Raw genomic sequence first — 57,671 nt, 5'->3', positions numbered from 1 at the left:
GAAGCAGACGCTGACGCAATGGAACAAGCAGTTGATAACTTAACCAAAAAATATGAAGGCGAATTTTTGCGAAACGTAAAAGTTTATGTGAAAAGTAACGGAAAAAAAGTCAAAGTTGTTGGTGATGTTTGGGGAACACAAAATACTTTAATAAATGTTTCAACAGAAGCAAACGCAAAAGTTATTTTAAATGTTGGCGACAGCGTAGTTTTTAAAAGAAAAGGAAAACTTACTGACGGAAAAATTATTGGTGTAAATTCTAACTTGGTGATTGTTGAATATGATGGCGACAAAAAAGTGGAATTGAAATACGATGAAGTAACGAAAACTAACAAATAACAATTACAACATCTGCTAACAGCAGTTTGCAAAAATGGCGGGTTGTGGGCTTTTTTTGAAACGAAAGTGCTATATCAAAGTAAAGGAATTTTCAGTAACTTTGGTGCTGAAAGTCCGCCACTTCTGCAAGCTGCAAAACGTTGTGAGCAATTAAAACAAACATATGCTGAAACTAACAGACATCAAAGAAATATACAAAAGCAAGGACAAAGAAATAAATGGATATTTCATTGAATTTAATGATGGTAGAAAAATACATATTACAAAAAGAAGAACTATTATCGCACTTCTTGTTTTACTAAAAAACGGAGAAGGTTCTGAATCTGATATTGCACAAGGAAATACAACAATTAATGAAATCAGAGCAATTTTAGAAGATAAGTTGCCACCAAGCTATGTTCAAGACTATTACGGAGATGCTAATAAACCTTATAGCGAATTATGGAATGAAGAAGGCTTTACATTTATTGACAACCTAAAAGGTGGTAGAATTGGTTCTAGTCAAAAATACACACTCAAAAAAGAAGACCATCCAAAACTATTTTCAATATCTAAAAAGGCATTTCGTAAAGCTCCAAATGCTCAACAAAAAATAAAGATTCGAGAGAATCAAAAAAACAAATGCAATTTTTGTGGTTCAAACATTGTCACAAAAGACAAATTACAAAAAACCACGTATGCTAAAGATAGACGCAGAGAAGTATTCGACCACAGAATTCCAGTTGAAAAAGGTGGAAATAGTGAGCTTGAAAACTATCAAGGGTTATGTTTTTATTGCAATAAATCTAAATGGCAAATTTGTAATATTTGTACATTACCAAATTGCGATACAAATTGTGCTTTATGTTATCCAGAAAATAGTAGGACAATTAGTCCAACAAAAGAAAATATTGAAGATTTATTAGCCAAACGCTCAGACTTCAAGTAATGGACTAAACTCGATTTGTTTCAAAATATCTTTGCCAATAGACTCAATAACAGGCGGACAAACGGCATTTGCTAATTGTTTTATTGCATTTGTTCTTGATACAGGAAATTCAAACTCATCGGGGAAGCCCATCAAACGTTTCATTTCAACTAAACTTAAATGTCGTCTTTCACCAGTATAAACAGGTATCATTGCTCCTCCACCACTAATACTAACTGCAAAAGTCGGTAACGGCTTATCTATCGACAAGGCTCTTATCCCACTTGAACGTATTTGTAAAACGCAATCAAATAAATCTGCTTGTAAATCCGCTCTTTCTAATTTCTTTCTAGTTTTTGGCACTTCAAAATCAATATCATTCTCATTAATTACGCCAGTATATAAGTCTATATAAGTTTGCCACTTGTCAGATAATGGAATTGAGTTATCTCCCTTCTCTAATATTGATTTGAAACCGACTTTACCTTTCGTTTTCCTAGTAAACAAAAATGGGGAATCACCTAAATCTTTTCTTTTGGCAACTATATAAACTCTCTTTCTTGCTTGAGCAACACCAAAATCTGAACTATCTAAAATGTCATAAGCTACATTATAACCAATATCATCTAAAATTGTTAAAATATCCCTCATAACTCTACCCTTTTCAATTCTAACAAGGTTTGTCACATTTTCAAGAAATACAATTTTTGGCTGACTTACTTCTATTATTTCTGCCAACTTAAAAAATATTTCTCCTCTTGGGTCACTAAATCCTTTTCTGTTTCCTGCAATAGAAAATGGTTGACACGGAAACCCAGCACAAAAAACATCTACATATGGAAAAGTACTTGCATCAATTTTTGTTACATCTTTAAAATCAAACTTATCTCCATAATTGGCAGAATAAGTCTTTTCGCAATCATCATTAAACTCCGCAGAGTAAATACATTTTCCCCCAATTGATTCCAAACCAAGTCTAAAACCTCCTATGCCTGCACATAAATCTGAAAATGTAAATGAATTGCTCATATTTTATCGTTTAACAACACAAATATATATTGTTTTTTAATACAATCAAATATTTTGGACTCTTTTTTTATTAACATATTGTTTATTGATACATTTGTATATTAAAAAACGCAATCAAATTATAGTGAATAAAATTAAAGAAATTTTAGAGTCACAAGGCAGAACACAAACGTGGTTAGCAAAACAGATAGATAAGAGCTATGTTGTCGTAACTAATTATTGTAATAATAATAAGCAACCTAGTATTCCCTTATTATATCAAATAGCCGAAGTTCTTGATGTTGATGTACGAGAATTATTGCAAAAAAGTAAAAAATAACTGCTCACAACAATGTATATAAAAAATAGGCGAAACAGTAATAAAATCAAGGATTTTGGCTCGCATCAAAGTCCGTGCTTAACCGAAAGTTTCGTGCTTCGAAATCGCCTACTTTTCATATACTAACCGTTAGCCACCATTAGAGGAAACCGTATTCTGTGTTTAAACTTCCGTAATATGTATTGAATTCAATAGTAGTTTCTCTGTTTACTTTGTAGAAATTTAATATAAGGATTATGGAAAATAAGAAATTACTATTGACAGGTGTGACAGGATTTTTAGGTTCTCACACCACCATTCAACTGTTAAACAAAGGCTATCAGGTAAAAGGAACTTTACGTGATAAAAAAAGGGCAGAAAGCATTCGGGAAATAATTGCTAAACACACTACAAATATTGATAACCTGACATTCTACGAAATTAACCTTTCAGACTCTGAAGAGAAATGGACGAAGGCAATGACTGAGATTGACTATGTAATACACATAGCTTCGCCATTCCCAACAACTTTACCCAAGAACGAAGACGACATAATACTACCTGCAAAAAATGGGACACTAAACATTTTAAAATCAGCAACAAAGGCAAAAGTAAAAAGAGTTGTACTAACATCATCAACAGGAGCAGTGGTTTATGGAGAAAGAAAAAATGGTGAATTTTCGGAAGAGGATTGGACGAACATAAAAAACCTGAATGATACAACACCTTACTTTAGAAGTAAGACTATTGCCGAAAAAGCAGCTTGGGATTTCGTTAATGCAAATCAAAATGCATCAGAACTTGTTACCATTCTTCCAGGAGCAATACTTGGCCCAATTTTGGACAAAGACGATTATGGTACTTCCGCAAATCTAGTAAAGAAAATGATGGATGGAAGTATGCCAGCTATGCCAAAAATTGGTTTTGAAATGGCAGATGTAAGAGCTGTTGCGGATGCACATATCAAGGCGTTAGAAAATCCAAATGCATCAGGTAAACGTTACTTATGTGCTAATGGGTATATGGAATTTAAAGACATTGCAGAAATTCTAAGAGAAGAATTCCCAAACGACAAAATACCATCTAAAACGTTACCTAATTTTATGGTAAAGCTTTTCAGTATTTTTGATAAAGAAACAAAATCTATTCTCAATGATTTGGGAGCAAAGAGAACTATTAACAATTCCAAGATAAAAAAAGAACTCAATTGGAATCCAATTTCTTTACAAGTGTCAGTAAAAGATACAGCACACAGTCTTAAGAACCTAAAGATTGTTAAATGAAAGCTTTAAATTTCCCTTCAAATAAAGAGCATAACAAAAGATGGTACATATCAAAACAATTCATCAACTTCATAAATTAGCAGAACTAAAAGAACCGAAACACCCTTTATTCAGCATACACAGAATTGAAGAGTTGAATTTGGATTCAGAAAGTTTTCCAGAAAAGATGACCTATGACTTTTTTACCGTTGGTTTAAAAAAGAATCTCAATGGATATATAAAATATGGTAGAACCAATTATGACTTTCAAGAAGGTGCTTTAGGATTTACAGCACCTTTCCAGCTAATGGAATTTAGTTCTGATTTAATACAAAATGCGAATGGTTGGATTCTTTTTTTCCATAAAGAACTTTTAAATAGTACAAAATTTGAAAAGAGCATTGACGAATATGGCTTTTTTGAATATGCTGTTAATGAAGGGCTTCACTTATCTAAAGATGAAGAAAAATCAATAGAGGACATTTTCCAAAACATAGAAAAGGAATATCAGTTGCCCATCGATAAATATAGTAAGCAAGTTGTGCTATCAAACTTGGAACTTCTATTTACATATTCTGACAGATATTATGCGAGACAATTTATAGTAAGAAATGAAGTTAACTCTTCCATTTTCTCAAATTTTAAAGCTGAATTGAAATCGGCTTTTACAGACAATAGTAAGCTACCAACAGTTGAACAATTGGCAGAGAAACTAAACCTTTCTGCTAACTATTTGAGTGATTTTTTAAAGACGACCACAGGAAATTCTACAATCGAACATATTCACACTTATATTATTGAGAAAGCTCAAAAAGAACTGATATTAAGCGATAAATCCATTTCAGAAATCGCTTTTGAATTAGGGTTTGAATACCCACATTACTTCAGCAGATTGTTCAAAAAGAAAACAGGGTTTACACCGACTGAATACAGATTGGAATCGAAATAAGAACGGTGGCTAACAATGTATAAAAATAATAGCGGTTTCGGTGCTTAATCGGAATCGCTTTTATTTATTTAAGGTCAGGTCTAATTTGAATGGTTGATGTTACATATTCCGCTACTATTCTTATACGAGACCGTTGTATGCCATATAAAACAGAAACGAAACAGTGAAATTAAAACGAAGAAGAAAACTAGTAACATATTTAAATATTTTAGACCAACCTGTCCGATTTAATCCTTTCGTTTTCAGTCGGACTTTTTTGTTATGGGCTTTACTTGGATTGATAGGTGGAGTAATTGCAGGAGCTTATTGGATTGGACTTGAGTTTCTAACTCATCAATTAGCTTTTTTTAGTGGTTGGGAAGTAATACCTGTAATGGCGATTTGCGGACTTTTAGCAGGTTTGATAATTCATTTCATTGGAGACCCAGGCGAAATACATTTGATTGTAAACAATATCCGATTTAATAAAGGAAAACTTGACCCTAAAAACAATCCTTCAATGGTTCTCTCTTCATTGCTATGCGTTGCGTCAGGTGGAAGTCTCGGACCCGAAGCGCCATTGGTTCAAGTAACAGGCTCAACAGGAACTTGGATAGGAAAATTGTTTCGACTAAAAGGAGAAGAATTAAGGTCATTAAGTATCGCAGGAATGGCTTCAGGATTTACAGCTTTATTTGGTGCGCCTTTGGGTGGTAGCCTCTTTTCATTAGAAATTCTTCATCACAAACACGCAGTTGAGTATTACAAAGCAATTATTCCTGCATTTGTTGCAAGTTGTTTTAGTTATTTAGTGTTCGCTTTAATCATTCATTTGGGACTTGGCCCTATTTGGGATTTATCTGCATATGAATATTCAGGGATTTTTGATTTTGGCTATGCAATTCTCTTTGCAATAATCGGAGCAGCCTTTGGTTGGGCTTTTATTATTTGCACCAAATTTTTCAAATCAATTTTCGAGAAAAGACCCATACCAATTTACATCAAAACGTTAATTGGTGGCATTCTACTTGGCATCATAGCATTTTACTTTCCATTAACCCGATATTTTGGACATCACGAAATTAACGAACTACTTTCAGGGAATTTTCCATTGACTTTATTGTTTGCTATTTTGATTTTTAAAATTATAGCCATCTCAATAACAGTAACATCAGGTTGGAGAGGTGGATTTATTATTCCGCTGTTTTTCGTAGGAGCTACGTTAGGACTAATTATCCATCAACTATTTCCGACAATAAATTTGACATTAGCGATAGTTAGCTGTATGGCAGCAATTAACGCTTGCGTAACCCGAACACCAATGAGTACAACCATTTTACTTGCAACATTGACAGGGTTTGGACATTTTATCCCAATCTTATTTGCAAGTTTGACAGGCTATTTTTTAGCTCCGAGAATACCTTTTATAAGTTCACAAATGGAGAAAGAATGAAAAAATACGGCATACAACATTGTATAAGCGTAATGCGGGCTAAAGTGCTAAATTTAAACAAATTGAATATTAATAAACATAAGGTTAAACCGAAAGTGAAGTGCTTCTAATCCCGCACTACGCTTATACTTGACCGTTGTAGTGCATTTAAAACCAACCATAACCTTTAGATGAAAGTAGTTCCACTATTATTATATCAACATAACAAAGTAAGGAAAATAATGGTTGATGGACTTTCAAGTATTGTACATAAAACCATAGATACAATCGATACTGAAACAGACCATTATGTTGCTTCGCACGTAATATCCATTGTTTTAAAAGGCAAACTGAAAATTCAAACTTACTATGAAGCTGAACAGTTTTTAGCATCACAAAATCAGGTGGTTTTTATTCCGAAAGGCAGGTATATGATTTCTGATATCATCCCTGAAAATGATGAATTTGAAGCCCTTTTCTTTTTTATTGAAGATAGTGTAATTAATGATTTTTTGAAGAACAAAAAGGATTTAATAAGCAACAAAGCCCTTAACTATGTTATGGAATATTCTAGTGAACTCAAAGTGTTTACTGAAACCATTTTAGTGCTCTATCAAAACAACTCAAACAGCTATAAAGATATTACCAAACTAAAGTTAATGGAGTTATTATATTTGTTTTACAACTCAAACCAAAAAAACAACTTTATAGGAATACTAAAATCACTTCAAAAGACTACAAAACGAAACATAAAGGAAATAATGGAACTCAATTTTGATAAACCATTATTAGTAGAGGACTATGCATTTCTAACAGGAAGAAGTTTGTCTACATTTAGAAGAGATTTTAAAAGAAACTTTGGAACAACACCGAAGAAGTGGCTTATAAGCAAAAGATTAGAAAAAGCAGAAAAATTACTCTCAACCAGCGAACTAACAATCAACGAAGTCTCACTAGAAATAGGTTTTGAAAATGTTTCACACTTTATATCGCTATTTGGAAAAACATACAAAGAGACACCAAAACAATATTTAATAAGAGAGCGAATGACAAAAATAGTTTGAGTTTTGACCGAAAATTGATATTTCCGCTTTTTTACCAAATTCTATTTTTTGATTGCAAAATACTTTTGCATCAACAAATAATCATTAAAAATGAGGAAAATAGTTTTATTGCTATTTATAGCAACAATTACTTCCTGTAAAACAAAGGAAAAAAGTATGAAAGAAATTCAAAGTAAAGTAACTACAACAAATATTGTAGCAGTTAAGACCAGTGAAGTGTGGAAAAAATTAGTTGCTTTTGGCGGAACTGATAAATTTGTACCAGATTTAATAGAACGTGTTAGTGTTAAAGGTAACAGTGTAGGTGCAGTTAGGACAATTTATTTAAAAGGCGGTGGAGAAATTGTAGAGGAATTGACTGAAATTGACAGTAAAAATCATAAAATGGAGTTCATCATACTATCAACACCAATGCCAATTACTAATTATACTGGTATTTTTGAAATTAGTAAAGCTGCCGAAAATAGTTGTGAAGTAACATTTACATCAAAATATAAAACTTATTCTGAAAATGAAAAAGAAATGGAATCTGTGATAAAAGGATTTCAGGAAACGTTCATTTCTAATTTGGATAAATAAAAACGAACTACAACATTGTATAAAAGCAATAGCGGTTTGGGTGTTTACTCGAACCGTTTTTTCTTTTAATTAAGTATCTTGCTATCCTAAAAGTCAGCGTGTTAATCCGCTACTGCTCTTATACGAGACCGTTACCTGCAAGCGTAAAACAACGTTCGTGCTAAAAAACGACATTTCGGGAAAATCAAAAAATAACGAAACAATTTTTACCTAACTTTGTAAAATGAAATTTATATCTTTAATATTAGCCGTTTATGTATTGCTGTTATCAGCCGTACCGTCTTTTATTGAGGATAAATGTATGCAGGAACATACCACCGAGCAAGGACAAAACGAACAAGACGAAGATTGCAGTTGCTGTTCGCCTTTTTTTAACTGCAACACCTGTACGGGATTTGTTTTAACCAACTTTCATTTTTCGATTGAACATTCAGTAAAAGAACCCCAAAGAAAATTAGGCACAATGCCAACACCGCCTATTTCAGACTTTCCTTATTCTATTTGGCATCCTCCACAATTGGCTTAATATATGGTGCTTTCCGCCCAAACTGATTTGTTACGGTGCTTTCCACCGTTATTACTTATTTATTAAATATTAAGCATTATTTTTCAATGAAAAAAATACTCTTTGTGTCATTTTTTATGACACTCAACCTTTGTGTATATGCACAAAATACGTTCAAAGCTGTAATTAAAGACAGCGAAAAAAAAGAGCCTTTAATGGGCGTAACCGCACAGGTAACAGGCACTACAATCGCCACAATTTCCGATGAAAACGGACATATTATATTAACAGGTATTGCAAACGGTTTGCAAGAAATTCAATTTAGTTATATCGGTTTTGCCCAACGTACCGACAGCTTTAATTTTCCGTTAGAAGATACAGCTCCGATTGAAATCCTACTTTATGAACAATCGGAAGATTTGGAAGAAATCGTTATTTCATCAACAAGAAGTACAAGAACTATCCAAAATATCCCCACACGTATTGAGTTTATAGGAAGTGAGGAGTTAGACGAAAAAGGCAATATGAAAGCAGGGGATATTCGTATGCTTTTGGCAGAAAGCACAGGCATCCACGTACAAACCACATCGCCCACAAGTGCCAATGCAAGTATTCGTATTCAGGGGCTTGACGGACGATATACGCAAATTTTAAAAGACGGTTTTCCTATTTATTCGGGTGCTTCGAGCGGATTGGGTTTGTTGCAAATTCCACCGCTTGACTTAAAGCAGGTTGAAGTTATTAAAGGTTCAACATCTACGCTGTACGGTGGTGGAGCAATAGCAGGTTTGGTAAATCTGATTTCCAAGACACCAACGGAAGAAAGGGATTTGCGTTTTCATTTAAACGGAACATCGGGCAGGGGTTTAGACATCAATGGTTTTTACGGACAGAAGTTTAAGAAAATCGGAACGACAATATTTGCTTCGCATAATCGCAACGGAGCTTACGACCCTGCACAAATCGGGCTTTCTGCCATTCCCCAATTTGAAAGGTATGTACTGAACCCTAAATTATTTGTTTACTTCAATGATAAAACAAAAATGAACTTCGGCATTAACACCACCATTGAAAACCGTTTGGGTGGCGATATGCTTTACATCAAAGGCAAAGGCGATAACACACACCAATATTTTGAAGAAAACAAAACACAACGCTATTCTACCCAATTTGTTTTTGACCATACGGTAAACGAAAACAGTTTTGTACAGATAAAGAACAGCGTAAGTTATTTTAACCGCAATACAGCTATTCCCAATTACGAGTTTGAGGGAACGCAAACAGCCACTTTTACGGAAGCAAGCTATACCCACAGCAAAGAAAAGTCAGAATGGGCAACAGGCGTTAATATTTGGACGGACAATTTTAAAGAAAAGCAGATGACCGCATTTCCGTTGAGAGATTACAACCAAACCACATTCGGGGCTTTCGTTCAAAATTCTTTTAAGGCTACGGATTGGCTTCAATTGGAAACAGGTTTAAGAACGGATTACGTGATAGATTACGGAGCTGTTTTTTTACCGAGAGTATCGGCATTGTTTCAGATTGCAAACGGATTGACTTCACGTATCGGGGGCGGATTTGGCTACAAAACACCAACCATTTTTACAGAAGAAAGCGAACGCATACAATATCAAAACGTAATGCCTATTGACGATAATACCAATAAATTGGAAAAAAGCTACGGAGCAAATGCAGATATAAATTACCGTACTAATATTGGCGATGATTGGACATTCAGCATAAATCATTTATTCTTTTACACCTATTTGGATAACCCTTTGTTGCTTCAAAATATAGCTACAAATACATATCAGTTCATCAATTCATCGGGCTACATTCATACCAAAGGAACAGAAACAAATATCAAAATCGGTTATGATGATTTTAAATTGTTTTTGGGCTACACTTTTACCGATACCCGATTGATTGAAAACGGAACAAATACCGAAAATCCACTAACACCAAAACACCGCATTAACTCTGTACTTATGTATGAAATAGAGGATAAATGGAAAATCGGTTTGGAAGCCTATTATTTTAGTCCGCAAAAGCTCAATGACGGAACAACAGGAAAAGACTATGTTATATGTGGCTTTATGGCTGAAAAAATTTGGGAACGGTTTTCTTTGTACATCAACTTTGAAAATTTCTTTGATACAAGACAGACACGTTTCGACAACATTTATACAGGTACAATAACCAACCCTGTTTTTAAAGACATCTATGCACCATTAGACGGATTTGTAATTAACGGAGGAATAAAATTTAGACTTTAAGAAGATGAATAAAACCATATTTAATATAACAAAAATGGATTGCCCAAGTGAGGAGCAATTAATCCGTATGAAACTGCAAAACTTTGATACGGTAAAGTCATTGGAATTTGATATTCCCAATAGAAAACTAAATGTTTACCATAGTGGAAACCCAGAGCCGATTTTTTCAGCTTTGGAAACCTTGAACCTAAATACAACGCTGATTTCAACCGAAGAAACTAACGCAGTTGTTGAAACAGATACAAGCAATAGCCAACGGAAACTACTATGGACGGTATTGATTATCAATTTCGTTTTCTTTGGATTGGAAATGTTGTTCGGTATTTTTTCCAACTCAATGGGATTGGTAGCGGATAGCTTGGATATGCTTGCCGATAGCATCGTTTACGCATTGGCTTTGTTTGCTGTTGGGGGTACGATTGCAAGAAAAAACAATATCGCCAAATTTGCAGGTTACTTTCAAATCCTGTTAGCCGTTATCGGTTTTGTTGAAGTTATCAGACGTTTTATCGGAATAGAAGCGATGCCCGATTTCAAAACAATGATTATTGTTTCTGTTTTGGCATTGATAGCAAACGTACTTTGTCTTTACCTGTTGCAAAAGAACAAAAGCAAAGAAGCACATATGCAGGCTTCGATGATTTTCACGTCAAACGATGTTATAATCAATTCGGGAGTTATCGTTGCGGGAATTTTGGTCAATTGGTTAAACTCGAGTTATCCCGATTTGATTATCGGAGCTATTGTATTTGTAGTTGTGGCAAGAGGAGCGTATAGAATATTGAAATTGGCGAAATGAAACCGAAAGAACGCCAGCAGGTAACATCGGTTTTGCAAAAGAGCGGGTTAAGTGCAAAATTCAACGACAGTAATTATATCACCGCATAAGCCATTTTTATTTCCTTTTTTTGTAATTTAGCAAATAGAAAATGGCTTACGCTACGGTAGTGCTAAACTGAACTTTTGTGCTTCTATTTCCGCTCCTTCGCAAAGCCGTTTCCCGTTGGCGGTCATTGTACCGAACTTTACGACAGACAAGAAAATTATGGAATTTAATGACAGATAAGAAAAACATTTTAGCAATTATTGGAAGTGCCAGCGAAAATTCTGCAAACCTAAAACTTGTTGAGCAAATCGCAGTTTTGGCAATTAATGACTTTAACTTGACAATTTACAAGGACCTAAAATTACTGCCTCATTTTGACCCAGAACTTTCAGCCGACAAACCACCAAGACAAATAATTGAATTTAGAAAAAGCATTGAACAAGCTGACGGAATAATTATTTGTACGCCAGAATATGTTTTTAGCATTCCAAGTGGACTGAAAAACGCAATCGAATGGTCTATTGCAACAACAATCTTTTCGGACAAACCAAGTGGACTGATAACAGCTTCTGCGAGTGGACAAAAAGGGCACGAAGAATTGCAACTAATAATGAAAACAGCAATGGCAAAATTCACGAACGAAACAAGTTTGTTAATTCAAGGAATAAAAGGAAAATTTGACGAGGAAGGAAATTTAATAGACAACAAAACTAAAATACAATTAGAAAAATTTATTGACGCTTTAATGAAATTAATAAACAATAAGTAGACAAAAAACAACGAACCGCCAACAGCCACTACAACGGATTTGGGCAATTGGCTTAATGGAAAGTTGGTTTTGTATTTGGGATGATTTGGCAAATCCGAAAATAGGGCTTAATTTAGTCCCAAACCCGCTGTAGTGCCAAGACGTTGGACGTCATTTTAAAACAACCATACAAAATCAAGAAAACAAAGCTTAACAAAAAGATCCTATGAAAACTAAAAAACTTTCAGAAATGGTAACTTCTATTCAATTAGAGCACACAAACCCCTCTATGGGTCCACACGAAAACATCATCTCTATAAATCTTGCCAATAATTCCGATACAGAAGCCCGAATCAATCAATTTCTTAATGAGGCGACGATTAACAATGTGATGCCTTTAGGTGAATATATTCTTGCATACCGAAACAATGACGAAAAACGCTCCCAGAAAGTGGAAGCAGCAAAAAATGATGAGGAGAATTTAAAAAAAGGATCAAGTATTTCAAACCTCGTATTTTATTTTTCGGATGGTAAAACACCTTTAAAAATAAAGGATGTTTATAGAAGATACACCATTACAAATTTTTATAATGACTTTACAAAGTATATGGTTGAAAATGGTTTGAGAGCCACAAATGATGACCAAAAAATAAAAACCATCAACCCAGATAATCGGTAATTTTTTAAAATTTAAAATGAGTAAACTAAAGATACAATGTAATGATGATTTGATTTTGATTAACGATACTCAAATTGAATTTCCTATACACCTCAATACACTTATAGAAATTTTGGGACCTTCGTCACCTCGTGTGTATGAGAACGCTCGCTGGCACGCAACTTGGGACAATCTTGGCATTTGTGTGGACTATGTTTCTTGGGATAAAATTTATAAACTACGTTTTGTAGTAGCTAAACAAGAAAATAAGCAACCTGAAAATCTTTTTATAGGAGACTTCTTTGTAAATAATAAAAGCATTTTTGAGAAAGATGACCGTGTTATCTACTTCAAAAAATACCAAATTAACAGATTAATGAATGAAGGAGAAAACATTATTCATTCTATCGATATTATGCACAACTTTAGGTATAAAGAAGAAATCCCTCAAAATAAATATGTTATATTAGCTATTGATGAAGAAATAATAGAATTTACTGACTTTGGTTTTAAACTCGCCATTATACAAGAATTAATGTATGAGAGAAATCTATTAAAGCCAAAATTTGATTTACGAGAGTTTGTAGATTGGTATCAGCCCAGAAAAATAAACTTAGAAAAAGAAGGATATGAGCCAATCCCAGAAGTCGATCAGTATTTTAAAGAGCTTCGCATTCCAAAAAAATTGGCACGCAAAATAACACAAATATATCAAGATGGAGGAAACGAAATCTATTTGAATTTACTGTGTTACGGAAATGGCGATGAAACCTTTTGGGATATTAAAAACACAGAAGATATAAAGCAATTTCCCAATTTAAAAAAGATGGATTTGTGCTATGTAAGTGACGAAGCATATCAAGAATTCAAAAAGATGAATATTGATTTAACATAAAATGAAAAATATAGGATATGATAAAAATACTCATCACAACACTGACAATACTTGCTACACTTTATTCGTGTGCAGAAAGTAAAAGCCAATCTGAATCAGACTTAAACTCAGAAATAGTTACAAATAACAACACAACCAATACACCTACTATGGATGTAAATACACAAATTAAAGGATTGAATGACTATACCGATAATGACCTTGTTATTGGCTTTCGGCAAACACCAGGTGGCCCTGGTAGCACAAGTTATGAGTTAAAAATATTTGGTGATGCAAGCTTCACGTATTCAGAAGATAATCCAAATCAAACGATGGTTCTTAATAATTTCCCAAGCAAAGGAAACATTAGTAAAGAAATAATTGACCTCGTATTTGCAGAAGCAAAACGGGTTAACTATAAAGATTTAATTGCCGATTGTATGCCGCAACAACCCGAACACGACGGACAAGAAATCATTATGGATTTACTCGGATATATGCCCAACTCTTCCAACGATAAATGCAAAAACGCCAAAGAAATAAATACGTTCAAAAACTGGACTTGGAATACGTTAAGTAAACTGATTGCACTGCAAGGAAAATCAGCTGGAAATAACACCGAAAAAGTAGTTGCTTTTCAACTGCCCCAACTGAATCGCTTCGTCTCGGGTTACGTAAAAACGAGCAATTATGGCGGTTCTACACCAATTGAAGGACCATCGGTTCGCCATTACGCAGATTATGATGTGTTGAAAGAAACCAACGAAGCCACCAAAAAAGAATGGTATAAAACCATAGAAAACTATTTGGACAATACGATGGTAAACGAAAGCATCACTTTGAGAGCTTACCTCGTGTTGCAATACAAAAACGATGAAGCGAAACTCAAGGAAATTCATGCAATGCAAAAACCTCAAGAAAAAGGAAATGTCATTACTTATCTGCCTACATTATTGTTTCACGATGGATTGGCAGAACCGACTTTTGTATTGCAACCCAACAAGGTCTCGCTAAAAGGAATGGGAATATCGGCACTCAACTCATTTTTAGAAAAACACGCTAACATATTTTCAAGCGAGTTGCCTGAAGATGAATTTTATATGAAGTATTTTTCAACATTATAACACAAAAAACAACCCCCAATTATTTAAACATCATCTATGAAAAATATACTATTTCTATGTGGACTAATCGTAATGTCTTGCAACACCAACAAGAAAGAAAATACAGCTGCAACAACCCAAATATTTGAGCAATTACAGAAAATAGCAAACCAAAAATCACAAGATACTTACAATGTATCTTTCAACACAACATTAGACAAATCTCAATTGATTGATACTGCAACGCTAACTAATCTTATGGAAGAATTTGATTATACGCAAGACGGTAAAAATGTTTCTTTCAAAGAAGAATTGGGGTCTAATCTGTATCTTTTGGACTTTGTCAACCAAGAAAGTTTTACTTTTCTAAGTTTGCTAAAACCTGATGAATTGGGTAATTCGCTCTATTTTGTAACGCTTCCAAAGCAAAACCGCAATGCTGAAATCCTGTTTGTAGGCGATGCCGCTTATGATGAGTTTCAATTCTTATCCTATCTTAATGGCAAGAAAACGAATGTTAACAGCTATGATTTTAGTGCGATAAATACCAATTATGAATTTCCTGAAGGAGCAGAAAACGGCAAAGTATATATCACTCAAAAAGATTCTGTTTCTTTTAAAATTACCATTTCTGAAAAAGGAAAATTCAACAAAAAATTAATGGATTCCATACGGACAGAGACTAAGGTGATGAATACGGAAAAAGTTCATTAATCCGATAACTACAAAATGAAATTTAAAAATTAATACACTTATAATTCAGAAAAATACAATGAGCAAAGAAAAACAAGCACAGCTCATCACCGAAATAGGCGAAATGATTGTGGAGGATAAAACCTATCAAACAAAATCTTGGCACAGTCTTGCCATTGCCATAACGCTTACAGATGAAGAGAAAATGTCTGGGTATCTTTACCAAGAAGATGGCACTTATGAGGCAGGCTCACCTCGTGAATTTGGAGACCTCCTTGATAAATTATTGGAATTAAAAGCAGAGATGGTAAAAGATGGCGATAAACCATTTTTACAATGCCTCATCCATATCACGAAACCAAATTACAAAATAAGACTTCAATTTGAGTATGAAAACCCTAAAAGATGGACACGCAAATCTACCGGAATGGATATGTCAGCTTTTGCAAATGCACTTAAACCAGAATAGTTTCATTAATGGGAAATGATTTATTTTACAAAACAATTTGAAAACAAATAACAACGAAAACTATTGCCGAAAATAGAAATGCTTTGTGACAGAAAAGATGACAACAGTGTGTAGAAAAAATATCTGGACGCTTTGAAAAAAATAAAAAACGAACGCCCAACATTACCTATACGCAAGCAGGGGGTTCGTGCTTCGTAGGACAGGAAAGTGATAAATTTAAAGTTCGGTTCTTCGTAGTAAGCTCAGTGATTAAAATCCCTGCCTGCGTATAGCTGAAAACCGTTGTGCGACATTTTAATTCAGAAAAATTTGCATTATCAAATAAACATTGTTAATTTTGAACGACAATTTAACAATTATATAAAATGAAACTTGAAAAACAACCATATACCAAATTAAATATTGAGTACTTACAAAAAGTTTGGAAGGGAGAATTTAGAGATTTCATTATAAAATCTGATGAAAAATATTATTATTGGGACGATTTAAAATACAGAAAAGATGCTCCATTTGATAGTCAAATAGAAAATTGGACATTACTTAAGACATACAGAACTTCAAAATATGAAAAAATAAAATTTGGAAACTATACATTCAATTATTTTATTTCCGAATATATTTCTAAAAACCTGCATGATTTTGATTTAAAATTAATGGGAGGACTTCAGCAGAATCCTATCCTACCGTCAGATAGAATAGAATTTTTTAAAAGTTCATTGCTTGAAGAAGCAGTAGCATCCTCGCAAGTTGAAGGAGCAGCAACAACTACAGAAGTAGCTAGAGATATGCTTAAATCTGGTCGAAATCCAAGAAATGAATCAGAACAAATGATATTCAATAACTTAAGAGCTATTGAATACATAAGCGAATTCGTAAATGCCAGTATTGACTTTAAAATAATTATTGAACTTCATAAAATCATGACTGCTAATACAGATGCGGAAAAGTATTCTGGTGATTTTCGAGAAGGGGAAGTATATGTAACTGATCATGTTGATGGAGAAATTGCCCATATTCCACCAGATTGGAATGAAGTAAAATCATTAATGGGAGAGTTATGCGAATTTATTAATGATGATGAAAAGTTTATTCATCCTATTATTAAAGCTTCAATTATTCATTTTATGATTGGATATATTCATCCATTTAAAGATGGTAATGGAAGAACAGCAAGAGCATTATTCTATTGGTATTTATTAAAAAAAGGCTACACATTAGTTAAAAATATTTCCATTTCAAGAGTAATACTAGAATCTAGAACTCAATATGACAAAGCTTTTCTTAAAACTGAATATGATGAAAATGATTTAAACTATTTTATTACTTACTCAATAAAAAATATTAGAATAGCATTTGAAAAATTAATACAATATAGAGATAAAAAATTAGATGAGAGAAAAAAAGCAAACCTTGTTTCATATGAATTACTTAACAAAGGACTAAATAAAAGACAAGCTGATCTAATTGGTTTTTTATACTTAAAAGAAAAAAACAATGTCACAGTGAATTCCTATAGTGAAAAACATGAAATTGTAAGACAGACAGCAAGTAAGGATATAAATGAACTTATAAAACTAGGATTAATTGATGAAGATAAATCTAATAAACCATTTAAATACGCCATTAAAAATAAGAAAGCAATTGATGATTATTTAAAATAAAAACGATCGCACAACAATGGTAACTGTTGCACAACTACCCTTTTTTAAAACATCTTGAAGCTTCAGAATCAAAATCATAAAAATCCAACCTCTTTTAAAGTGATTTAAAGGAGGTTTATTTTTAAATGTAGTTCATAAATGTAAAAATTTTGTTGGCTTAAAATCCAGTTTTTAAAGTTGTAAAGCATCATTTTTACAATCGCTCTCGCTACTTCTGTAAGTGCGTTTGGTGTAGCCTTTACTATCGGTTTTTTCTCCTTTTGAATAAAAGTTTAGCTTGGTTACCTCTAAGCTTAGTACATTGGCAATAATTTTCTTCTTTGTTAAATCAAGATTTCGATTTTTCTACTCTTAAACCTCGTATTTGGGACAAGGATGGAGATAACAATATATATATATTCCCGTAGTTTTTGCTCGATGAACTAAATAGTTGCAAAACCCTAAACTAACACTATTTATTTTGGCACTCAAACTCTACTGATTTTAATCGATTAATTACTCGTAAACTGAAAAACTAAGATTCAACACTAAACACTGAAAACAAACTCATCAATTGAGTACTACATCAAAAGGCATTCCAATTTATCAAAAAAAACACTCTTGACTCGTTTTTGAATGGTTTTGACTGGTTTTGACCGGTTTTGACGTATTCTGATGTATTAAAACCAGTCAAATAAGGCCTTTGTTCGGAGATTGTTCGGAAACGCTAGCGTCAAGTAGCGGTAAACAGGCACTTTTTCGCAACAACTTCCGAACGAAACTGCTACTTGACTGCTACTAAACCCAAAAAAAGAGAGATCATTTACTAAAAACCAAACCCTATTTTAACTTCAAAGAGGCAATGCTTGCTGTCTCCTTCATAATTAACAACAAAACAGAGACGCATGGCAATGTGTTTCTACTTGTAATGGCTCTTTTTTAATTATTAATTGTGGATAATTAATAATTAAAATACAAACTTATTATTATAATGCAAAAAATTTGAATTACATGTTTTCTAGGGTGTAATAGAAAACAATATTATATTAAATCTGCGACTCTTTTTCTTCGTGATGTGCTGTAATGTGTGAATTAAAACCTTGCCTCTATACTATTAACCGAGTCGATGGCTCTAAAACTTATAATTAATAACATGTTTTAAAAATACAAACAAGATGCTTCACAGGATAACAAGATTAAGAATTAATTATGTTAAGCCTATTTTATATCCCTATTTTTGCAATGAAAATATTAATTTCAGAAAAAAATGACTGCATTTCCTGTTACATCTTCTACTCTTTCGGCAAAAGAATTAGGCTTATTCATCATAGAAAAATACAATCTAAATAAAAACGGCTCTTGTGAGTTGTTTAGAACAGGAATTAATCATACTTATTTTATTACGGAAAATGAAATAAAATATGTTGCACGCGTTTATAGCTACAAGTGGCGTTCTAAATCGGAAATTCTTGCAGAAATTAACGTATTAAATGTATTAAAAGAGCATGCTATCAACATTTCTTATCCTATTGCAGATAAAAAGGGAGAGTATATTCAAGAAATAAATGCGCCTGAAGGAACTCGATATCTTGTTCTTTTTTCCTTTGCAGAGGGAAATAAGGTTAGGTTTATAAATAACGAAACTTGTTTTTCTATTGGTTCAATTATGGCAAGTATTCATACTAAAATGTTTGACAAAGAAATTAACCGAATACATTATAATTTAGAAACACTACTTGAGCTTCCTTATGAATATGCAAAACCTTTCTTTTCTGAAACATTAGAGGAAATGAAATTTATAAAAAAGCAAAGTATAGAAATTAAAGATTATTTTGATTTGAACGAATTAAAAAATATCCCAAAAGGAGTTGTTCACATGGATATTTGGTATGATAATATGAGTATTACAACGCAAAATGAGGTTACCATATTTGATTTTGATTTTTGTGGAAATGGTTATTTAATTTTTGATGTTGCTTATTTTTGCAAACAGCTATTTCATATTGAAACTGATAAAAAGGAATATGAATCTAAAATGAAGTCTTTTTTAAATGGATATGAGAGTATTAGAAAACTAACTAAAGAAGAAATGCTATTAATTCCTAAAGCTGGTGCTGCTATTTGGATTTTCTATCTTGGCGTTCAATCTCAACGATTTGACTGGTCGAATATTTTTTTATCTGAAAATTATTTAAAAATGTATATTGGTAAAATGAAATCTTGGATTGAATATCATGAGTCTTAAAGAAACTTAGATATTCAATATCAATCAATTAAAATTTATTAAAAAAGCTATTCTCTATTTCAAGAACAGCTTTTTTTCTTTTATTAAAATTCAAAGCTCAATCCAAACTCATGTGTTCCGTTATCATATTTATTTATATCACTTAGGTTAGATTCATAAGCGTAACCTAATTTAAGTCGGTTTTTTACCGTTATGTATAAAAGTCCGCCTATAGCTCTATCTAATCTATAATTTACACCTACATCAAATTTTTTAAAGAATTCGAAAGTCCCTGTAGCATCTGTGATTATTTCTTCCTCTGATAAACGCACTAAAGTAGACGGGATAAACTTAATGTCATTTGATATATTAAAATGATATCCTCCACTTACATAGAGTTGTGCTTTATTATTAGCTTGGGTTACTATTCCATTTTTATCTGCTACACGATCTGTTTCAAAAAGTCTAGGAACAGATAATGATGCAAAATATTTTTCGTTTTTTAAGTAAAAACCAGCACCTATGTTTGGGTTAAAATAATTGGCATTTTGAGAAAGAAAAGGATCTACTGGTAAACCGAGCCTCTCAAAATCAATATTTACAAATGTTCCTCCTGCTTGAATTCCAAATAATAAATCGGTTGCTTCTCCTACTTGTATTTTGTATGAAAAAGTGGCAAACAAAGAAGTAGTTCGTTCAATAAAAACTTTATCTGCTATTACAATAGCTCCTAAATTCATTTTATCCTTTATTGGAACTCCTAAACTGATACTTTGTGTTTCTGGAGCGTTATCAATACCTAGAAATTGGCTTCTAAAATTGGTTTTTATTGTCACTTTCTCATCAACACCAAAAGCTGCTGGATTAAAAAAATTAGTTGTATAACGATACAGGGAATAATTTGGTTCTACCTGTGCCACTGCGTTTGATGACGTGATGAAAAGGAATAATATCGAAAAAAATATTTTATATAGTTTCATTTTATCTTTTATAAACAATTAGTAATTAATGTATAACCATCCTTTAATGAATAAGGATCCATCTCCAAAAATATTAATGCTAAAATAGTAAGAACCTACTGGCACTAATTCTCCTGATCCATTTCTATTTCCTGCCCAATTATTCTGATAATTAGTAGCATTGTAAACAGCAACACCATTTCTGTCGAAAACTTCTATTTTTGCTTTTGGAAAATTGGTAATATTTTCAATAACCCAAGTGTCATTCTCTCCATCGTTATTTGGTGAAATACCTAAAATTGGTGTAACATCTGGATTTAATTCCGTATCACAAGAATCTGCAATATTATCTAAATCTAAATCGGAACCAGTAAACGACACATAAGCAGTAGCGGTATTACTATTCCCATTAACATCCGTAATTATTAATGTAACTAACTGATCTTCATTAAGTATTGGACAATTAAAAGTAGTTATACTTAATGCCATGTTTGCAATACCACAAGCATCATAACTTCCATTGTTAATCATTTCAGGAGTAATTGTAACAGTTCCAGAACTGTTAAGCTCTACACTAATATTTTGGGTAATTACTACTGGACTTTCATTATCTTCTACTGTTACAAATGCATTTGCACTACTCGTATTTCCACTGGCATCAATTGCTGTAAGTGTTACTAAAACTGGAGTTCCAACATCTGAACAGTTAAAAGTGGTTCTATCTAAAGTTAACGAAGCTATTGTACAATTATCATTACTTCCATTATCTATCATTAATGGTGTTATACTTGCATTTCCCGAAGTGTCTAATGAAATAGTTATATCTTGAGCAATTGTTGTAGGAAGTGCTATATCTGTAACTGTAATCACTTGTGTACAAGTAGCTGTGTTTCCTGTAGCATCGGTTGCTGTCCAGGTTACTGTAGTATCTCCTATTGGAAAAGAAGATGGAGCATCATTACTTACTGTTGGTACTCCGCAGTTATCGGTTGCAGTTGCAGTGCCTATTGAAGCTGTTGATGTACATTCTCCTGCATCTGTGTTTATTGTAATAGCTACTGGGCAAGTAATCACTGGATTTTCATTATCTACAACAGTTACTAATTGCGTACAAGTAGCTGTGTTTCCTGTAACATCGGTTGCTGTCCAAGTTACTGTAGTATCTCCTATTGGAAAAGAAGATGGAGCATCATTACTTACTGTTGGTACTCCACAATTATCGGTTGCAGTTGCAGTACCTATTGAAGCTGTTGATGTACATTCTCCTGCATCTGTGTTTATTGTAATAGCTACTGGACAAGTAATCACTGGATTTTCATTATCTACAACAGTTACTAATTGCGTACAAGTAGCTGTGTTTCCTGTAACATCGGTTGCTGTCCAAGTTACTGTAGTATCTCCTATTGGAAAAGAAGATGGAGCATCATTACTTACTGTTGGGACTCCGCAGTTATCGGTTGCAGTTGCAGTGCCTATTGAAGCTGTTGATGTACATTCTCCTGCATCTGTGTTTATTGTAATAGCTACTGGGCAAGTAATCACTGGATTTTCATTATCTACAACAGTTACTAATTGCGTACAAGTAGCTGTGTTTCCTGTAGCATCGGTTGCTGTCCAGGTTACTGTAGTATTTCCTATTGGATAAACTCCCGATGCATTATTTGTGTTTGTAAAATCGTTAGTGACATATCCGTTACAAGAAACAATTCCATCAGCCCAAGCTGTAGTTGTGTCACTATTGATTAAAGTACCTGTATAACCATTCCCAGTTGCATCATTTACAATAGTACTTCCAGAGTCTTCATCTAAATGATAGTAAGCTACTAAATTAGCATCTGTTTCTGAAACACAAATATTCATTGAAGCCGCAATATCTGCATTACTTCTTTCTTGATTCCAAATTCGTACCTCATCTATTTTACCTTTAAAAAATTGAGCACTATCCGTTCTAGAACCAATAGTCATACGATTATTATCTCCAAAAGTACTTGAACCACCACTAGCAGTATTTTGTAGTTCAACACCATTAATAAGAACAGTAATTGTTTTTGAAGTTGCATTCCATTTAAAAGCTAAATGTGTCCATTGATTCAAAGGGATACTATTTGCAGTATTTACACTATAAAAAGTGGAATTATCCCTTATAAACATATAAGGTACACCTAATGAGTTTATTAATATAGTTACAAAATTATTCGAATCAAATTGTGCAAAAAACAATCTACTGGTAGAAGATGATGTTCTATTAGCCCACATTTCAATAGTAAAATTATTTGTACCAATAGAATTAAATATAGTAGGAAGTGAAGCCATAATATGGTCATTTGTTCCATCCAGTTGAATAGCATTTCCATTACTGAAACCTTCAAAATCTGGAAATACTACATTGGCTTCACATTGCCCAGCATTATTATTTACTGTTACACTTTCTGGGCAACCTAAAACCTTAATATAAGCTGCTTTAGTAAGTGTTCTAGAACAACCATCAAGATCTGATACCGTTAAACTAACTGTATAATTTCCTGAAGTAGTATATGTATGAGAAGGGTTTTGTGCAGTTGAAGTTGGACTTCCATCTCCAAAATCCCATAGCCAACCAGTAGCTGGAGCCCCAAAAATAGTTGAATCAGTAAAAGTAACACTTGTATTCGGCTGTATTAGTGTTTGATTAGCTTGAAAATTAGGCTTAGCTCCAATAGCTTGTACCATATTTGTAAATACATCCGTATCAGTATTACCAAAACTATCTGTAACGGTTAAAGAAACAGTATAGTTACCTGTAGTATCGTAAGTGTGTGAAGGGTTTTGATCAGTAGAAGTCGTACCATCTCCAAAATCCCATAGCCAACTAATAATAGGTGCTCCATTATCCACAGATGCATCAATAAAATTGACAGATAAAGGTGCACAACCAAAATACCCTGATGCTGGCCCTCCAATATCAGCTACTGGAGCAGAAATTTTAATGTATGACACCTTGTTGATAACATGATTGATTCCAACATTTGTATCGTGTATCGTTAATTTTACTGTATATGCACCAAAACTAGTATAAGTATGAATTGGATTTTGAGCTGTGGAAGTACCTCCGTCTCCAAAATCCCACAGCCAAGTATCAGGAAAAACGGAATGATCTGTAAAAAAAACAGTATACGGTGTTGAATTACCTACTAATGGGCTTGCACTAAATTTTGCAATAACAGGATTCATTGTAACTTTAAAAGTACCCGTATTTCCAACATCAGCATCTAAAATCAAAGTATAATTTCCTATGGGTAAGGTTGAGGCTAATCGAGTTGTGGTTGTACTTACTACTAGATTATTGTTAGCATCTAATAAATACATACTCGTTTCTGTTCCTATAGTTTCTCTATTTAAAATGATTGCTAATGCCATTTCTTCATTTGTTGAAAATGAGAAGTAAACATCATTTCCTGGTCTACCAGAGTACGAATTCCCCGAACTGGTATTATCACCATTTCCTATTGTTAAATTAGCAGTAGTACCGCTAGTATTAATAACACCTAGAGGCGTAATGGTTTGGGCTTGTAGTATTACAATTCCCCAAAAGAAAAAGAATACTGCGGTTAAAGTAGTTTTTATACTCATAATTAACATTTTTTATACTACAAAAGTATTCTATTTATTTTATTACAAAAATACGTAGAGTATGTAATTATTACGTAGGATACGTATAATATGATATAAAAAAACCTTAACTGCTCTTGTATTAAGTGTTAAGGTCTTATTAATTAAATTATACGGAAATTAATTATAGTATTACAAAAAAGTATTATTTTCTTTCCCAACCACCTGCTGCACCACCTGCCATGAAACCTAAACTGCCCATGTTTACAGATCTGAAATCTCCTATGGGCATTCCATCTTTTCTGAAAAATATTATTCCTACTATTCCAAATTCTAGATTAACAGAAGTTAGTGCTATGGAGGTAGTATTACTCCAAAAATTATCCCAACTTTTATAACCTGTACCTAGTAGTCCTTCACATTTTAAATTGATAAGTCCAAAACCAAATACTCTATGCTCCCATACATATGGATATTTGTTCATGTCTTTAGGACTACATTTTAACTTACCATCAACTGCTACCATTTTTATTTCTAACTCAGCATCAATTGGGTCTAATAGTTTACTTCTTTCAAGCATATAGTTATCAATTTCATTATCAGTCATACTAACTTTTAATGTTTTTCTTATTAGCTCATCACCAGCTTCAATAAGTTTTGGATTTTGTTTTAGATCGTTCATATTTATTAATTTTTAAATTACATGTTATTTTATTTGTTGTTTATTAAGATGTATCGTGTTGTTATTCGTTAAACAATCATTTATTGTAGATTAAGGTTTAATATCAACTTAGTCTCTTAAAATCTTTTTGAATAATTTCTTATATATATACTAATTCACTTTTTCTGGTAACGCAATATTGTTCTGAAAAACAATGCTACTTTAATGATAATGCAATTTCCAATATTTATAAATACCATAAAATACGTAGGTTGAGCAATTATCTCGTAACATACGTATCTTAAAAAAGTATAAAAAACAAAAAGACCTTAAATACTATTTGCATTAAGGTCTTCCTAATTAATTCAAGTTACTAGTACTTTATATTTTAATAAGCTTTTTGGTTAATATTCCTTTATCTGTTGTTATTTTAATATTATAATTAGCCTGTTTTAAGTTTAAAATATCAATCTGAATTATTTCCAAACTATTTTCTATATTTTGTTTCTTTACTAAGCGTCCAGTAAGATCATAGATTTCTATTTTTTGAATAATAACTCCATTTGCAACTTTAATGTTTATCTGGCTTTTAACTGGATTAGGATACAGTAGCACATTATCTTTAAGCTCATTATTATTTAAACTTAGAGGGTTATTTTCATTTTTATACCAAGCAATCTTGTTATCACTACCAGATGCCGAGAGTATATCCATATCTCCATCTCCATCTAAATCTACGGCATAAATATTTCGAACTGCATCTGCACTAGTTGTTATAATTTGCTGAGTACCAAAATTACCCGTTCCATCATTTGCATACCAAGCCACTTTATCATCACTTGATGAGGCTGAAATTACATCCATATCACCATCACCATCTAAATCAGTAGCATAAACACCGTATGAGAAAAGAGCTATCGCATGAGGTGCAATAATTTGTTGGGAACCAAATGTTCCATTCCCATTATTTTTGTACCAAACTGTTCCAACGCTAGTTATTGCAACCAATACATCCTGATAGCCATCGCCATCTAAATCTTTTGCATATATACCTGCTACACTATAGCCAGATGTACTTATATTTTGAAGAGAACTAAAGTTTGCCAATCCATTATTTTCATACCAAATAACATAGCCATTTGAAGCAGCTAGTACATCTATATCACCATCATTATCCAAATCTGTTGTATATATTGCACTTCCAGTAGCCTCCGAACTTGTAACAATTTCTTCTGTCCAAGAGTTACCATTATTGTTATTTCTATACCAATAAATATGTCCTGTATTAGAGGATGTTGAAATTACATCTAAATCGCCATCGCCATCTATATCTGAAACATCGATTCTCCTTACTAAATTAGCTCGGGTTGTTATATTTTGTTGAGATCCAAAATTTCCCAAACCATCATTGGCATACCAAGCAATACGATCGTCTCTTGACGAAGCAGATATAACATCCATATCGCCATCATTATCTAAATCGGCAGCGTAAATGCCCCAAGCCTCATCTACACTTGTGGTAATAATCTGTTGGGCTCCAAAGTTTCCATTTCCGTCATTTTCATACCAAGCAATTTTATTATCATCTATAGAAGCCGATAGCACATCTAAATCTCCATCGCCATCTAAATCAGCAGAGAACACAGAAAAAGCTCTATTTGCATTAGTAGTAATTACATTTTGTCCATAATCAAAAGCTCCTGCACTATTCGGGCTTACCGCAGTTGTAAAACTAGCTACTACTCTATTTGTACTAGTTTTTAAAGAGATGCTAATAATTTCTCCTGGTTTAAAATCTACATTTGGATTAAAAGTGATTACGTTTGTATTTATTCCTGAGAAAGTTCCCAAAATTCTACCTGTTTGAGATCCCATTATTGTAACAGTTGCAGAAACAAATATTACAGGTGTAATAACGGCATCAAAAGTAATAGTTAAATTAGCGTTTACAGGTACATTTATGGCGTTCATAGTTGGAGAAGTAGCCACAATGTTTTGTGAGTAAATAGTATTTGATAGTAACAGCATCAAAACTAATGAAATGGATAATGAGTATTTTTTCTTCATTGTATCTTTTTTTTTAAAAATACAATGTTACTCTAAATAATAGTAGTACACCATACGTAGCTTGTGCAACTTTTTCGTAGTCTACTTAGTTGTTTTTATTATAGCTTTCATTACGTTTTTGAGAAGCTAATTATATGAAGATTTAATTTTTTAAAGAGGTTGCACAACAACGGTTACTGCTGTATGTTTGTCTTTTATAATTCAAATAATTTAATTACTTCGCTTAGTTCTTTACTTGAATATATACAGCCATTACATACTTTTATTGTTCCTTTTTTATGTGTTATATATTTAATTATTCCTAATTCTGTTTTATTTAGAACTATCCCCATTTTTTTTAATTTAAGAAGCCCCTCAACAGCATATATCTGTTTTTCAGCATTTGTTGATTTTAACCATTTTAAAATACTAATCTTGTCTTTTTTATCAACAAAACTGTTTAATTGCATTCTTTCACTTGAATACATTGCACCCGCTCCACAACTTCCACCATAAACAATATCAGCCATAAATAATTCACTTTCATTTAAATCAGATCCAAATATTTTTTTGAAATTATTTTTTATTTTTTTGTATTCTTCATCATTCTTGAATTTTTCAATAGAAACATAATAAGGTTCCCAACTAAAAGAATCTTTCCATTCATATTTAACTTTCTTGTTTTTTTGAACGCTAAATTCATAAAATATAATTTGATTTCCAGATGCAATTATTTTAACTTGAAATACTTCATATGAAGTAGTATTTCTTCCTTTGTTATCTTTAATATATTGTTTAAACTCAAAAATTCCTTCTTTATATTCATAAGTAATATCTCGTAAATATTTCCAATGTCCATTAAATACATCCTCTTCAAATTTTTGCTTGATGAAGTTTTCAAATTTTGATAATTCTTTTGCAGAAAGTATACTTTTAATATCTTCCTTTTTCTGAAAAAACAAATTAGAAATTAGAACCAAACTTATAATTATAACAAAACATATTAAAATTACTAAAGTGTTTTTTTTCATAAGGTGATGTACAACGATTTTGTATATAATTAGCGACATGTTCTAGCACCTAATTTAGCAAATAAAAACCAAATAGAAAATTCACGAGGATTTTTATAAAGAAGCTAGAACTAGCAATAAATTATATATGGTGTTAGGCAATGTAATTTTCTTTCCAACCATTAGTTTTGGCAATCAATTCTGGATATAGACAAGATGATTTTCCGTCTTGTGAAACCAAAATTTTAATTGAATCTCCAATTGATTTGTTATTTGTCAAAGCAAAATTATTAGTCCTTGATTTCGCAACGTTATTTCCATATTCATAATGCACATCCATTGACGAACCAAATTTCGAAAATGTGAAACCATTATTATGGCTAATTGAAATTATTTTACCTTCCATAATTCTACCTGTTTTATACAATGAGATTTCTTTATTTATTCGTGAGTATAGAAAATAGCAAAGAATTAGTCCAATTAAAAAGACAACTCCAGCTATGTAATACATAAAATCCATACTAAACGAATATTGCTCAAATTCTGTAGGCATTGATTCTTCATTCAAATGTTTAATTGGAATTAAATCTCCAATTTTTAAATTATCTGTTTTTTCTGGTTCAAAAACACTAAATTTTGATTCCGTTTTCTGTCCGTTGTTATCAAATTCATAAGTCAAAATTTGTGGATTATTTCCATTTATCGTTATGTTATCAATCCCTTTAATTCCAGTTAGAATTGCATTAGTTTTTATTCCATCAGATTGAATTTTTTCAGCGTTTTCAACAAATGGAAAACTATCTCTTAATGAATTCATCATTAAGCCCATCGGAAGAAAAAGAAGTAATGAAAATGCAATTCCTTGAAATGCAAAGAGTAGTAAAATTGGTCTGATTTTGGCTCTTTGCCAAATGGTTTTGAAGTTAATTTTTCTATTTATCAATGTCGTTTTCTTTATGTTGTCTAACGATTTTGTATATAATTAGCGACATGTTCTAGCACCTAATTTAGCAAATAAAAACCAAATAGAAAATTCACGAGGATTTTTATAAAGAAGCTAGGACTAGCAATAAATTATATACGGTGTTGCCAACAGGTTTTATTTTCAGTTTGTTTTCGCTCGTGTTTTATTCCGTTTTCATTGGCGTACAAATCTCTATTAGAAATCCGTTATTATCTCTTAAATATCCAACTTTTTGTCCCCAAGGCTTTTCGATTATTGGTTCAAATTCGGTTGCTCCAAAATTGATTGCGCTCTGAAAGTCCTTTTCAATATTTTCAGTCGTAAATACTAATTCTACTCCAAAAGGTTTTTGGGATTTTGATATTTTTTCAAATCCGCTTTTGAAGTTTGAGTTTCCTAATTCGATAGAAGCAAAAGCAATTGTAGTTTCTCCCAAAATCAATTCTCCATAATCACTTTCAGGTGTCAAAAATTTTCGGTTAAATCCAAACGCTTTTTCATAAAATTCAATTGTTTCGGACACACTCTCAACATAAAGTATTGTATAGGCGTATTTCATATTTTTAATTTTTATTTCTCATAATCTTTTTACTCGTTTTGCAGCTTGGTGAAGCGGCAGATTTCAAGGCGATTACTTTTAATTAAGTACTAAAGTTTAATTTGTAAAAATAACTTTAATTATATTACTAAACTTGCCATTTTGTAAAACTGCTGTTATCGCCCTTTCTGTCATTCGTGTTTTGGTTCGTTAAAGTCAAAATAATTGCCTTTTGTCTTGTCGAGTATTTCTGTTATGAGTTTAAAGTTTTGTTCTTTCGGTTTTAGATTTACATATTTGTCAACTATTGTTCTGTGCCTGTATATGATAAAAGTGTTCTCAACATTAGGATTTATTTTATTAAGGGTTGCTTCACTTTCGCTGTCGCTAAATGATGGAACAAAAGTCAAAGCAATCTTTTGAAGCCCTAATTCTTTACCTATCTTGTCTAACTCTGTATGACGTGTCTGCTTATTATAATTTTTCGAATTTCCATAAACAAAATATGCTTTAAGATACTTTTCTCTTGCTACACTTTCGTTGTCTAATTGTTTAAGTCATTTTTTGATGTCGTCCCAATTTGGATTATCACCAACAAAATATACAATCCCGTGATAACGTCCATATTTACAAACGGGGCAAGTTCTTGTCCCTTTGTCGGGTCCATATGCGTGAAATGGTATAAATGAAGGCTGATCTTCACCTATGTTTAAACCCGATTGAATGTCTGTTCTATTTTTAGTAGGATAATCGGGAATATTTAATCCTAATACAATGTTGTGCTCTGCAATTTGAATTTTACTGTCCAAAACCACTCTTAACAATTCAGTTCCTGCTCTGTCAAGTTTACCATACTTTTTCTTATGTTTTAAATACAATGGATCATCATCAAAATAAAGATCAGCATAATACTCGTTTGGAATGTCTGGTTCTTTTATAGATAAGTGAATGTGTTGCGGAATATTATCATTCGGATAAGCAGCCGGTCTTGAAGTTTTAATAGTGTAATTTCCATCTTTGTCAGATTTTACCCAACCTCGAAGTTTGCCGTGTTCCTTTGCTTTTTTAGGTGTCTGGTTACTTGATGAATACAATCCTTTATCATCTGTATGCCAATAATAGATGATGACATCAGATGCAGGTGTTTTCCCATCAAGTTGAAAAACTTTACCTGTCAAAATAAGTTTTTGTTTGTCTTCAGTCCAACCTAAACTCGTGTGCTCGGGCAGTATTTGTTCGGGCATTTCAACATACATCAATTCACAACCTTCACAGCCACCTCCAATAATTTTTTTATTGTCTATCTCAGATACATTCTGATTTTGACTTTTAGCGTTTGTTTGTCCATTGCAACTTATAAATAGTGTTAGAAGCAATAAGAATAGACCTATTTTATTCATTTGTTTCATTTTTTATCCTGTTTGCTTTATTTATTCCTTACAAACCTAAACTATTCTTTTTAGTCCATTCACTAACTCTTCTGTGGTGTGTTTTATTTGTTTTGTTTTGATAAAATTGGGGCTTTTTTGTGGTTCTCGATACACTTTTTATACAATTGCTACAAACGATTGTAACTGTTACGCAACAGCTACTTTTGTCGACTGTTCATTTTTTTATAGAGTCGGTACATTTTCTACTAAAATTTCATTCCCAGCCTTATCATAGTACGTGCAAGTCATTTTCTCAAGACTCACATTCCATTTTTCGATTCCTGCTTCTGCACAATGATTGCAAAATGTAAAATAATCGGTTTCTCCATTTTGGTGAATTTTTAAATATTCACCAAATTGGTCTTTATCAGAAATGTCTGTGATTTTTAAATTGTCGTATTTTGGTTTTGATTTAGTTTTAAATCCATTCTTTCCAAAATATATGGTATGACTGTCACAAACCCAAGTTTCAAAGGATATAACTCCTATTTCCTTAATTTCTTGAATATAATTTGGAAAATCAGCTCCTGATTTTACTTTCTCGTGTGCAGATTCTATTTGTTCTATTGTAAACATTATTTAAATTTTATTCCTTCTATTTATCAGCTTGTTTCTTCAATAATAGACAACGTTATATGTCTTACTATCAGTGGTATTGAATCAACACCAAGCCATTACAAATATAACAAAATTCCATTGAGCAACGGTTTTTTCGGTAGAAAAACCCAGAAGTAGCCATTGAAACAAGCTACTGTTAACCATAGTTACTTTTTCAAAAGCTTTTCAACTTCAGCTTTTAGTTTTTCCGGTCGTCTTTTCGGATTATATAAAGCTGGATTTCTTATCATAATAATTAACGAAGCAATTTCATTTTCGTTTAGTTCGGCTATTTCTTTTCCAAAATAAAATTTAGATGCATTTTTTACTCCTATTTGATTATTGACGAAATCTACAGTACTTAAAGTGTAATTAAATTGTTCCTTTTGTGAAGTCTCTTTTTCAATTTTCATTGCTAGAGACAATTCAATTCTAATTCTATTGATAAAAGTTCGGTTTTTCATTTTAGGAATATACATTTGTCTAGCTAGCCAAAAACTTAATGGTCGTCTAGAAATTTCTGAGGCAAATATTGACTTAAATAAATATTCTCCAGTTTTAGTTTCTAGAGAATTGTTATTATCTAAATCATAATATTTATAGAATAAATCGGGTAAATTTTCAGATTTTTTTATTTCAGAAAAGTAAGTTTGTAATTCATTTTCTGTGAAATCATATTTCCAAGCATTTATTAAAGAAAAATAAGCTATTAAAAAAATAACAGAAAATAAAATAAAAAGAATCCGAAATATTTTAATAATACGTTTCATTTTATAATTATGGAGTTGCTAATGGATGCTTACAGCATGACAAGTTTGTGGTTCTCAATCCTCATTTCTTTGAGACAAAGCGCATTGAGAATCTATAAAGACATGATAATTTCTTTATAGTTGTTTGTCCATTGGGTTAAAGTATCTAATGATGGTTCTAATTCTAGTTTCGCAATAATATTAGCACGATGCTTTTCTACAGTTCTTTTTGAAACTTTGAGTGTTTCACAAATTTCAGTTGAGTTTTTACCTTGTGCTATTAGTCGGATGATGGTTCTTTCAGATGGTGTTAGTAATCCCACTTTTCGAAGTTCATTGTCTACAGTATGCTGTATATCGTCTTGAAAGGATTTACTAAAGTAGAATTCGTCTAATAGCACTGCTTTTATACAAGATTCTATTTCGTCTAAGTTATCTTCTTTTAATAAATACCCATGTGTTCCTACTTTTTTTGCTTGCACTATAAATCCTTTTTCTTTGTGATAAGTCATTACTACAAATTTGGTTTTTAAACCTAAGTTTTGGCAATTTTTAATTACTTCAAAACCATTGAAAAAAGGCATTTCAATATCTAGTAGTGCAATATCTGGATTATGCGATGCTATTATTTCTACTGCTGCCGCACCATTAACGGCTGTGGCAACAATGTTATAGCCTGCATTTTCGAGTTCTTCTGTTAGTCCTTTTAGCATTATTGGATGATCGTCTGCGATAATTATTGAAATATTCTTCTTATTCATTTTGTTGTAGTCTTAAATAGGAAAAGTTAATTGTGTTATTGTGCCTTTTTTTAGTATAGAATTAATTTTTAGTTTAGCATTAATTATTTTGCTTCTTTCTACTAAAGATTTCATACCCAAACTTTTAGAAAATTTTATTTGTTGCTGATAATCAAAACCTTTTCCATTGTCTTCTACAGTAACTTCAATTGTTGATTTTATTTTACGAATATCTATAGTTACTGAAGTTGCTTCTGCATGTTTAATAATATTATTTAAAAGTTCTTGTTGTATTCTATATAAATGTAAGGCTTTTTGATTGCTTAAATAAGTGTCTATATTTTCTATTTCGGTTGTGAAAAAAAGTTCTGTATTAGCATCTATAGTATTAATTAAATCATTTATTCCAGCAGTAAAACCAAATTGTTCCAATACTACTGGGTGCAACCCTTGTGAAATGGTTCTTACATTTTGCAAAGTATCTTTAGCTAAAGTTTCCATACTAGTGTCATTGCTATTTTTTGATTTACGTGTTAGCATCATTAACTGTTGTCCTACGCTATCGTGCAATTCCAAGGCTACTCTTGTCCGTTCTTCTTCTTGTGCATTAATAATATCTTGGGTAAACTTTTCTTGATTTTTTTGTTCCTTTTTGGCAAAATTACGAGAACGTGTTACAGTTACAAAACCAAACAGAACAAGCAAACCAGAGCCTCCAAAGAACATCCATTGATTCTGAATCTTATTTTTAGAGTCTAACAAGGCTATATTTGCTTCCTGATTTTCAATGGTTAAATCTCTTTTTTCTGTTTCATATAAAGTTTGATAATAAGCCAATACTCTTGTTTTTTGAATATTTCCAATGGAGTCTTTAATATGTGAATAATTTTTAAAATGATAAAGCGCTTTTTCATTATTGCCTATTTGTTCATACACTTCAAACAAGAATTTTTCGGCCAATTGTATTTCCTCAAATTGTTTGCCTTTTTGTTTTAATTTTAAATAGGCATCACCATAAACAATAGCTTCTTTATACTCTTTTTTAGAAAATAAAAGACTTTTTTTAGCCTCTAAATAAAAAGCCTCATTATAGTTGGTTGTGTATTTTTCAGAATTAGCTTCTAACGCTTTTACTATCTTTTCTGCTAATGCAATGCTATCATTTTCTGCATAAGCAACTGCTAAAGCCGATTTAAAGATAGGTTCAAAGAAAGTTTTATGCTGTGATGTTTCATTGCTTTTAAGCGCTAATTTTAAATTAGCAATGCGTTCTGTTTGTAAACCCGCTTTATTATCATCGGCAGCCATATTGAAATAAATAACACCTATATTAGAATAGGATTTAAATGTTTTGGCTAATTCAATTTGTTCTTCTCTTTCTTTTTTAGATTCTTTATAAAACCCACTTTTACTATATAAAATAGACATCGATCCTTTAGCATCAATCCATTTTAAAGTATCTTTTTCTTTTTGAAAAAAACTAATAGCTTCTGTAAGTGCTAAGGATGCTTTTCCAAATTCTCCTTTATCAACATAAACAACCCCTTTTCTAAATGTAATGAGACCTTGCGTAGTAGATTTATATTGCGTAGCATAGGAAGAGGCTTTGTCATAAGCATTAATAGAAGCGTCAAAATCTCCTGCATAATAATACATATTGGCTATATTAATATAATAATGATCTAGTAACTTTGGAGACGATACTTTCTTAAGCAAAGGACTCATAGTAGCTATAATTTGCTTTCCTTCTTTAAAATCTCTAGAAACATGAGCGATGTAATCAATAAGATTAGACGCTTGCTTTGTGGCTACATTTACCGAGTCTAGTTTTATGGCATACGTTATAGTAGCTCGTAATATGGAATCACACTCCAAATTAGTATCATCATAGATATAAGTGGCTAGGCTATCTAATAGTTTAAGACGTTTTGCTCCTTGCACTTTTTGAATAGCGGTTTCTAATTGTTTCTTCTTTTGTAAGGCATTTTCTTCTTGAGCAAAAATACTTATTGAAACTAGCAATAATGGTAATAAAAGCTTTACTTTCATTTGTTTAATTTTTATTTTTATTAGAGACTAATATGTATATTCGCGTTTTAACGTGTAACTAACACTCTGTCAGTTCAAGTTTCTTTATGAAAAGCAAAACAATACTTCTCAATGCACTTTGTACTCAAAGAGATGAGTAAAAATGAATTATACCCAACAGGTAATCTTGATTTGTTTTACTTGCAATTTCATACTATACACTTCTTTGTAAAATTATAAACTTTTAAAAAAGATATTAGCAAATTTGCACTATTTATACTAAAAAATTCAAAAAAACAGTTTTTATTCTAAAAAACATAAACTAATTATGCTTTATATTCAATTATAGAACAACACTAGTGGAGTTATTTTAAATAATCTCTACCACTATTAATCCATCAAAAAGATATACCTTTTCAAATATTAAACAAAAGAACATTAGTTTGATACTATAAATATTCTCTTTAAACGAAAAACTTGTTTGTAGTATTTAATCTTGTTTGCTTTTTAAATGGTTTTGAAAAAAATACGTAGTTTTGCGACACTTTTTAATTTTAGAAACATGGACACCGCAGCAGAAACCGAATTTAATCCAAACAACGATACTCTTTTAACTACTATAAAAGCTTTTCAAAACAATCAAAATCAAGATACTTTTATGGCTGTTTTACAGGAATTACAAGGAAACAATGCTTTTCTTATTATTCCAACTCTTGAGCCTGTTGTAGGCAAAGATCGCAACGAAGCCGGATGGTCTACTCTTGAAAAAGGAACTCAATTGTCTTTTACTTCTGTTTTTGAAGTAGACGGACAAAAGGTAATGGGCGTTTTTACTTCGCAACAAAATTTAATGCTTTGGGCTAAAGAAACAAAACCTTTTGCTTCTATTCCTGCTAAAGATGTTTTGGATATTGCCATGCAAAATGGTATCGAAAGAATTGTGATTGATAGTAATTTAGATACGATGTTTGTTTTAGGAAGAAGTATAGCATCCTAATTTTAAAAAATAGTAATTCTATTATATTTTGGTTCTTGGTATAAAACAACAGAACAATACTTCTCGATACGCTACGCACTCGAAGTGACGTAGTTTGTGTTGAATAATTGATTATACTGAAAATAATACTCCAAACTATCACCACCACGTCAGTTCGAGTTTTTTTTATGAAATAAAATGGAATAAAAAAAGTATCGAGAACCACAAACTTGTCATGCTGTAAGCATCCCATTAGCAATGGAAGTTCTTGTATAACTTCTCGATACGCTGCGCACTCGAAGGGACGTAGTTTGTGTTTACTGTATATTAAAAAGAAATTTCAGTTTTTGCACCACGTCAGTTCAAGTGTTTTTATGAAAAGCGAATAGCAATTTCATAAAAAAGTATCGAGAACTCGAGAACCACAAACTTGTCATGCTGTAAGCATCCCATTAGTAGCTCCATAATACTATACAGTTAGTTTAGGCATTTTTATAAACGGATTTTCTATCTGATATTTATTTACTAAATTACGTGCTTAACCACGCAACAAATCATATACAAACCGTTATGCGCATTTAAATGACTAAACTTATTTTAGAAATATTAGTAAACTTTGGACTGATTCGGGAGGATTATAAGCATCATAAAAAAATCTCGAAAAAGGAAAAAATTGACGGTAAGAAAAGACCATTCCAAAGGTACTTTCTTCAACCGAGCTCTATTACGGCTATTTCTGTTTTAATAATAGGAACTTTAAGCGCGTTTTTATTCTTTACCTATCAACGAAATTCAATATTTCCAAAAAAGACCGAAACAGAAATCGCTGAAATAACGGAAAGAATGGAAATGTGGAAAGAAAGATTTGGGAAATACCCTAAAGACTTAAACGAATTGATTGGAAACAATCCGATGCGACAAGAATGGAGAACTGACTCTTGGAACAGACCTTACCAATATTCTGTGAGTGAAAGCGGAATTGAATTCTCAATAGTTTCAGCTGGTTTGGACGGAAAATATGAAACGAAAGATGATATTAGATCGGAATAAAAAACGTGCTATAACAATCTATATCCGCAATTACAGAGAATTCGACTACGTCCGAAATCACTCGGAATTGCTAAGCTAATGTCTAACCAAAAATCAATAATTTTAAACCGTAACTGTCACATAACATCTCTCTATGACTAAATTTTTGAAATAATTTATAAAAAGCAACTTCTTTTGAAAGTGATTTAAAACCAGGTTGCTTTTTATCATAGAATGCGGAGCCGAGGAAACTTGTGTACTAAAACTAAACTTATCAATACACTTTGCACACTCAAAGTAACGTGTATCGAGAACCACAAACTTATCATGCTGTAAGCATCCCATTAGCAACTTTATAATACTATAGGCGTTTTTATAAAAGAATATTGAAGTTCTTGTATAACTTCTCCATACGCTGCGCACTCGAAGGGACGAGTATCGAGAACACTGAAACTTAAGACCTCCTACTCCTCTATTTTATTTAATAAATATTGATTAAAAAAAGCTTTGGGATAATGGTATCTTCCCCCTATTTTAGTATGAGGAATGGCATTAGCTTTGCGCAATCGGTATAATTTACTTTCACTAAAATTAAAACGTTGTTTAACATCCGCGCTATCTAGCCAATCTTCTTCTTTATGCGGCATTAAGTCTAAAATCAAAACCTTCATAAGCGCAATCTCTCTTTTTAAGTATTCAATTTCTTTTTTCATAGCATATAAGGTTTTAAGTACAAAAAAACAAACACTAAAACCATTCCATTTTATAAGACAAATCTGTTAAAATAATAATAATTAACATCAATTATTCTATTTTTTTTACTTTTTATGAAACAAAAATTAAAAAATCAGGCCTATTGATCTTAAAATTGAAATTTTATATCATTTTTTTACTCTTTGCATTTAAAACAAGATTCGTTTTATACTTTACCTTCTAAATGCTACACTAAAAAAGGCACAAGATCTAAACCCTGTGCCTTTTCACTTCCTAAAATTTAGTTTCCATACTATAATTTCCATTATACAATAGTAATAGTTCCTAAATACGTACTCGTTGAATTTCGCTTTTCATTAGCAGAAGCAAATAAAGCCCAAACTTCTACTGTAGCACCACTTAAAGTGATGGGTAATAACAAAGTACCCGAAGTAATACTTCTTTCGGCAACCCCTAACGAATAAATCCAGTTTTTTGTAGCTGGATCATACACCCCAACTACTAACTTATCCGTTGTTAAAGCTTCTCCTTGACCTGAATTGTCATTCCATGAAAAATCAATTGTATTAGCAGTAGTAGCGCTAATTGTTCCAGCTTCTACACCTGTTAAATAGCCTTTTGCCAATTGTACTTTGTTGTACGCAAAAGTAAAATCGGGGTCTGCATAGACTGCTACTTCTTTCATGTGGTACGACATAGCTCGATTCACTCGAGATTTCTCTCCCTGATTTGCTCCATAATAACGGCTCAAAATAGGATAAATAGGGCCTAAAAAACCAATTACAGTCGAAAATTTTAAGCGATGCAACGCTTGCTCTGGTGTTGCTGCTTTGTTACTCTTTCTTGGTAAAGAACGTAATACTTCTTTACCTCTCCAGTTAGCTCCTACTACTGGACCGACTTTTCCTGAGAAAGCACCTAAAATGCCTTTGTTGTAAGTTCCCATAGTTTCAAAATTTAAAAAGTTATACAATTATTTTTAGTCATTAGTGAATAGTTATTAGTACTAAACCGTTAGAGAAAATCAAGTTTTAAGTTTAACATCTAGAATACCAAAACTTTTCCACTTTACTTCTCGCTGTCCACTAATCACTATTCACTAAACTTCAACAACTTTGCCAAAATCACTAAAAAAGGGGCTCGTGAATGGTTTTGACGTGTTTTGACCGGTTTTGACGTATTTTGATGTGTTTTGACGTATTTAAAGGGGTTAAATAGGGCCTTTGTTCGGAGATTGTTCGGAAAAGCTTCGGTCAAGYAGCGGTAAACAGGCACTTTTTCGCAACAACTTCCGAACGAAACTGCTACTTGACTGCTACTAAACCTAAAAAAATAGTGATTAGTGATTAGTGGAAGTTAAAAAAAGTAGCACGCTTCATCTTTTCTTCTTCAATTTTCAAACATTTTATCTCAAAATTGTTACCCTGTAAAGAGTTTCATTAGCCGTTTTTCAAGGCTATTATAAATGTTATTTTTGCAAAAAAACAGGTAGAAATACCTATTTCAACTATTGCCTAAATGGTTTATTTTTGGTAGGTTTGGTACTATTAATACATTAGATAAAAACACTAAAAAAGCAAACTATAACGTAATAATCCCTATACCTATTTCAGCTAGGTTCCTTTTATTTTTTTTAAGCCAAATGACAAAATTTAATAACAAATATAAAATAGAGTCTACACGATTGCAACATTGGGATTATGGGCAAAAGGCGGTGTATTTTATAACCATTTGTACCGCAAATAGGGAACATTTTTTTGGTACGATTGAACCAGAGACGCCATGCATGGCGTCTCAACGTATGATCCCATCAGAAATTGGGGAAATCGTGGCACAAGAATGGATAAAAACACCCGATATCAGACCTGATATGAATTTGGAATTAGGGGAATTTATCGTAATGCCCAATCATTTTCATGGGATTATTTTTATTGGTAACAATGCATATAATAACGAAAAAATGGGTATCGACGCCATGCATGGTAGAAACGCATTGCAATGCGTTTCCACAGAACCATACAAAAACCAATTTGGCCCACAATCCAAAAATTTGGCATCCATTATTCGGGGATTTAAATCGGCCGTTACGGTTCAGGCACGACGTATTAATCCTGATTTTGGTTGGCAATCCCGATTTCACGATCACATTATCCGAAATCCAAATGCGTATGAAAACATTTCACAATATATAATCAACAATCCAAAAAAATGGAAGGGTGATGAATTTAATAAATGATTGATACGTCATTCCATAAATAACGGTAGAGACGCCATGCTTGGCGTCTCATATGGCGTTTCAATGAATGGTTGAAATGAATGGTCGAAATACATTTTGCAAACATATCCGATAAATCATGGTAAAACGCATTGCAATGCGTTTTTATGATGATTGAAACAAATCGGAAACGGAATAAGAGACRCATCGCAATGCGTTTTTATGATGATTGAAACAAATCGGAAACGGAATAAGAGACACATCGCAATGCGTTTTTATGATGATTGAAACAAATCGGAAACGGAATAAGAGACGCATTGCAATGCGTCTCTACCAATAATGATATAAAAAACAAATTTGGTTTACCATTCAAAGATGTAATGACCAAAAAACAATAATTTTATTCAAAATGCGTAAAACCGTAAAACAGTTCCTTTTACGGTTTTTATCTTTGTAAAAACAGGTAGAAATACCTATTTCAACTATTGCCTAAATGGTTTATTTTTGGTAGGTTTGGGAAATACAAAATCATTGTGAATGATTAATAAGAAAACATTATCTGAAAGAGACATCTGTTCTAAGTACATAAACCCTAGTCTTGAAAAAGCGGGTTGGGATATGAAACGTCAAGTACGTGAAGAAGTGACTTTTACAGATGGACGTATTATTGTACAAGGAAGTTTGTACGCAAGAGGGAAAAGTAAAAGAGCTGACTATATTTTATATTATAAACCAAATATTCCTTTAGCTATTATTGAGGTTAAGGATAATAAAAAAGCTGTTGGTTCAGGAATGCAACAAGCGTTAGAATATTCAGAAATTTTACAAATACCATTTGTATTTACTTCTAATGGTGATTCTTTTGTATTTCATGATAAAACAAATACATCAAATAATTTAGAAACAATATTGTCTTTAGATGCGTTTCCTTCACCAGAAATGTTGTGGAACAAATATTTAAAGCACAACAAGCTAGATGAACCAAAAGCCAAAGAAATTGTAGCAAAAGACTATTTTGTAGATGATAGTGGAATGAATCCTAGGTATTACCAACAAAATGCTGTTAATAGAACCATAGAAGCTATTGCAAAAGACCAACAACGTATTCTTTTGGTAATGGCAACAGGGACAGGAAAAACCTATACTGCTTTTAATATTATCTGGCGACTATGGAAAACAGGTGTAAAAAAACGAATATTATTTTTAGCCGATAGAAATGCTTTATTAACACAAACTAAAAATGGTGACTTTTCTCCTTTTGGGAACGATATTATGCATATTATTAAAAATAGAAAGATAGATAAATCCTATCAAGTCTATTTTGCATTATACCAAGGATTAACAGGAACTGAAGAAGAGAAAAATGCCTATAAAGAATTTAGCAAAGATTTTTTTGATTTGGTTGTGATTGATGAGTGCCATCGTGGTAGTGCTTCTGAAGCTTCTGCTTGGAGAGAAGTTTTAGATTATTTTTCTTCAGCAACGCAAATAGGCTTAACAGCTACACCAAAAGAAACTAAAGATGTGTCTAACATTTACTACTTTGGTGAACCCGTTTATAGTTATTCGTTGAAGCAAGGTATAGATGATGGCTTTTTAGCTCCTTACAAAGTAATTAGAATTACAACAAATGTAGATGAGGGTTGGAGACCTACAAAAGGCATGCTAGACAAATATGGTCATGAAATAAAAGACCGTATTTATAATTTAAAAGATTATGATAAAACTTTAGTTATTGATGGACGCACAGAACTTGTTGCCAAAAAAATTACCGAATATTTAAAAGCTACAGATCGATTTGCCAAAACCATTGTTTTTTGTACCGATATTGACCATGCCAATAGAATGCGACAAGCCTTAATTAATGAAAATGCCGATTTGGTAGCAAAGCATTGGAACTATTGTGTGAAAATAACAGGTGATGATGAAGTGGGCAAACAAGAGTTAGATAATTTTACTGATGTAGAAGAACAATTCCCTGTCATTGCCACTACTTCTAAAATGTTGACGACTGGAATAGACACTAAAATGGTTAAATTGATTGTTTTGGAATCTAACATTCAATCAGTTACCGAGTTCAAACAAATTATTGGTAGAGGAACTAGAATACGTGAAGCGGAAGGAAAAGTCTATTTCACTATCATGGATTTTAGAAAAGCAACGAACATTTTTGCTCGTCCTGATTTTGATGGAGACCCAGTTCAAATTTATGAGCCTAAACCTGATGAACCAGTGGTGCCACCTGAAACTCCAGAAGTTCCAGATACTAATTCGGGTAATGAAGTTCCAGATGTTTCAAAGCCTACAACCCCAGAAATTACTATTGATGGAGGTGAGGAAGAAATAAAAAAATACTATGTAAATGATATATCTGTTTCAGTTGTTAATGAACGTGTTCAATACTATGGAAAAGACGGTAAATTAATTACAGAATCGTTAAAAGATTATTCTAAGAAAAATTTAGAAAAAGAATTTTCATCTCTGGATGATTTTATCCAAAAATGGAACAATTCTGAAAAGAAAGAAGAGTTAATAAAAGAATTGGCAGAACACGGAGTTTTGCTTGAAGCACTTCGTGAAGAAGTAGGGCAAGATTTAGACGATTTCGATTTGATTTGCCATATTGCTTTTGACCAACCTGCATTAACCAGAAAAGAAAGAGCTAACAATGTTCGCAAACGCAATTACTTTGGAAAGTACAGTGAAACAGCTCAAAAAATATTAAACAGTTTGTTAGATAAATACGAACAAGAAGGTATTACTTCGATAGAGCAAGGATCTATCCTTAAAGTAAAGCCACTAAATGAAATGGGGTCTCCAGTTGAATTAGTAAGAGCTTTTGGGAAAAACAAAGATTTTGAACAAGCCGTAAAAGAATTAGAAAACGAAATATATCAAATAGCTTAAATAATGAAAATCTCTCAAATAATTGATAAAATTGACGAAAAGCAACTTTTTGTTCCAGCCTTTCAAAGGGAATACGTTTGGAAAAGACAAAATGCTAAAGATTTAGTTTCCTCTTTAATTCAAGATTATCCAACTGGAACTATGTTAACTTGGGAGACTAATTATCCTCCAGAATTAAAAGGAGAACATAAATATGATGAACGTCAAGGGGCTGTTAAATTAATTCTAGATGGCCAACAGCGTATTACAACTTTATACATGTTAATGACTGGGAATATTCCTCCATATTACAAAAAGCATGAAATAATTGTTGATATCCGTAATTTATACGTTAACGTTGAAACATTAGCTCTTGAATATTATAAAATTACAATGATGGAAAATGACCCATTGTGGGTTAATATTACTGATATTTTTCAAGCAAAAATTAGATACCGTGATGTTATTCAACAGTTAGAACTTAAACTTGAGGGGGAACGTGTAGAAAGAGAAAAATCAGATCTTATTGATGATAACTTTAGAGCTATTGAAAAGATTAAAGATAGAGATTTTCAAGAACAAATAATTCCACCAAAAGCATCTTTAAAAGAAGCAATAGATATATTTTACATTGTTAATGCAAGTGGAGTTAACCTTACTGATGCAGAATTAGCATTAGCTCAAATATCAGGATACTGGCCTGAGGCAAGAGATTTATTTAAGAAAAAATTAGTTGAACTTGAAAAAAGTGGTTATGTTTTTAAGTTAGATTTTATTGTATATGTTTTACTTGGTGTTTTGCATAACATGGGGTCAAAATTGGATAAACTTCATAGTCAAGATAACAAGGAAAAAATTCAAGCAGCTTGGAAAAAATTAGATGAGGATGTATTAGATTATGTTTTTAATGTATTAAAAAGTCAGGCTTATATAGATCATACAAAAGAAGTAAACTCTGTTTACGCCTTTATTCCAATTATTGTATATGTTTATAATAAAGGAGATAAAAAGTTATCCCTATTAGAGATTAAAAAAATAGTTAAGTGGTTTTATTATTCTCAAATTAGACAAAGATATATTAGTCAATTGCAACAAAAATTAGACAAAGATATTGGTATCGTTGCAAAAGATGAAAACCCTTTTGATAAGTTGTTAAGTATAATTGCTGCAGAACGCCCATTAGAAATAAGCAAAGATGAATTTATTGGTGTAGGAGTAAGTCATGCTCTTTGGGGATTAATGAATTTTTACTTTAAAAGTAAAGGAGCTATTTGTTTTACAACTGGTATAAATATTCGAAAGAATATGGGTAAAAAATATGAGCTTGAGTGGGATCATATATTTCCATATTCACTATTGAAATTAGAAGGATATAATAGAAATAATAGAGTAAAATATAGTTTAGCTCAAGAAATTACTAATAGAGCAATTCTAACACAATTAGCAAATAGAAAAAAGAGTAATCATTTAGCTGAAGGATATCTTGAGGAGACTATGGAGCATTTTCCTGATGCGTTAGACAAACAGTGTATTCCTAAAGATAAAGAACTTTGGAAAATGGAAAATTTCGAACTGTTTTTAGAAAAGAGAAGAATTTTATTAGCAAAAGAATTAAATGAGTTTTTAAACAATATTACGGAGACAAACTATGAATCTCTTGATATGGATATTGTGGAAATGATAATGTCTGGTGAAAATAGTCAAGTTGAGTTTAAAACAACATTACGCTATGATATGCGTGAAAATAAAGTAAACAAAAAACTTGAAGAAGTTGTAATGAAAACTTTAGCAGCATTTTCTAATGGTCAAGGAGGTACACTTGTTATGGGAGTAACTGATGATTTAGAAGTAATCGGCTTAGAAAACGACTTTAAAACACTAAATAGTGGTACTAAAGATGAATTTGAACTCCATCTTCGCAATTTGGTAAACCATGCCTACGGAATTGAATTTGCGACAAATAATCTTACCGTAACTTTTCCAGAAGTAAATGATACTGAAATATGTGTTGTGGATATTAAGCAAGGACTTAGACCATTATACACAGAAGTTACAGACAAAAATGGAGGAAAGAGTAAAAAATTCTACGTTAGAAGTGGTAACTCTTCACAAGAAATAGACATTACAGAAGTAGCACAATATATTAATCAAAGATTTGAAAAAACAACCTAATGAGTAACATTACCACAAACATAAAAGGCATACGCGACATCATGCGTAAAGATGCAGGAGTTGATGGAGCAGCACAAAACATCTCACAAATGGTTTGGATGCTTTTTATGAAAATATTTGCCGATAAAGAAGAAGAATGGGAAATAACAATTGAAAACTATGTGTCACCTATTCCAGAAAATTTAAAATGGAATAACTGGGCAGCTGATGATGAAGGATTAACAGGTGATGCTTTAATGGAGTTTGTGAATAACGAATTATTTCCAGCTCTTAAAGAATTGGATATTACTATTAGTCCACAAGCCCATATTATTCGTTCGGTATTTGAAGATACTTATAATTACATGAAAAACGGAACACTTTTCCGTCAGGTAATAAATATATTAAACGAAATTGATTTTAACAGTACTACAGAACGTCATTTGTTTAATGATATTTATGAAACCATTTTAAAAGAATTACAATCTGCAGGTTCTTCGGGGGAATATTATACACCTAGAGCGGTTACGCAATTTATGGTAGACATGATTAACCCCCAATTGGGTGAAAGTGTTTTAGACCCAGCTTGTGGAACAGGTGGTTTTTTAACCTGTACTATTGACCATTTGCGTGAGCAAGTAAATACTCCAAAAGACAGAGACATTTTACAAACTTCTATACGAGGTATTGAGAAAAAACCTTTACCGCATTTATTGTGTACAACCAATTTAATGCTACACGGGTTTGATTTACCAGCTGTGCGAAGAGACAATTTGTTAAGCAAACCTTATGCCGATTGGGGAGCCAAAGACAAACTAGACATTATACTTACCAATCCTCCTTTTGGTGGTGTGGAAGAAGATGGAACAGAAACCAACTTTCCGCAAAAGTTTAGAACTAAAGAAACAGCCGATTTGTTTATGGCTTTAATAATAAAGTTGTTAAAAAATAACGGACGTTGTGCTGTAGTTTTACCTGATGGTACTTTGTTTGGAGAAGGTATGAAAACCCGATTAAAAGAAGAGCTATTAGAAAAATGTAACTTACATACGATAGTGCGTTTGCCAAATGGTGTTTTTAACCCATACACTGGAATTAAAACCAACGTATTGTTCTTTGAAAAAGGAACGGCTACTAAAGAAGTTTGGTATTTTGAACACCCTTATCCTGAGGGTGTCGTGAGCTACAATAAAACCAAACCGATAAATATTAAAGAGTTTGATTTAGAAAAAGCATGGTGGCACAATAGAGCAGAAAATAAAAACGCTTGGAAAGTATCTATAGAAGAAATTAAAAAAAGAAACTATAATTTAGATATAAAAAACCCACACCAAGAGGAAGATACTTTAGCTAGCCCAGAAGTGTTGCTTGAAAAATTTAAAGCTACTGAAAAGAAGATTTCGACTATACAAGACGAAATAATAAAAGTATTAACTGAAGCCTTACAATAAGATGCAACTACTAGAACATTTTGCAAGCTTAACGCTTCACCCAAAAAACGCACAAGAACTCAAAGGATTAATTTTGCAATTAGCAATACAAGGAAACTTAACGGCTAATTGGAGAAAGGATAATCCTGATATTGAGCCTTCTTCGGAATTATTGAAACGAATAAAAAAAGAAAAGGCACAACTCATAAAAGAGAAAAAAGTAAGAAAAGGTAAAGCAAATTCTAAAGTGTCTAATGACGATAAATATTTAGAAGTTCCTGAGAATTGGGAATGGAGTAGAATAATTGAAATTGGTAACTTATTTAATGGCAATAGTGTTAACAAAGCAATCAAGGAAACTAAATATGAAGGACTTGAAAAAGGTTTTCCATATCTGGGTACTAAAGACATCAATTATGGTTTTGAAAAATTGAATTATGAAAATGGGGTTAAAATTCCATATAATGAGCCTAAATTTAAAATAGCTCATAAAGACACACCATTAATTTGCTCTGAAGGTGGAAGTGCGGGAAAAAAATGTGGAATTACTACTAATGACATATGTTTTGGTAATAAACTTTATGCACTGGAGTTATATGGAAAAATAGAACCCGTTTTAATACTTTCATTATATCAAACTCCTATTTTCTTTGACGAATTTCAAAATAGAATGACTGGTATTATTGGTGGTATATCAATAAATAGTTTTGGTGATATTCCAGTACCAATACCTCCATTACAAGAACAAAAAGAAATTGTTAGAGTAGTTGAAATACTATTTAAAGAAGTAGAACAATTAGAACAACTTACGGTTGAGCGTATTAGTTTAAAAGAAAAATATGTTTCTTCGGCTTTACAACAATTAACTACACAAAACTCTCAAAAAGAATGGCAATCGTTACAACACCATTTTAAGGATTTCTTTACTGAGAAAAGCACTATAAAAAAATTACGAGAAACTGTTTTACAATTAGCCGTTCAAGGAAAATTGACTGCTGATTGGAGAACTAAAAATACTGATTTTGAGCATGCGAGCGAACTCTTAAAACGTATTCAAAAAGAGAAAGCCCAACTCATTAAGGACAAAAAAATAAAAAAAGAAAGTCCGTTACCTGCTATAACCGCAGCCGAGATTCCTTATGAATTGCCTGAAGGTTGGGTTTGGTGTAGATTTGGATATTTAATTACTTTTTTAAACGGTTATGCTTTTAAAAGCTCTACATATGTACCTACTTCAGATTATCAGATTATCAGACTTGGAAACGTAAAAGATGATAATTTTTTAATAAACACAAAAGAAGCCTATGTTCCAAGTAGTGTTGGAGAAGTAAATTTAGATTATCAAATATTTAAAGATGACATACTTACCACATTAACAGGTACTAAAAACAGAAGAGATTATTGTTTCACATGTTTAGTTAAACCAGAACATTTAGAACAGAAAGTATTGTTGTTAAATCAAAGAGTTGGTTGTATTAGGGCAATAGATAAAAGTGCTTCAGAGTTAATAAATAAATTCCTTAAATCAGACATAATTTTAAATCAATTATTTGAAACAGAAACAGGAACAGCAAATCAAGGAAATATAGGTTCAACAGCTTTTAAAAACCTAGTATTTCCTCTTCCACCATTAGCAGAACAAAAAGCTATCATTGAAAAAGTAAATGCTTTAATGGGTTTATGTGATGCATTGGAGCAAGAAGTAGAAAAAAGTAAAGGGTATAGTGAGCAATTGATGCAGAGTGTTTTGAGAGAGGTTTTTAACACAAATTCAACAAACTAATATGAGACTAAAACACATACATATTAGCGAATATAAAAACTTAAAAGAGTTTACTTTAAATTTTGAGGGAGATAGTTTTTTAGAAGTTTTTGTAGGTAAAAATGGCACCGGTAAATCTAATTTTTTCGAAGCTATACTAGAAATTTTTAAACATTTATCTGAAGAAGATTATGCAATTGCTTTTAATTACGTTATTTCATACGAAATAGAAAATGAAATTATTTTTTTAGAATGGAAAGATGTTAGGTGGTTAAACCAAGAGAAGCAGGAAATTAAACCTGATAAATCAAAACTTCCTGAAAATATTTTAGTCTACTATTCTGGGCACAATAAAACGATTGGTAACTTACTAAAAACTTCAAACCAAAATCATGAAAATCTATTAGATAATAATAGAAAAAATGAAAACTTATTAAGTGAAGTTACAAGAAAGTTTACAGGAATAGATGTTCAATATAAATCTTTATTACTTAGTGTTTTATTATTACAAGAAGATACTAATAAAGCTAAAATTTTTATTAAAGACAAATTAGGTATTTCATCTGTAGGAAATGAAGTTAGATTTGATTTTAAAAGGCCTGATTACGCTAAGGATAAAGGTAAATTTGAGTTTGATGAGTTTGATGAGACTAAAAGATTCTGGTCACCAGAAGGTTATTTTAAAACACTACTTACTCAAATTTGGGAAGTAGATAAGTATGACTTTAAAGGAACAAGAGATGAAGGTAGAGTAAATGAAGATAAATATATTCTTTACAAGTCTTTTAGTAAATTTCAAGAGGCATTTCAAACTTATACACCTTTAGAATTATTTATTGCCTTAGATAATTTAAAAACCATTGGTTATTTAAACGATATTAAAATTAATATTAAACTGACTTCAGGTAAAGATATAAATATTAATCAATTTAGTGATGGTCAATTCCAGTCAATTTATATATATGCGTTAACAGAGTTATTTAAAGATAAAAATTGCATAACACTTCTTGATGAACCTGACTCGTTTTTACATCCTGAATGGCAACATAAGTTTTTAAATCAAATTTATGATATTAGTCATGAATCAGCTAAAACTAATCATGTTTTAATGAGTAGTCATAGTGCTGTAACCTTAGTAGGAGATCATGAGAAAAGAGTAAACCTTTTCAGGATTCATGATAACGATTTAAAATGTCATAAAGTAGGAAAAAACTTTGCAGTTAATCAGTTATCCAATCAACTTTTCAAAGTTAACTATGAAAAACAGATTCTAAGTATTATGCATACGCATAGTCAAGACAGACCAATCTTGTTCACAGAAGGTTTTTCAGACCCTATAGTTCTGTATGAAGCATGGAATAAGCTTTATGACACTGAAATTCCTTTTGATATAAGTTTTGGTTTTGGATGCGAATATTTAAGAAAAATATTGACAAGTGATAAATTTCAAACTGAAATGAATGGTAAACCAATTTTTGGATTATTTGATTTTGATGAAGCATATAATCATTGGCAGTCTATAAAAATTGATGGTGAACTATTAGAAGAAGATCCATTCAAAGGAAAATGTAAAAAAGTTGAAAACAAAAACAGTTATGCTTTTTTAATTCCTGTTCCAGAAATTGAAGAAATAATTAATCAAGTCATAGATAATAGGGAGCAAAAAACAACTTTTAAGCATAAATCAAAAGTAGAAATGGAACACCTTTTTTATTCTGAAAAAACTAGTGATAAGTTTATTATAAAAAAAGGTTCAGGTGGGGCAAAAATAATTGAAATAAGTGATTCCGCTAAAATGGAATTTGCACAAAAAATAATTCCTTTATTAGAAAATGAACATTTTGAAATATTTAGACCAATGTTTGAATTTATAAAAACTACAATTGCTAAAAATTAATTTTTTAATTTATGGAAACAGATTTACTAGAAAAAACAGTCAATGAGCTGATGGAAAAATTTGGAGCAGGAAATCATAAGCCTGGCTCTGGTAGTGCTGCTGCTTTTCAAGGGATGGTTTCTGCTAAATTAATTTCTACGGTTATTAGCTTAACTCTTGATGTGAAAAGAAGAGACCTATATTATGACCATATAAATGTTTTATTAGATTTTCATAAAGACATTGAAGACCGTATTTATCCACAACTTGCAGAATTGTTCAAAAGTGATTCCATACAGTTTGATAAAACAATTAAATCAAGGAAAGCAAGAGATAAAGAAAAAGATGAAATAATTCAAAATCAGTTAAGAAGACAAGCACTTGCAGATTTAAAAGTTTCTATAGAAATACCTTTTCAAATTGCTACTCTTTGTAAAGAATTGGCAATAATGTCAGCTTATGTTTTTGATAATGGATTTAAATCTGCTCGAGGTGACTCACAAGTAGGTTTAAGCGGAGCTGTTTCTGCTTTTGCTGGTTGTTTAGCAATTATAAGACTAAATGTACTTTCTTTTAATAGTGATGAATATGAGTATACTAAATCGGTAGTTAGTCAAGTAGATAATTTATACAATGATTATAAAGAATTAATACTTTTGGCCGATTCTAAAATTGAAATACTCAGAGAAGAATTTGAGATAAAAATTCCTTTATTTGAAGGAATTAATACTTTAATACAAAAAGCTAGAGCAAGTAAGGGAGCTGAAGTTGAAAATTGTGTTAGAGAATTACAAACCTTAATTTGGAATAATAAGCATTTGTTATGGAAGAAAAATATTCCTACTAATCCATTAGAAATTTTAAGACCAGATTATATTTTAAAAAGTGCTTTGGGATATGACTTTATCTCTTCTTCAACTTATGGAGTACTTATTAACGAAGATAAGTCTATTAAGGTTGCGGGTATCATCGACCAACCTAATAAAATAGTTGCCGTTTCTAATGGATTTCCTAAGGAGGTTCAGAACTTTACAGCAGCACATGAGCTTGGACACGCAATATTACATGAACAATCTATATTACATAGAGACATCCCAGTAGATACCAGTGGAAAACGAAATAGTAGAGATAGAGTTGAAATTCAGGCTGACGCTTTTGCAACCTATTTTTTAATGCCAACAAAACTGGTTAAAAAAGAATTTGAAAAAAGATATTCTACTAAAGCGTTTAAAATAAATGAAGAAATAGCATTTAAATTTGGTGGACGAAGTATTACCGATTTAAAAAAAGAATGCAAAAATATTAGAAGCTTATCCAGAAAGTTAGCTTCTACAGAATTATATGATTCAAATAACTTTATTTCACTAGCAAAACAATTTAATGTTTCTATTGAAGCTATGGCTATTCGGTTGGAAGAACTTAATTTAGTACAATATTAATATGATACAATCTAAAAGATATAGTCTTACCAACAAAACCATTGAATTATACGTAAAAAAATCACCACCTATAGGTCGTGGTTTTATTTTGTTCTTGGCTTTTGTTTCTGTGGCTTTACCTATTTTGGGTATGGTTTTTAGGTTTATGGATGGTGGTAGTTTTCATTTTGGGTTTATCATTGGGCTGGGTGCTTTTTCTTTGATAGGTTTTTATTTTGTGCGGTTGTTTCTTTGGAATACGTATGGGAAAGAGGTAATAACTATTGGGGAAACTACCGTAAGTTATTATGTGGATTATCATTATTTTAAAGGCAATCAGCAAGAGATTACTTATGAGGAATTAGTGTTTGACATAGAACCAATAGGTTTTGAAGAAGAAAAGTTAGGTAGGTTGATCATTGCTGCTAATGACAAGGATTTTATTCATAGTAGTGTGAATATGGATTTGAGGGAGTTGGAAGAGATTGTTGAGGAGTTGACAGTTTTAAGTTCACAGTTTACAGTGGCTTAGTTTGTAGTTAGGATTTCTAAATTAATTAATATTTTTTCAACACAAAGTTGTCACCTGTAAAGGTCTCACTCGTTAAGTTGTTACAGTTGCTTGGTTTACTTAGTGTTTATATTTATTTAAAAAAAGGTTTTTTACTATTTTTATGAAAGATTATTTAGTGAAGTTTAAATACATATTTCCGGTTTATGTATTGATTAATTTAGGAACTGTTATTGGTTTATTTATTCTACGTTACTTGCTTACCATAAAATTTCAAATCTTAGCTATTGATGAAAAAATATGGGAATTATGGATTCCTATGATACTCCCAGGTATATTGCTTCTTATTTTTATGCAGCCTCGATTGAAAGTATTGACCTTTAAAAACAATGATGACAAAAGCTTCTTTTTTGTTTTTGTGGGTTGGGTTTTTATAATGGCAACTACCATGAATTCTCAACAATATCTTATTAATTCTACAGGTTCATTAGTTGTTATAGATGATTATCAAGATATAAAAAGTGATACCATTCGATACATTAGTTTCCAAAAACCATTTGTCTTAGATGACAATCAATTGGGTTTTTCGGCCGATTTAAGGGTAAGTGGAAAGCATAATAATGAATTTAATTATGATTTCTTCTTTGTTATGCCTTTTATTCAGTCTAATGTTAGTAAAGAAGATGAGGTTTCTACTGTTTGGTATTGTAAATCGTTTCATAAACAAATTAGTAATCGAGAAAGTGAAGATTTTAAAAGAGATGTCTTCAATAAGTTCTACATGGAATGTGTAAATTCTTTGAATGCTACAAATTTTAATACAATTGAATATTTTGAACGCTTAGGAACATCTGGTACTTATAAAAATGGGTTAAAAGCTGTTAATAGTATTTTTCCAGGCACAATCAATAAAGATAAAAAAGATTTGCCTATTCTTTTAAGCCCAGTTTCAAGTAAGTTTGATGAAAGAGCTGGTAACTTATTACCTTGGTTTTTTGTTTTAATAGGTAGTGGTTTATTGGCAATGGCTCTTCTACTTATGTGGCCAACTTATAATAAAAAGAAGCATGATACTATTTTAAAAGGTAATAGAAAAAATAACAATAACCTATATGGTTTTATTCAAATATTAATTCCTAAAAGAAATCATTTCATTGTCTCTATTTTGTTGGATAGTATGATTGTGTTATATTTTCTTCAATTAATCCAATTGAATTCAGGTTTTATGTCTCATTCTGAATTGTTATTACAATGGGGTGCTGTGCGAAAGGATGAAGTGTTTGATGGTGCTTATTGGAGGCTTTTTACGTGTATGTTTTCTCATGGTGGCTTTTTACATTTATTATACAATGGCATTGCTTTGGTGTTCGTTGGAATACACGTAGAACCTTTATTGGGAAGAGTTAAGTTTTCCATTTATTTTATACTTTCAGGTATAGCTGCTAGTTTAGCAAGTATAATATGGTATGATAATGTGATTAGCGTTGGTGCATCAGGAGCTATCTTTGGCCTATTTGGTTTGGCTATTTTTGTAGACTATTTCAAAACAAAGTCTTTTGGTTCAAATAAATATTTAATAACTTTATTTGCAATATTCGCAGGCATTAATTTTATTTACGGGCTTATGGTTCCTAATACTGATAATGCAGGGCATTTTGGAGGTTTTATTGCAGGAATTGTATTAGCTTACTTAAATTCGATTATTGATAGTGAGGATGAGTTTGCTACTAAAAGGAGATAAATTTTAGTTTACAGTTTAAAGTTATAAGTTTACAGTTGGTTATTTTGTGGTAGTTTGCGTAGATCCTTACAGGATGACAAGATTGGGAAAGTGGTTTGTGGTTATATTATACCGAACCTACGGCTCTTTTAGATTGTGAATTGTTGATGGATAATGCTGGATTATTAATGATTGTATTGTGGTTAAATTGGTACGCAGATTTTCAAACGTGCTAGTTCCATAGGAACAATTCATATTGTAGCAATGGATTTTAATCCGTTGTTTTTTCAATGAATTAATTATTAATGATTGTCGTGTGGTTATATAGGCACGTAGATTTCGCAGATTGACACCGATTTTCTAAACGCAAACGTCACCTTGTTTAGGGTCGCTTTTGTTTAGTTTTATTAGTCTGTGGAGCTACTAATGGGATGCTTACAGCATGACAAGATGGTGGATGATTATTAATGATTGTCGTGTGGTAAAATAAGCACGCAAATTTTGCAGATTGACACCGATTTTCTAAACGCAAACGTCACCTTGTTTAGGGTCGCTTTTGTTTAGTTTTATTAGTCTGTGGAGCTACTAATGGGGTGCTTACAGCATGACAAGATGGTGGATGAAGAAAGTGATTAGTGATTAGTAGGTTATAGGTTTTGGGGTTTCTTAGTTTATGGATGAGTAATTTGTTGTAATTTGTACGCCTTTAAAGAGAAAATTGAAATTGTTAAGCATTAGTATAATATAAATAAAATTAAAAAATGGCATCAGGAATATTTGCTTTATTAGATGATATTGCAGCACTCATGGACGATGTAGTGGTGATGAGTAAAGTGGCAACTAAAAAAACAGCAGGAATCTTAGGGGATGATTTGGCAGTAAATGCTGAAAAGGCATCAGGATTTGTATCGTCTAGAGAGATTCCAGTCTTGTGGGCAATAACGAAAGGTTCTTTTCTTAATAAACTCATTATTTTACCGCTTGCTTTTTTATTAAGTTATTATGTGCCATGGGTAATTACGGCAGTGCTTATCTTGGGAGCTGTTTATCTAGCGTATGAAGCGGCAGAAAAAATATATGAATATATTGTTCCGCATCCAAAAGCGGTTAGTGTAACAGAAGGAATGGACTTATCTACAGAGGAATTGGTAATACAAGAAAAAGCCAAAGTAAAAGCGGCTATAGTTACCGATTTTATATTATCGGTAGAGATTGTCATTATAGCTTTAGGTACAGTGCTGGAAAAAACAATCACGACACAAATACTTGTAGTTACTTTAATTGCTCTTTTAGCCACTGTAGGTGTGTATGGTATTGTGGCATTGATAGTTCGTATGGATGATCTTGGTTTTGTTCTGACCAAAAGAAAAAGTAATATTTCTCAATTTATTGGCAATTTGTTGATTAAAACGCTACCGTTGATTATCAAAGGGCTTGCTTTTATAGGTACTATTGCCTTAATTTTAGTAGCGGGTGGTATTTTTGTGCATAACATAGAGGCAGTACATCATGTATTAGAAGGTTTGCCAGCTATTGTTGGGGAATTTATTGCTGGACTTGTGGGTGGTATTTTAGTGTTTTTAGTTGTGAAAGGGTTTAAGTTGGTTTGGAAGGCTGTTAAAAAGTAGTTGTCAGTTTGTAGCATTACTAATGGGATGCTTACAGCATGACAAGTTTGGGGGAATTAATTATTGATGATTGTCGTGTAGTTAAATAGGCACGTAGATTTTCTAAACGCAAACTTGTTATCTTGTAAAGGTCTCATTAGTTTGATTTTATTAGTTTGTGGAGCTACTAATGGGATGCTTACAGCATGACAAGATAGTGGATGATTATTAATGGTTAATTATTAATGCATGTCTTGTGGTTAAATAAGTACGTAGATTTTACAAATTAACACCCATTTTCTAAACGCAAACTTGTCTCCCTGTAAAGGGGCTCATTAGTTTGAATTAGTCTGTGGAGCTACTAATGGGATGCTTGCAGCAAGACAAGATAGTGGATGATTATCTTGTGGTTAAATAGGCACGTAGATTTTACAAATTAACTCCCATTTTCTAAACGTAAACTTGTCACCTTGTAAAGGTCTCATTAGCTTGATTTTATTAGTCTGTGGAGCTACTAATGGGATGCTTGCAGCATGACAAGATAGTGGATGATTATCTTGTGGTTAAATAGGCACGTAGATTTTGCAGATTGACACCCATTTTCTAAACGCAAACTTGTTATCTTGTAAAGGTCTCATTAGTTTGATTTTATTAGTTTGTGGAGCTTCTAATCGGATGCTTACAGCATGACAAGATTGTGGGTGAGATTTTTATTATCCATTAAAAACTACCAATCTTAACTGAAAACTGAAAACTAAGACTGACAACTAAACTACCCCTTCTCTACTTTACACAACACTTCTGTTTCTAAGTACTTCGCTACTGCTTCTTCTATGTTGGTACCAATGATTTCTAAGTGATTTAGTTTGTCTTTTAAGGTTTGTTGGGCGTTTTGCATGATGAGACCTTTGTGGGCTTGTAATAGCATTCGTTCATCGTTGAAACCGTCACCAAAGCAAAGGGTTTGTTCAAAACTGCTGTTTTCCAGTTCTAGGATTTTAGCAATGGCATAACTTTTATCTACTCGCTTATCCATGATTTCCAAACAAATTGGTAAACTAAAACTGGTTTCAAAAGCCGAATTGGGTAAGGCTTTGATTTGGTTGTCCAATTGCAGGAGTTTGTCGTGGTCCTCGTCTACAAATAGGATTTTTATCGCACTGAGGTCAGTTAGTGTTGGGTAATCGACAATTTCATACGGATAATGCATTTCCTTTTGAAAACTGTTGAGTTTTTGGTTTTCTTTGTTGGTATACCAGAATTCCTCTTTGAACAACACCGTTGTAATCGAAGGATCAATATCAAGTGCTAATAATTCTTGGACTGCTCCACTAGAAATATCAAAAGTATACAGCAATTCTTGATTGGGTCCGTGAATGCGCGCTCCGTTGGATGTCACTAAATATAAGGGTATTCCCAAAGCATTGGTCAACTGCATGGCATCGAGATGATGACGCCCTGTTGCGACAATAATGATATAGCCTTGTTGGTGTAATTCCTGAAAAATCGTTTGGGTATAGGAAGCAATAATATGATCGGCATTCAGTAAAGTACCGTCTAAATCGGTTACGATTACTTTTAGATTGGGGTTTTTATTCATGGTGTTGGGTATTCGGGAGCAAAGATAGTTTTTTTTAGTAACTAGTGATTAGTGGTTTGTGGTTATGCGTTAGTAATTAGTTGTTAGTGATAATCGTGACTTGTGACTGAAAACTGTACAATTTCGTAACAAATGAGGAATTTTTGCGTCTAATAGGGCATCATCAATCAAAAAAAAATAGTAATCATGCGTTATGTTTTAGCTTTCTTTTTTCCTTGGCTCAGTTTGATGCTGCAAGGAAAACTTCTTTCGGGTATTGTCTGCTTGATTTTGCAAATCACCATTATTGGTTGGATTCCTGCCTTTTTATGGGCGGTTACGGCTTTGAATCGCATGTATGCGGATCGTAGAACGAATAAGATTATTCGAGAGATGCATAGAGCCTAGTTATCATTTTTAGGGAGTAAGGAATAGTAGTTAGGTGTTCTTTTGCTACACCTGAAGATTATGTAAAAACGGAATCAAAAGTTTTAGAAGCTGTGAATTATCTTTTTACTACCCCTATTGTTAAAAATGATTTGAATGGGATTTCTATCCAATTTATTTTAAAATGGATAGAAGAATAGACATGCAGATTTTGTAGATTTACGCAGATTTTCTAAGCGCAAA

General features: G+C 32.1%; 48 protein-coding genes (1 of these 48 only partly in view). 32 read left to right on the top strand and 16 right to left on the bottom strand.

Annotated elements, in window-relative coordinates; translation table 11 throughout:
- Both SY27_RS16435 and SY27_RS16430 read left to right on the top strand, forming a co-directional pair.
- Nucleotides 1-339, top strand: partial view of a hypothetical protein gene (locus SY27_RS16435; RefSeq protein WP_045972361.1) — the 3' portion only. 153 nt of this gene lie to the left of the window's left edge; the window shows 339 of its 492 coding nt (coding positions 154-492); its start codon lies off the left edge, out of view; it ends in the stop codon at nt 337-339.
- A gap of 163 nt (nt 340-502) precedes the next feature.
- Complete coding sequence (locus SY27_RS16430; RefSeq protein ID WP_045972359.1) at nt 503-1,267, top strand: HNH endonuclease; 765 nt, start codon at nt 503-505, stop codon at nt 1,265-1,267.
- Here the strand turns inward: SY27_RS16430 and SY27_RS16425 are convergent.
- The gene (locus SY27_RS16425) at nt 1,253-2,275 is read right to left on the bottom strand and encodes a DNA cytosine methyltransferase (RefSeq protein WP_045972357.1); all 1,023 of its coding nucleotides are present in this window, start codon (nt 2,273-2,275) and stop codon (nt 1,253-1,255) included. The genes SY27_RS16430 and SY27_RS16425 overlap by 15 nt on opposite strands.
- A gap of 85 nt (nt 2,276-2,360) precedes the next feature.
- Here SY27_RS16425 and SY27_RS16420 point away from each other — a divergent pair, with 85 nt between their 5' ends.
- The 17 genes from SY27_RS16420 (at nt 2,361) to SY27_RS16340 (ending at nt 19,878) form a co-directional block, all read left to right on the top strand.
- Nucleotides 2,361-2,594 carry a helix-turn-helix transcriptional regulator gene (locus SY27_RS16420; protein WP_369793078.1) on the top strand — a complete coding sequence of 78 codons (234 nt, stop codon included), beginning with the start codon at nt 2,361-2,363 and terminating at the stop codon, nt 2,592-2,594.
- A gap of 266 nt (nt 2,595-2,860) precedes the next feature.
- A complete protein-coding gene (locus SY27_RS16415; RefSeq protein WP_235271006.1) occupies nt 2,861-3,856 on the top strand; it encodes an aldehyde reductase in 996 nt (331 codons plus the stop codon).
- Between the two features lie 40 nt (nt 3,857-3,896).
- Nucleotides 3,897-4,784 (top strand): AraC family transcriptional regulator, encoded by an 888-nt coding sequence (locus SY27_RS16410; RefSeq protein WP_045972349.1) that lies wholly within the window; start codon nt 3,897-3,899, stop codon nt 4,782-4,784.
- A gap of 163 nt (nt 4,785-4,947) precedes the next feature.
- A complete protein-coding gene (locus tag SY27_RS16405; RefSeq protein WP_045972347.1) occupies nt 4,948-6,216 on the top strand; it encodes a chloride channel protein in 1,269 nt (422 codons plus the stop codon).
- Between the two features lie 170 nt (nt 6,217-6,386).
- Complete coding sequence (locus SY27_RS16400) at nt 6,387-7,259, top strand: AraC family transcriptional regulator (RefSeq protein ID WP_045972345.1); 873 nt, start codon at nt 6,387-6,389, stop codon at nt 7,257-7,259.
- A 90-nt stretch (nt 7,260-7,349) separates the two neighbouring features.
- Nucleotides 7,350-7,838: an SRPBCC family protein gene (locus SY27_RS16395; protein WP_045972343.1), complete on the top strand. Its 489-nt coding sequence runs from the start codon at nt 7,350-7,352 to the stop codon at nt 7,836-7,838.
- 223 nt (nt 7,839-8,061) lie between these two features.
- Nucleotides 8,062-8,364, top strand: coding sequence for a hypothetical protein (locus tag SY27_RS16390; protein ID WP_045972341.1), 303 nt, complete (start codon nt 8,062-8,064; stop codon nt 8,362-8,364).
- Between the two features lie 86 nt (nt 8,365-8,450).
- Nucleotides 8,451-10,622, top strand: a complete 2,172-nt coding sequence (locus tag SY27_RS16385; protein WP_045972339.1) for a TonB-dependent receptor — start codon at nt 8,451-8,453, stop codon at nt 10,620-10,622.
- 4 nt (nt 10,623-10,626) lie between these two features.
- Entirely contained in the window at nt 10,627-11,421 is a 795-nt protein-coding gene (locus SY27_RS16380; RefSeq protein ID WP_045972337.1) for a cation transporter, read from the top strand.
- A 256-nt stretch (nt 11,422-11,677) separates the two neighbouring features.
- Nucleotides 11,678-12,217, top strand: a complete 540-nt coding sequence (locus SY27_RS16375) for an NADPH-dependent FMN reductase (RefSeq protein WP_045972335.1) — start codon at nt 11,678-11,680, stop codon at nt 12,215-12,217.
- Nucleotides 12,218-12,422: 205 nt separating this feature from the next.
- Nucleotides 12,423-12,875 carry a hypothetical protein gene (locus SY27_RS16370; protein ID WP_045972333.1) on the top strand — a complete coding sequence of 151 codons (453 nt, stop codon included), beginning with the start codon at nt 12,423-12,425 and terminating at the stop codon, nt 12,873-12,875.
- A 16-nt stretch (nt 12,876-12,891) separates the two neighbouring features.
- Nucleotides 12,892-13,749, top strand: a complete 858-nt coding sequence (locus tag SY27_RS18360) for a hypothetical protein (protein WP_052705397.1) — start codon at nt 12,892-12,894, stop codon at nt 13,747-13,749.
- A gap of 17 nt (nt 13,750-13,766) precedes the next feature.
- Nucleotides 13,767-14,852 carry a hypothetical protein gene (locus SY27_RS16360; RefSeq protein ID WP_045972332.1) on the top strand — a complete coding sequence of 362 codons (1,086 nt, stop codon included), beginning with the start codon at nt 13,767-13,769 and terminating at the stop codon, nt 14,850-14,852.
- 36 nt (nt 14,853-14,888) lie between these two features.
- Complete coding sequence (locus tag SY27_RS16355; RefSeq protein WP_045972330.1) at nt 14,889-15,545, top strand: hypothetical protein; 657 nt, start codon at nt 14,889-14,891, stop codon at nt 15,543-15,545.
- Nucleotides 15,546-15,603: 58 nt separating this feature from the next.
- Entirely contained in the window at nt 15,604-15,993 is a 390-nt protein-coding gene (locus tag SY27_RS16350; protein WP_045972328.1) for a hypothetical protein, read from the top strand.
- Nucleotides 15,994-16,358: 365 nt separating this feature from the next.
- Nucleotides 16,359-17,654, top strand: a complete 1,296-nt coding sequence (locus SY27_RS16345; RefSeq protein ID WP_045972326.1) for a Fic family protein — start codon at nt 16,359-16,361, stop codon at nt 17,652-17,654.
- Between the two features lie 1,246 nt (nt 17,655-18,900).
- Nucleotides 18,901-19,878, top strand: a complete 978-nt coding sequence (locus SY27_RS16340) for a phosphotransferase (RefSeq protein WP_045972324.1) — start codon at nt 18,901-18,903, stop codon at nt 19,876-19,878.
- A gap of 83 nt (nt 19,879-19,961) precedes the next feature.
- Here SY27_RS16340 and SY27_RS16335 read toward each other — a convergent pair whose 3' ends face one another.
- The 12 genes from SY27_RS16335 to SY27_RS16280 form a co-directional block, all read right to left on the bottom strand.
- The gene (locus SY27_RS16335) at nt 19,962-20,837 is read right to left on the bottom strand and encodes a type IX secretion system membrane protein PorP/SprF (RefSeq protein ID WP_082084380.1); all 876 of its coding nucleotides are present in this window, start codon (nt 20,835-20,837) and stop codon (nt 19,962-19,964) included.
- An 18-nt stretch (nt 20,838-20,855) separates the two neighbouring features.
- Nucleotides 20,856-24,425, bottom strand: coding sequence for a PKD domain-containing protein (locus SY27_RS18355; protein ID WP_052705396.1), 3,570 nt, complete (start codon nt 24,423-24,425; stop codon nt 20,856-20,858).
- A gap of 184 nt (nt 24,426-24,609) precedes the next feature.
- Entirely contained in the window at nt 24,610-25,086 is a 477-nt protein-coding gene (locus tag SY27_RS16325; protein WP_045972321.1) for a hypothetical protein, read from the bottom strand.
- A gap of 360 nt (nt 25,087-25,446) precedes the next feature.
- Nucleotides 25,447-27,132 carry an FG-GAP-like repeat-containing protein gene (locus SY27_RS16320; RefSeq protein ID WP_045972319.1) on the bottom strand — a complete coding sequence of 562 codons (1,686 nt, stop codon included), beginning with the start codon at nt 27,130-27,132 and terminating at the stop codon, nt 25,447-25,449.
- 194 nt (nt 27,133-27,326) lie between these two features.
- Nucleotides 27,327-28,142, bottom strand: coding sequence for a hypothetical protein (locus tag SY27_RS16315; RefSeq protein ID WP_152640780.1), 816 nt, complete (start codon nt 28,140-28,142; stop codon nt 27,327-27,329).
- A gap of 133 nt (nt 28,143-28,275) precedes the next feature.
- Nucleotides 28,276-29,064: a hypothetical protein gene (locus SY27_RS16310; protein ID WP_152640779.1), complete on the bottom strand. Its 789-nt coding sequence runs from the start codon at nt 29,062-29,064 to the stop codon at nt 28,276-28,278.
- A 184-nt stretch (nt 29,065-29,248) separates the two neighbouring features.
- A complete protein-coding gene (locus tag SY27_RS16305) occupies nt 29,249-29,644 on the bottom strand; it encodes a VOC family protein (RefSeq protein ID WP_045972314.1) in 396 nt (131 codons plus the stop codon).
- A 536-nt stretch (nt 29,645-30,180) separates the two neighbouring features.
- Nucleotides 30,181-31,023, bottom strand: coding sequence for an intradiol ring-cleavage dioxygenase (locus SY27_RS16300; RefSeq protein WP_235271004.1), 843 nt, complete (start codon nt 31,021-31,023; stop codon nt 30,181-30,183).
- A 213-nt stretch (nt 31,024-31,236) separates the two neighbouring features.
- Nucleotides 31,237-31,629, bottom strand: coding sequence for a DUF1398 domain-containing protein (locus tag SY27_RS16295; RefSeq protein ID WP_045972312.1), 393 nt, complete (start codon nt 31,627-31,629; stop codon nt 31,237-31,239).
- Between the two features lie 188 nt (nt 31,630-31,817).
- Complete coding sequence (locus tag SY27_RS16290; RefSeq protein ID WP_045972310.1) at nt 31,818-32,420, bottom strand: transglycosylase domain-containing protein; 603 nt, start codon at nt 32,418-32,420, stop codon at nt 31,818-31,820.
- 92 nt (nt 32,421-32,512) lie between these two features.
- Nucleotides 32,513-33,160, bottom strand: coding sequence for a response regulator transcription factor (locus SY27_RS16285; RefSeq protein ID WP_045972308.1), 648 nt, complete (start codon nt 33,158-33,160; stop codon nt 32,513-32,515).
- A 12-nt stretch (nt 33,161-33,172) separates the two neighbouring features.
- Entirely contained in the window at nt 33,173-35,188 is a 2,016-nt protein-coding gene (locus SY27_RS16280; protein ID WP_045972306.1) for a sensor histidine kinase, read from the bottom strand.
- Between the two features lie 541 nt (nt 35,189-35,729).
- On the opposite strand from SY27_RS16280, the gene SY27_RS16275 reads away from it, so the two are divergent.
- Together SY27_RS16275 and SY27_RS16270 are read left to right on the top strand one after the other, a co-directional pair.
- Nucleotides 35,730-36,164, top strand: coding sequence for an SseB family protein (locus tag SY27_RS16275; protein WP_161794169.1), 435 nt, complete (start codon nt 35,730-35,732; stop codon nt 36,162-36,164).
- A gap of 561 nt (nt 36,165-36,725) precedes the next feature.
- Complete coding sequence (locus tag SY27_RS16270; RefSeq protein ID WP_045972302.1) at nt 36,726-37,193, top strand: type II secretion system protein GspG; 468 nt, start codon at nt 36,726-36,728, stop codon at nt 37,191-37,193.
- Nucleotides 37,194-37,636: 443 nt separating this feature from the next.
- On the opposite strand, the gene SY27_RS16265 is transcribed toward SY27_RS16270, so the two are convergent.
- Both SY27_RS16265 and SY27_RS16260 read right to left on the bottom strand, forming a co-directional pair.
- Nucleotides 37,637-37,885: a helix-turn-helix domain-containing protein gene (locus SY27_RS16265; protein WP_045972300.1), complete on the bottom strand. Its 249-nt coding sequence runs from the start codon at nt 37,883-37,885 to the stop codon at nt 37,637-37,639.
- 305 nt (nt 37,886-38,190) lie between these two features.
- Complete coding sequence (locus SY27_RS16260; RefSeq protein WP_045972298.1) at nt 38,191-38,832, bottom strand: DUF6266 family protein; 642 nt, start codon at nt 38,830-38,832, stop codon at nt 38,191-38,193.
- A 564-nt stretch (nt 38,833-39,396) separates the two neighbouring features.
- Between SY27_RS16260 and SY27_RS16255 the strand changes: the two genes are divergently transcribed.
- From SY27_RS16255 to SY27_RS16210, 10 genes are all read left to right on the top strand, one after another.
- A complete protein-coding gene (locus SY27_RS16255; RefSeq protein ID WP_200894162.1) occupies nt 39,397-40,122 on the top strand; it encodes a transposase in 726 nt (241 codons plus the stop codon).
- A gap of 519 nt (nt 40,123-40,641) precedes the next feature.
- Complete coding sequence (gene hsdR / locus SY27_RS16250) at nt 40,642-43,008, top strand: EcoAI/FtnUII family type I restriction enzme subunit R (RefSeq protein ID WP_045972475.1); 2,367 nt, start codon at nt 40,642-40,644, stop codon at nt 43,006-43,008.
- 3 nt (nt 43,009-43,011) lie between these two features.
- Nucleotides 43,012-45,159, top strand: a complete 2,148-nt coding sequence (locus tag SY27_RS16245; protein ID WP_045972296.1) for a DUF262 domain-containing protein — start codon at nt 43,012-43,014, stop codon at nt 45,157-45,159.
- Nucleotides 45,159-46,589 (top strand): N-6 DNA methylase, encoded by a 1,431-nt coding sequence (locus SY27_RS16240; protein ID WP_045972294.1) that lies wholly within the window; start codon nt 45,159-45,161, stop codon nt 46,587-46,589. Before SY27_RS16245 ends, SY27_RS16240 begins: the two co-directional genes overlap by 1 nt.
- Before the next feature lies 1 nt (nt 46,590).
- Nucleotides 46,591-48,351 carry a restriction endonuclease subunit S gene (locus SY27_RS16235; RefSeq protein WP_045972292.1) on the top strand — a complete coding sequence of 587 codons (1,761 nt, stop codon included), beginning with the start codon at nt 46,591-46,593 and terminating at the stop codon, nt 48,349-48,351.
- A gap of 1 nt (nt 48,352) precedes the next feature.
- Entirely contained in the window at nt 48,353-50,227 is a 1,875-nt protein-coding gene (locus SY27_RS16230) for an AAA family ATPase (protein ID WP_045972289.1), read from the top strand.
- A gap of 11 nt (nt 50,228-50,238) precedes the next feature.
- Nucleotides 50,239-51,645: a cyclodeaminase/cyclohydrolase family protein gene (locus tag SY27_RS16225; RefSeq protein ID WP_045972287.1), complete on the top strand. Its 1,407-nt coding sequence runs from the start codon at nt 50,239-50,241 to the stop codon at nt 51,643-51,645.
- A 1-nt stretch (nt 51,646) separates the two neighbouring features.
- Complete coding sequence (locus SY27_RS16220; RefSeq protein WP_045972285.1) at nt 51,647-52,156, top strand: hypothetical protein; 510 nt, start codon at nt 51,647-51,649, stop codon at nt 52,154-52,156.
- Between the two features lie 142 nt (nt 52,157-52,298).
- Entirely contained in the window at nt 52,299-53,876 is a 1,578-nt protein-coding gene (locus SY27_RS16215; protein ID WP_045972284.1) for a rhomboid family intramembrane serine protease, read from the top strand.
- Nucleotides 53,877-54,616: 740 nt separating this feature from the next.
- Nucleotides 54,617-55,483: a DUF808 domain-containing protein gene (locus tag SY27_RS16210; protein ID WP_045972282.1), complete on the top strand. Its 867-nt coding sequence runs from the start codon at nt 54,617-54,619 to the stop codon at nt 55,481-55,483.
- A gap of 751 nt (nt 55,484-56,234) precedes the next feature.
- Here SY27_RS16210 and SY27_RS16205 read toward each other — a convergent pair.
- The gene (locus SY27_RS16205) at nt 56,235-57,062 is read right to left on the bottom strand and encodes a Cof-type HAD-IIB family hydrolase (RefSeq protein WP_045972279.1); all 828 of its coding nucleotides are present in this window, start codon (nt 57,060-57,062) and stop codon (nt 56,235-56,237) included.
- Between the two features lie 186 nt (nt 57,063-57,248).
- Between SY27_RS16205 and SY27_RS18580 the strand changes: the two genes are divergently transcribed.
- The gene (locus SY27_RS18580) at nt 57,249-57,449 is read left to right on the top strand and encodes a YqaE/Pmp3 family membrane protein (RefSeq protein WP_045972277.1); all 201 of its coding nucleotides are present in this window, start codon (nt 57,249-57,251) and stop codon (nt 57,447-57,449) included.
- The last annotated feature ends 222 nt before the right edge of the window (nt 57,450-57,671 follow it).

It is taken from the genome of Flavobacterium sp. 316 (genome assembly GCF_000967805.1).
Taxonomy (GTDB): domain Bacteria; phylum Bacteroidota; class Bacteroidia; order Flavobacteriales; family Flavobacteriaceae; genus Flavobacterium; species Flavobacterium sediminilitoris.
Note: the sequence above shows the minus strand (reverse complement) of the source record. Positions and strands in the feature narration are given on the sequence as shown.

Excerpts from the sequence above, each read along its gene's own strand:
- SY27_RS16380 (WP_045972337.1), top strand. The coding sequence starts at position 10,627 with ATGAATAAAACCATATTTAATATAACAAAAATGGATTGCCCAAGTGAG.
- SY27_RS16225 (WP_045972287.1), top strand. The coding sequence starts at position 50,239 with ATGGAAACAGATTTACTAGAAAAAACAGTCAATGAGCTGATGGAAAAA.
- SY27_RS16345 (WP_045972326.1), top strand. The coding sequence starts at position 16,359 with ATGAAACTTGAAAAACAACCATATACCAAATTAAATATTGAGTACTTA.
- SY27_RS18360 (WP_052705397.1), top strand. The coding sequence starts at position 12,892 with ATGAGTAAACTAAAGATACAATGTAATGATGATTTGATTTTGATTAAC.
- SY27_RS16425 (WP_045972357.1), bottom strand. The coding sequence starts at position 2,275 with ATGAGCAATTCATTTACATTTTCAGATTTATGTGCAGGCATAGGAGGT.
- SY27_RS16245 (WP_045972296.1), top strand. The coding sequence starts at position 43,012 with ATGAAAATCTCTCAAATAATTGATAAAATTGACGAAAAGCAACTTTTT.
- SY27_RS16275 (WP_161794169.1), top strand. The coding sequence starts at position 35,730 with ATGGACACCGCAGCAGAAACCGAATTTAATCCAAACAACGATACTCTT.
- SY27_RS18580 (WP_045972277.1), top strand. The coding sequence starts at position 57,249 with ATGCGTTATGTTTTAGCTTTCTTTTTTCCTTGGCTCAGTTTGATGCTG.
- SY27_RS16280 (WP_045972306.1), bottom strand. The coding sequence starts at position 35,188 with ATGAAAGTAAAGCTTTTATTACCATTATTGCTAGTTTCAATAAGTATT.
- SY27_RS18355 (WP_052705396.1), bottom strand. The coding sequence starts at position 24,425 with ATGAGTATAAAAACTACTTTAACCGCAGTATTCTTTTTCTTTTGGGGA.
- SY27_RS16285 (WP_045972308.1), bottom strand. The coding sequence starts at position 33,160 with ATGAATAAGAAGAATATTTCAATAATTATCGCAGACGATCATCCAATA.
- SY27_RS16305 (WP_045972314.1), bottom strand. The coding sequence starts at position 29,644 with ATGAAATACGCCTATACAATACTTTATGTTGAGAGTGTGTCCGAAACA.
- SY27_RS16360 (WP_045972332.1), top strand. The coding sequence starts at position 13,767 with ATGATAAAAATACTCATCACAACACTGACAATACTTGCTACACTTTAT.
- SY27_RS16270 (WP_045972302.1), top strand. The coding sequence starts at position 36,726 with ATGACTAAACTTATTTTAGAAATATTAGTAAACTTTGGACTGATTCGG.
- SY27_RS16300 (WP_235271004.1), bottom strand. The coding sequence starts at position 31,023 with ATGAATAAAATAGGTCTATTCTTATTGCTTCTAACACTATTTATAAGT.
- SY27_RS16375 (WP_045972335.1), top strand. The coding sequence starts at position 11,678 with ATGACAGATAAGAAAAACATTTTAGCAATTATTGGAAGTGCCAGCGAA.
- SY27_RS16290 (WP_045972310.1), bottom strand. The coding sequence starts at position 32,420 with ATGAAACGTATTATTAAAATATTTCGGATTCTTTTTATTTTATTTTCT.
- SY27_RS16355 (WP_045972330.1), top strand. The coding sequence starts at position 14,889 with ATGAAAAATATACTATTTCTATGTGGACTAATCGTAATGTCTTGCAAC.
- SY27_RS16320 (WP_045972319.1), bottom strand. The coding sequence starts at position 27,132 with ATGAAGAAAAAATACTCATTATCCATTTCATTAGTTTTGATGCTGTTA.
- SY27_RS16400 (WP_045972345.1), top strand. The coding sequence starts at position 6,387 with ATGAAAGTAGTTCCACTATTATTATATCAACATAACAAAGTAAGGAAA.
- SY27_RS16220 (WP_045972285.1), top strand. The coding sequence starts at position 51,647 with ATGATACAATCTAAAAGATATAGTCTTACCAACAAAACCATTGAATTA.
- SY27_RS16395 (WP_045972343.1), top strand. The coding sequence starts at position 7,350 with ATGAGGAAAATAGTTTTATTGCTATTTATAGCAACAATTACTTCCTGT.
- SY27_RS16335 (WP_082084380.1), bottom strand. The coding sequence starts at position 20,837 with ATGAAACTATATAAAATATTTTTTTCGATATTATTCCTTTTCATCACG.
- SY27_RS16260 (WP_045972298.1), bottom strand. The coding sequence starts at position 38,832 with ATGGGAACTTACAACAAAGGCATTTTAGGTGCTTTCTCAGGAAAAGTC.
- SY27_RS16210 (WP_045972282.1), top strand. The coding sequence starts at position 54,617 with ATGGCATCAGGAATATTTGCTTTATTAGATGATATTGCAGCACTCATG.
- SY27_RS16325 (WP_045972321.1), bottom strand. The coding sequence starts at position 25,086 with ATGAACGATCTAAAACAAAATCCAAAACTTATTGAAGCTGGTGATGAG.
- SY27_RS16430 (WP_045972359.1), top strand. The coding sequence starts at position 503 with ATGCTGAAACTAACAGACATCAAAGAAATATACAAAAGCAAGGACAAA.
- SY27_RS16315 (WP_152640780.1), bottom strand. The coding sequence starts at position 28,142 with ATGAAAAAAAACACTTTAGTAATTTTAATATGTTTTGTTATAATTATA.
- SY27_RS16340 (WP_045972324.1), top strand. The coding sequence starts at position 18,901 with ATGACTGCATTTCCTGTTACATCTTCTACTCTTTCGGCAAAAGAATTA.
- SY27_RS16230 (WP_045972289.1), top strand. The coding sequence starts at position 48,353 with ATGAGACTAAAACACATACATATTAGCGAATATAAAAACTTAAAAGAG.
- SY27_RS16370 (WP_045972333.1), top strand. The coding sequence starts at position 12,423 with ATGAAAACTAAAAAACTTTCAGAAATGGTAACTTCTATTCAATTAGAG.
- SY27_RS16205 (WP_045972279.1), bottom strand. The coding sequence starts at position 57,062 with ATGAATAAAAACCCCAATCTAAAAGTAATCGTAACCGATTTAGACGGT.
- SY27_RS16265 (WP_045972300.1), bottom strand. The coding sequence starts at position 37,885 with ATGAAAAAAGAAATTGAATACTTAAAAAGAGAGATTGCGCTTATGAAG.
- SY27_RS16390 (WP_045972341.1), top strand. The coding sequence starts at position 8,062 with ATGAAATTTATATCTTTAATATTAGCCGTTTATGTATTGCTGTTATCA.
- SY27_RS16350 (WP_045972328.1), top strand. The coding sequence starts at position 15,604 with ATGAGCAAAGAAAAACAAGCACAGCTCATCACCGAAATAGGCGAAATG.
- SY27_RS16235 (WP_045972292.1), top strand. The coding sequence starts at position 46,591 with ATGCAACTACTAGAACATTTTGCAAGCTTAACGCTTCACCCAAAAAAC.
- SY27_RS16295 (WP_045972312.1), bottom strand. The coding sequence starts at position 31,629 with ATGTTTACAATAGAACAAATAGAATCTGCACACGAGAAAGTAAAATCA.
- SY27_RS16410 (WP_045972349.1), top strand. The coding sequence starts at position 3,897 with ATGGTACATATCAAAACAATTCATCAACTTCATAAATTAGCAGAACTA.
- SY27_RS16240 (WP_045972294.1), top strand. The coding sequence starts at position 45,159 with ATGAGTAACATTACCACAAACATAAAAGGCATACGCGACATCATGCGT.
- SY27_RS16385 (WP_045972339.1), top strand. The coding sequence starts at position 8,451 with ATGAAAAAAATACTCTTTGTGTCATTTTTTATGACACTCAACCTTTGT.
- SY27_RS16215 (WP_045972284.1), top strand. The coding sequence starts at position 52,299 with ATGAAAGATTATTTAGTGAAGTTTAAATACATATTTCCGGTTTATGTA.